This is a genomic window from Pseudomonas sp. GM78, assembly GCF_000282475.1.
Taxonomy (GTDB): Bacteria; Pseudomonadota; Gammaproteobacteria; order Pseudomonadales; family Pseudomonadaceae; genus Aquipseudomonas.
On the sequence record NZ_AKJF01000067.1, the window covers coordinates 1 to 55,560 of the forward strand.

Sequence of the window (55,560 nt, forward strand, 5' to 3'; positions counted from 1 at the left end):
AAACCATAAGTGGCCGTTACCGCAGGAATGGATATGTACTCAGAAAACAATCTCCCACAAGCTTCGACGCGGCATGGATCAACGTTGGTAGAGACGCCGATGAAGGTAGTCACAGGTTGACGGACAGGCTCAGGGCGTAAGGGGTCAATAAAATCAAAAGCCAGAGCCAAAGCGAGGCGGTCTACCGGCCGGCCTGTTTTCGGGAGGGAGGGGCAAGGGGAGGATCAGACAGGCAAATGCATGCCAAAGGTGTTCATGCCATGGTCGCTGCGCACGAACACATCCCCGCCATGCATCAGTGCAATCGCCTTGACGATGGCCAGGCCCAGCCCGTGGTTGTTGCCACTGTTGCTGCGCGAGGCGTCGACCCGGTAGAAGCGCTCGAACAGGCGCGGCAGATGCTCGCTGGAAATCGGCACACCCGGGTTGGCGACACCGATGCTGACCTGGTGCTCGCCCGCTTCGATTCGCACCTCGATGACTTGTCCGGGGCCGGTGTGCTGCACGGCGTTATTCAGCAGGTTGATCAAGGCCCGGCGCAGGTGCGCGATCTCGATTCGTACCAGGGCATCGCCACTGACCTGAACCTGTACCTGGGCATCCTCGAGAATGAAATCCAGGTAGTCCAGGGTCGTGGCCACTTCTTCCGCCAGCGAGGTGGAGGTCAGTTTGGTGGCCTTGCTGCCCTGGTCGGCGCTGGCCAGGAACAGCATATCGTTGATGATCGAGCGCAGTCGCTCAAGCTCTTCAAGGTTCGATTGCAGCACCTCGAAATAGTGCTCTGCCGAACGTCCGCGTGTGAGGGCGACCTGGGTCTGGCCGATCAGGTTGGTCAGCGGCGAGCGCAGTTCATGGGCGACATCGGCGTTGAACGATTCCAGGCGCGAGTAGGCCTGTTCGACCCGCTCCAGTGTCGAGTTGAACGAATCGACGAACTGGTTCAGCTCCGGGGGCAGCGATGACAGGCGCAAGCGGCCTGAACGCAACGGCGGGGCCAGGCGCTGGGCTTCCTGGGACAGCTTGATCAACGGTTTGAGCCCGATCCGCGCCACCCAGTAGCCCAACGCCGAGGCCATCAGCACACCGATAACCGCCAGGCTGATCAGGGCGATCAGCAACTGGTGCTGGGTATGGTAGAACGTTTCGGTATCGATACCGATCATGAAGCGCAGGGGCGGGCGCTGGTCCTTGGCCGGAAATTGGCTGACCAGCACTTTCAGCGGGTAGGGGTGATCCGCCAGTTGCATGTCGCGCGTGCCCAGCGGTCCCTCAGCGAAGGCGCGGATGGTCGGTGTCGGATTGCCATATTCGTAATGCGGGTCGCCGCTGACGATCCAGAAACTGATGCGCTTGTCTTCTTCGCCGAGCAGCTTGAGCTTGTTATTGATCTTCACCCAGTGCTCGGGCGTGCCGTAGCGGCCGACGGTGGATTCGAGCACGCTGTAGCGCGCGTCCAGTTCGGCTTCTGGCAACAATCCCAAACCTTTATCGACCTGCTGATAGAGCGCCCAACCGATCAACAAGAACACCAGGAGCGCCACCAGCGTGAACATTCCGCTCAGGCGCAGCGCAATCGAATTACTGGACACCACGGCTCTCCAGCACATAACCCATGCCACGGATGGTGTGCAGCAATTTCTCTTCGAACGGCCCGTCGAGCTTGGCCCGCAGACGTTTGATCGCGACTTCGACCACGTTGGCGTCGCTGTCGAAATTGATGTCCCAGACCATTTCGGCAATCGCTGTTTTCGACAGGATTTCGCCCTGGCGACGGGCCAGCACACTGAGCAGCGAGAACTCCTTGGCGGTCAGGTCCAGGCGCGTGCCGCCACGGGTGGCCTTGCGGCTGATCAAGTCTATCCACAGGTCGGCGATGCTCACTTGCACCGGTTCGTGGCCGCCGCTGCGCCGGGTCAGCGCCTGCAGGCGTGCCACCAGTTCGAGGAAGGAAAACGGCTTGCCCAGGTAGTCGTCGGCACCATCGCGCAGGCCCTTGATGCGGTCTTCGACCCGTTCGCGGGCGGTGAGCATGATCACCGGGGTTTGCTTGCGCGCACGCAAGGCGCGCAATACACCGAAGCCGTCCAGGCCCGGCAGCATGACGTCGAGGACGATCACCGCGTAGTCGCTTTCCAGTGCCAGGTGCAGGCCTTCCACGCCATCGCGGGCCAGGTCCACGGTGTAACCCTGTTCCGTCAGGCCGCGGTGCAGATAGTCCGCGGTTTTTTCTTCGTCTTCGATAATCAGGACGCGCATGACCCCGCCTCAGTCTGTGGTCGCCAGCGCCGGCAGCGCTGTAGGTTTAGGTCGATGAAATAGCCGCTCCAGCCACAAGTATATGACCGGCGTAGTGAACAGCGTCAGTGCCTGGCTCACCAGCAGGCCGCCGACCACGGCGATCCCCAGGGGTTGGCGCAGTTCGGCACCGGTGCCGTAGCCGAGCATCAGCGGTAGGGCACCGAGCAAAGCGGCGAGGGTGGTCATGATGATCGGCCGGAACCGCGTGAGGCACGCCTGGTAGATCGCTTCTTGCGGCGCCAGGCCACCGTTGCGCTGCGCGTCGAGGGCGAAGTCGATCATCAGGATGCCGTTTTTCTTGACGATGCCGATCAGCAGCACCAGCCCGATCAGCGCCATGATCGAAAAGTCCTGGCCGCAGATCCACAGCATGATCACCGCGCCCAGCCCGGCCGAGGGCAGTGTCGAGATGATTGTCAGCGGGTGGACGAAGCTCTCGTAGAGCACGCCGAGAATGATGTATACCGCCACCAGTGCCGCCAGGATCAACCATGGCTGGCTGGCCAGCGAACTCTGGAACGCCTGGGCCGCACCCTGGAAATTACCGCTGATGGCCGTTGGCATGCCGATGTCGACCTTGGCCTGGTTGAGCATGATCACCGCATCGCCCAGCGCCACACCGGGCGCCAGGTTGAACGACAGGTTGGCGGCCGGAAACATGCCGTCATGGGCGATGGACAGCGGCCCCACCGTTGGCGCATCGAATTTCGCCAGGGCCGACAGCGGCACCATTTCCCCGCTCAGGGGTGAACGCAGGTAGAAGTAGTTGAGGCTTTCGGCCTTGCCGCGTTGCCGGGTGTCCAGCTCCAGGATCACGTTGTATTGGTTGATCTGGGTCTGGAATTCGTTGATCTGGCGCTGGCCGAAGGCGTCGTACAGCGCTTCGTCGACATCGCTGGCGGTCAGGCCAAAACGTGCCGCGGCACTGCGGTCGATGCTGATGTGGGTGATGCTGCCGCCCAGTTGCAGGTCGTTGGAAATGTCGCGGAAGGCCGGGTTGCCGCGCAGTTTTTCCGTGAGGCGCTGGGTCCAGGTGCTCAGGACCGCACCGTCGTTGCTCTTGAGCACGTATTGGTACTGGGCCCGGCTCGGGCCGGAGCTGAGGTTGATGTCTTGCCCGGCGCGCAGATACAGGACGATGCCCGGTACTTTCATCAATTGCGGGCGAATACGGTCGATGAACTCGCTGGCTGAAACATCGCGGTCGCCGCGTTTTTTCAGGGCGATCCAGAAGCGGCCGTTGGCGATGGTCTGGTTGCTGCCCGACACCCCGACCGAGTGCGAGAAGGTCTCGACTGCGGGGTCGGCGGCGACGATTTCAGCCATTGCCAGGTGTTTTTTCACCATGTCGCCGTAGGAAATATCGGCGGCAGCTTCGGTGGTACCGAGGACGAACCCGGTGTCCTGGATCGGGAAGAAACCCTTGGGTATAAAAATGTAACCGGCAATGGCCAGGGCCAGCGACAGACCGAACACGCCGATCATCAATTTCTGGTGCGCGAGGGCGCGGCGCAGGCCTTTTTCGTACAGCGCCAGCAGGCGTTCGCCAAAGCCCGGCTTGTCGTGGGCGTGATGCACGGGCGCGCGCATGAACAGCGCTGCCAGGGTGGGCGCCAACGTCAGCGATACCACCACCGAAATCATGATGGTGGAGGTGGCGGTCAGGGCGAACTCCTTGAACAGGCGTCCGACCACACCTCCCATGAACAGCAACGGAATGAACGCCGCGACCAGTGAGAAACTGATCGAAACCACCGTGAAGCCGATTTCTCCTGCGCCCTTGATCGCGGCCTCGCGCATGCCGTCGCCAGCCTCCAGGTGGCGGTGAATGTTTTCCACCACCACGATCGCATCGTCGACCACAAACCCCACGGCCACCACGATCGCCACCAGCGTCAGGTTGTTCAGGCTGAAGCCCATCACGTACATCAACGCAAAACTGGCGATCAGTGAAACCCCAAGTACTGCCGACACGATCAGGGTTGCCGACAGCTGGCGCAGGAACAACGCCATCACCGCCACCACCAGCATGATCGCGATCAGCAAGGTGATTTCCACTTCATGCAGCGAAGCGCGGATTGTCTGCGTGCGGTCGATCAGCGTCTTGACCTGCACCGAAGCCGGCAGCATCCCTTCCAGGCCCGGAAGCGCCGCCTGAATCCGGTCCACGGTCTCGACGATATTGGCCCCCGGCTGGCGGAAGATCACCAGGTTGACGCCCGGTTGTGAGCCCGCCCACGCCTGGACGTAGGCATCTTCCGAGCCGTTGACGACTTTGGCGACATCTCTTAGATGAACCGGTGCGCCATCCTTGTAGGAAACGATCAGTTGGTTGTATTGCTCGGGATGGAACAACTGGTCGTTGGTGGACAGGGTCGAGATGCTCGATTCCCCATAGAGTGCACCTTTGGCCAGGTTGAGGCTGGTCTGCTGGATCGCCAGGCGAATATCGGCCAGGGTCAGGCCGATGGCCGCCAGTTTGTCCGCCGAGACCTGGACACGAATCGCCGGACGTTGCTGGCCGGTGATAGCGACCTGGCCTACACCGTCGATCTGACTGATCTGACGGGACAACAGGGTTTCCACCAAATCACTGAGTTCGGGGCCTGGCATCAAGGACGAGTTGACGCTGAGGATCAGCACCGGGCTGTCGGCCGGGTTGACCTTGCGCCAGGTCGGCAGGTTCGGCATGTCCTTGGGCAGTTTGCCTGCCGCGGTGTTGATGGCGGCCTGGACTTCCTGGGCGGCGGTATCGATGCTTTTGTCGAGGGTGAACTGTAGCGTCAGGATGGTAGAGCCCAGAGCGCTGCTCGAGGTCATTTGCGTTACGCCGGGAATGGCGCTGAATTGCACTTCAAGGGGCGTGGCCACCGATGACGCCATGGTTTCCGGGCTGGCGCCGGGCAGTTGGGCGGCCACCTGTATCGTCGGAAATTCAGCCTCCGGAAGCGGCGCGATGGGCAGGCGCGGGAAGGCGATGACCCCCAGCAGCACCAAGGCAAAGGTCAGCAGAATCGTTGCCACAGGGTGGTCGATGCACCAGGCGGATACCGAACCGTGGCCTTTCATGGCGCCGACTCCGATTGCACAACCTGCGCAGGCTCGGTGAGCACTTGCACTGTGGCGCCGGGCTTGAGCCGCGACTGACCGTCGCTGACCAGCACGTCACCGGGTTTCACCCCTTTGATGATGCTCTCGCCGCTGCCTTGGTGAACCATCTGCACCGTCACGGTTTCAACCTTGTTGCCGTTTACCCGATAGACGAAGTGCTGGTCGAGGCCACGCTGTACGACAGTGGGCGGTACGACCAGCGCATCTTTATCCAGCGCTGTCTGAATCTTTACCGTCACCAACAGGCCGGGCCAGAGTTTTTGCCCAGGATTGTTGAATTCGGCTTTGGCGCGGATGGTGCCGGTGTTGGCGTTGATCTGGTTGTCGATCAGGGTCAAGTGGCCTTCGCCCAGCAGGTTGCCGGTTTCGCCGTCGGTGTCGGCGCCGATGTAGGCCTTGACCTTGGCACGTTGCGGGTCGCTGATCAGGCCTTGCAGGGTCGGCAGCATCTGCTGCGGCAGGGAGAACTCCACGGCGATAGGGTCGATCTGGGTCACCGTGAACAGGCCTTGGGTGTCAGTCATGCGCAGGAAGTTACCCTCATCCACCGTACGAATGCCGACGCGGCCACTGACCGGGGAGCGAATCTGCGTGTACGACAACTGCACCTGAGCCGCGTCAATCGAAGCCTGGTTGCCTTGAGCCGTGGCCTTGAGCTGGTTGACCAATGCTTGTTGCTGGTCGTAGGTCTGTTTGGACACACCGTCATCGACGCTCAACAGTTTGTAGCGCTTGAGGTTGACCTGGGCCACTTGCAGTTGCGCCTGGCTTTCGCCCAGTTGCGCCCTGGCCTGATCCAGGCTGGCGCGGATCGATCGGTCGTCGATAGTGGCCAGCAGGTCGCCTTTGCTCACCAACTGGCCTTCCTTGACCAGGATTTTGGTGAGGATGCCGTCGATTTGCGGGCGGACCACCACGCTGTGCAGCGACAGCACTGAACCGATGCCGCTGACGTAGCGCGGCACGTCTTTTTCGACCACGTTGACCACGCGCACCGGAATGGCGGTCGGTGCTGCCACCCTGGCCGCGGAGGGTTTGGCCAGGTACCACGCACCCAGCGCTACCAGCACGATCAGAAAGGCTGCAAGAACGACGGTTTTTTTCTGGGTTCGCATGCGAGTGGGGCGCCGGGTCGGAAGATGGAAGTGTGCGCAGCTTTAACTACTACGTTATATCCCTGTGACCCGGTCAGGAAAGTGACCGCTGACTGACAGCCGTGTCAGTTTGGTCGTATGGAGTCCCACTCGGTCACGTAGGCTGTTTTGCTTTTCTTGTTGTACAGGCACAGTTCGGTACCTTGCCGGCCTTTCATGTGCTTTTGCGGGTACTGGCCTTGCAGCAGCAGGGCGGTGTAGCCGACCCGATCATCGAACTGCGCGGCGTTGCCGACGGGTTTGGCATTCGCCAGACCGCTGGCCTTGGTGCAACTGGCGAGCAGGGCTTTGTCAAAGGCGGCCCAGGCCTCGGGGCTGGAGGCATGGGCTTGGGTAGTGAGGGCTGTGAGGCAAACGAAGGTCAGGGTGACGGCTTTCATGGTTCAGGGATCCTTGGGCGGGTGTTGGCCAAGGCCTGAGTATGCCTGAAGGTTTGGGTCAGACCGGCACCGGTTCCCGGCGGACTACATACATCCCGGCGCTTTCATACAGCCGTCGTGCGCGAACGTTGTCTTCCAGCACTTTCAAATCGACATACCCTTCGCGCCGAAGTTGAAACACCTTGAAGGCATTGAGCAGCAACGCTCGCCCCAGACCGTGGCCTTGAGCCCGTGGATGCACCACCAGATTCTTGATGTAGGCACTGGTCCAGCACTGGCATACACCCGCGATACCCTGGGCATCCAGGGCGATGAAGCACAATGCCGGATCATATTCAGGATCGGTTTCAAACCGTTGTTGCCAGATGCCCAGGGCCGGGACGCGGCCACCTCCTTGGGAGTGACCCAGTTCCAGCAAGCGATGAACCTCTTCTGCCTGGCCTGGACCATACCCGGCCAGGACGATCCCCTGAGGCCAGGTGATGGCGGGCACAGCTTCAGTGAGACTGCGCCGCATGAGAAAGCAGAATGGCTCGTTCAAGACTCAATGACCTTGTTCGGCCACGGCCTTGGCCGCGTCGATCAGGCACTTGGTCAGCTCCGGCGAAGAGAACTTGGTCAGTACCGCATTCGCCCCCGCAAGCCGTGCTTTTTCGCTGTTCATCGCACTGTCCAGGGACGTATGCAACAGCACGTAGAGGTGCGCGAAGTCCGGGGTTTCACGCAGGGTACGGGTGAAGGCGTAGCCGTCCATTTCGGACATTTCGATATCGGAGACGATCAGGTTGATCTGCTGGGCGGTGCCTTGCAGGTCCAGCAGGCAGTCGATTGCTTCCTTGGCACTGCGGGCCGTGTGGCATTGCAGACCGAGGTTGCGCAAGGTGTGCACCGATTGTTGCAGCGCGACCTGACTGTCATCGACCACCAGGATACGAGCGCTGCCCAGTATTTCTGCATCTTCCATGCTGAGTTCGGTCGGCGCCATGTCGATGGGCACCGGGGCGATGCCATGGATGACCTTTTCGATGTCCAGCACCTGCACCAGGGTGCCGTCGACCGAGGTGACGCCGGTGATGTACGAGCGCGAACCGCCCGAGCCAAAGGGCGGTGGACGGATGTCGGTGGTCAGGCAGTGCACGATCTTGCTCACCGCCTGTACATGCAAGCCTTGCTTGGAGCGGCTGACGTCAGTGACGATCAGGCAGCCACCGTCAGGGTCTTCCAGCGGGCGCTCCCCGATCGCGCGGCTGAGATCAATCACCGACAAGGATGCGCCGCGCAGGGTGGCGATGCCTTTGACGTGGGGATGCGATTCGGGGAGTTTGGTCAGTGGCGGGCACGGGATGATTTCACTGACTTTGAGCAGGTTGATCGCCATCAGCTTGCCGCTGCGCAAGGTAAACAGCAGAAGCGAAAGTGAATCTGCGCGGGCTTTGGTGGAGGACATAAAAACCTTCTGTGGAAAAAGGTGGCGAGGCGATCGGTGGATCACCCACAGCTATCGATGTCAGGTTATCGACGTGTCGGGGGCAGGCTTTAGGAAAAATCCCCTGAGCCCGTCCAGAGCCTTGCAAAAATTGAAACAAAAAAGCCCCGCCTCTTCAAAAGAGAGCGGGGCTCTTGTATTGCATCGAGGCGGTTGGAGTAGAACTTACTCGTCGTCGCCCATCTGCGATTGCAGGTAGTTCTCGATTCCGATCTTGTCGATCAGGCCCAATTGGGTTTCCAGCCAGTCGATATGTTCTTCTTCGGACTCGAGGATATCTTCGAGCAGTTCACGGCTGCCGAAGTCACCCACTTTTTCGCAATGGGCGATCGCCACTTTCAGATCGGCATGGCCGGTTTTCTCGATTCGCAGGTCGCACTCGATCATTTCCTGAGTGTGCTCGCCGATCTGCAGCTTGCCCAGGTCCTGGACATTCGGCAGGCCTTCAAGGAACAGGATGCGCTTGATCAGCTTGTCCGCGTGCTTCATCTCGTCGATGGATTCGTGGTACTCGTGCTTGCCGAGCTTGTTCAGACCCCAATCTTCGTACATGCGTGCATGCAGGAAGTACTGATTGATCGCGACCAGCTCATTGGCAAGGATCTTGTTGAGATGCTGGATGACTGTAACGTCGCCTTTCATGATGGGGTCCTGCCCTGTATTAGCTGTCTATAAGGCAGAGTTTGAGCCGCACAACTAAGAGTGTCAAACCTAAGTTATTGAATAATAAATGAAAATTAATCGGAATAAGAATGTTTGTGTTCCGCGTCTAGAGCCTAAGCAATTGATTTTCAGGCATAAAAAAACCGGACTAGAGTCCGGTTCTTTGAAATACGGTATTTATGCAGCAGTAAATTCAACTGGAAAAGGAATCGCAGCCTGGGCCGTTTGCAATTTGGTCAGGGTCTCGCGGACCACTTCCTTGGCAAGGCAGGCACATTTGCCGCATTGACTGGCAACGCCGGTGGCCTGGCGCACTTCCTTGTAGCTGCAGCATCCTTCATAGATCGCATCGCGGATTTGGCCGTCGGTGACGCCAGTGCAGAGGCAAACATACATAAGTGAAAACCGTCGCTGTTTATGTCTCGAATGCGATGGATCTTAATGTTAACGAGAATGATTGTCAAAGTGCTTTGGGAGCGGTTTTTGACAGGTCTGACGAACGGTTGGCCAACCCAAGCTGTAAACCGAAAGACCCTTCGTCCTTTTTTGCGCCCAGGGGAGAAACCGTTAAGGACAGGCCAAAAACGCAGTGTATGATGGCCGGTCTTTTCGAAACGGGTTCGTGTCACAGGGCTGTCGCCTGAGGGTGGCAGGCTGACGCAAACCTTGTTCTTAACGCTTCTACACCAGGAGATATCCAATGAGCGTACTCGTAGGCAAACAAGCCCCTGACTTCACCGTACCGGCCGTACTCGGCAATGGCGAAATCGTGGACAGCTTCACCCTGTCGTCGGCCATCAAAGGCAAATACGGCCTGGTGTTCTTCTACCCACTGGACTTCACCTTCGTTTGCCCGTCGGAGCTGATCGCTCTGGACAACCGCATGTCCGAGTTCAAGGCGCGCAACGTTGAAGTGGTCGCTGTGTCGATCGACTCGCACTTCACCCACAACGCCTGGCGCAACACCCCGGTAAACGATGGCGGTATCGGCGCAGTTCGTTACACAATGGCTGCCGACATCAAGCAGGAAATCATGAAGGCCTACGACGTTCAGTCCGCTGACGGCGTGGCTTTCCGTGGCGCATTCCTGATCGACGACAAAGGCGTTGTCCGCTCGCAGATCATCAACGACCTGCCGCTGGGCCGTAACATGGAAGAGCTGCTGCGTCTGGTCGATGCTCTGCAATTCCACGAAGAGCACGGTGAAGTTTGCCCTGCCAACTGGAAAAAAGGCGACAAAGGCATGAACGCTTCGCCAGAAGGCGTTGCGGCTTACCTGACCGAGCACGCTGCTGCGCTGTAAGGCACACGCTCCGGCTATAAAAAGCAGGTACAAAAAAACCGGCCTCTGAGGCCGGTTTTTTTATGGGTGGGATTCAATCCGCGAATGTATCAATCGCCGAAATCTTCCCAACCGCCCATTTGTTTCCAGCGATTGACGATGCCGCAGAACAGCTCGGCAGTCTTCTCGGTGTCGTAGCGAGCCGAGTGCGCCTCGCGACCGTCGAAGTCGATGTCGGCGGCCTGGCAGGCCTTGGCCAGCACGGTCTGGCCATAAGCCAGGCCCGCGAGCGTCGCGGTATCGAAACTGGAGAATGGATGGAACGGGTTGCGCTTCATGTCCAGGCGCGCAACCGCGGCATTGAGGAAGCCCAGGTCGAAGCTGCTGTTGTGCCCAACCAGGATCGCCCGTTTGCAGCCGTTGGCCTTGAGCGCCTTGCGCACGCCGCGGAAGATATCGTTCAGCGCTGCTTCTTCACTCACGGCCATGCGCAGCGGGTGATCGAGCTTGATCCCGGTAAACTCCAGGGCCGCCGCTTCGATGTTCGCACCTTCAAATGGCTCGACCCGGAAGAAGTAGGTGTGATCGGGGTACACAAAACCCTTTTCATCCATGGCGATCGTCGTTGCAGCGATTTCCAGCAAGGCGTCGGTGGCCGAGTTGAAACCACCGGTTTCTACGTCGACGACAACTGGCAAGTAGCCACGAAACCTGGCGGCCATTGGATGACGGGAACCGCCGCCACCGCCTTGACCTTCCTGTTCGTCGTCGAAATGGTCTTCACTCACGCGTGTTCCTCCAGCAGGCGCCAGCGCAGTTTTTCACCGGCGCGCAGCGGGATAACGGTCAGCTCGCCAAACGGCAGGCTGGTTGGGGCGGTCCATTCTTCGCGGACCAGGGTAATGCGATCGGTGTTGGCCGGCAGGCCGTAGAAACGCGGGCCGTTGAGGCTGGCGAAAGCTTCGAGCTTGTCCAGCGCGTTGCGCTGTTCGAAGGCTTCGGCGTACATCTCGATCGCCGCATAGGCGGTGTAGCAGCCGGCGCAGCCGCAAGCGGCCTCTTTGGCGTGCTGGGCGTGGGGCGCCGAGTCGGTGCCGAGGAAGAACTTTTCGCTGCCGCTGGTGGCGGCGTCGAGCAAGGCTTCCTGGTGCGTATTGCGCTTGAGGATCGGCAAGCAGTAGAAGTGCGGCCGAATTCCGCCCACCAGCATGTGGTTGCGGTTGTACAGCAGGTGGTGCGCGGTGATGGTTGCGCCAACGTTGGCCGAAGCAGAGTTGACGAACTGCACGGCGTCGGCGGTGGTGATGTGTTCGAACACCACTTTGAGCGTCGGGAAACGCTCGACCACACGACGCATGTGCTCATCGATGAAGATTTTTTCGCGGTCGAACACGTCGACATCGCCGCGGGTGACTTCACCGTGGATCAACAAAGGCATCCCGATTTCGGCCATGGCCTCGAGTGCAGGGAAGATCTTGTCGATGCTGGTGACGCCAGAGTCCGAGTTGGTGGTCGCGCCGGCCGGGTACAGCTTGGCGGCGTGAATGAAACCGCTGGCCTTGGCCTCGCGAATTTCTTCAGGCTGGGTGCGGTCGGTGAGGTACAGCACCATCAGCGGTTCGAACTGGCTGCCGGCCGGGCGGGCAGCGAGAATCCGCTGGCGATAGCCGTCGGCTTCAGCCGCATTGCGCACCGGTGGTACCAGGTTGGGCATGATGATGGCGCGGCCAAAGGTGCGCGCGACATCCGCGACGGTATTGGTCAACACGGCACCATCGCGAAGATGAATATGCCAGTCGTCGGGACGCAGCAGGGTCAGGCGGTCGGACATGAGGGGATTCCAGGCGGGTCAAACTCAAGGGAATGCTACCGGAAAAGACTCTTGCAGGCACTCGCTATCAAGTTTTACGGGAAGCTTCCGATATCCAACAGGTATGCCGTAAACATCTGTGTGTCGGTCTTTTTGTTGTAGAAGCCAGTGGAGCCTCCCGTGCGCCAGCGTTATTTAGCCTTGCTCAGTGTGTTTGCCAGCCTTCCCGCCATGGCGCTCACTTTCCAGACTCGCCTGGAGAGCATCGAGTGGACGGTCGAAGGCGACAAATTCGAGTGCCGGCTGACTCAGCCGATCACCGATTTCGGCTCGGGTGAATTCGTGCGGCGCGCAGGCGAACAGGCGACGTTTCGTTTGAATGCCTACAACGCAATGCTGGGCGGCGGTTCTGCCACCTTGCTGGCGGCCGCCGCGCCTTGGCAGCCGGGACGCGGTGATATCAATCTGGGCACGGTGCGGATTGGCGGCGGCAATGTCCTGTTCAACAGCTCGCAGGCCCAGGCCGGACGCTTGATCAGCGGCCTGATGGATGGACGCAGTCCTGTGGTTCGGAGCTCCTCGGGTGATGGCCGGGTCTCGGAGGTGCGTTTGTTGCCGGTCAAGTTCAACAAGGCATTTGCCGACTATCAGGGTTGTGTGGCCAAGTTGCTGCCGCAGAACTTCGATCAGGTGAAGCAATCCCAGGTCGGCTTCCCCGGTGGCGGTATCGATCTGGACGGGGCCGCCAAGGACAGGCTGCAAGTGATGCTGGAATACATGAAGGCCGATCCGACGGTCAATCGCATCGAACTGGACGGCCACTCCGATAACAGCGGCAATCGCCTCACCAACCGTGACCTGTCACGGCGAAGGGCGCTGGCGGTGATGGAGTTCTTCAAGGCCAACGGCATCCAGGAATCGCAGATTACCCTGCGTTTCCATGGCGAGCGCTATCCGCTGGCACCCAATACCAGCAACGTTAACCGAGCGAAAAACCGCCGGGTAGCGATACGCCTGGAGCGCGGAGCCCCCGCAGAGCAGGTGGCCCCTCAAGCGACCAGGCCCGCCGCTTCGGCAACTTCCTGACCCCTCTGGTCATCGTCGCGCTCTCGACATAATCTGTCGCTTCGTCGTCATAAGCTGTCGCGCCACTGTAAATTATTCTGTATGGGCGGTAGACTTGACGGCTTTCCGTAGAACCCCGTGGAGTGATGGCATGGCGGACGTAAACAAGGTCGTTCTGGCGTATTCCGGCGGCCTGGACACTTCGGTGATCCTCAAGTGGCTGCAGGATACTTATAACTGTGAAGTGGTGACCTTCACCGCTGACCTGGGTCAGGGCGAAGAGGTCGAACCTGCACGTGCCAAGGCTCAAGCCATGGGCGTGAAAGAGATCTACATCGACGACTTGCGCGAAGAGTTCGTGCGCGATTTCGTTTTCCCGATGTTCCGCGCCAACACCGTTTACGAAGGCGAGTACCTGCTGGGTACTTCCATCGCTCGTCCGTTGATCGCCAAACGCCTGATCGAAATCGCCAACGAAACCGGCGCTGACGCCATATCCCACGGCGCCACCGGCAAGGGTAACGACCAGGTTCGTTTCGAACTGGGCGCCTACGCCTTGAAACCAGGTGTGAAAGTGATCGCTCCGTGGCGTGAATGGGACCTGCTGTCCCGTGAGAAGCTGATGGATTACGCTGAAAAGCACGCCATCCCGATCGAGCGTCACGGCAAGAAAAAATCCCCGTACTCGATGGATGCCAACCTGCTGCACATCTCCTATGAAGGCGGCGTGCTGGAAGACACCTGGACCGAGCACGAAGAAGACATGTGGCGCTGGACCGTCTCCCCGGAGAACGCTCCCGACAAACCGCAGTACCTGGAACTGACCTACCGTAACGGCGACATCGTGGCACTGGACGGCGTCGAAATGACCCCGGCCACCGTGCTGGCGACCCTGAACCGCATCGGTGGCGAACACGGTATCGGCCGCCTGGACATCGTCGAGAACCGTTACGTGGGCATGAAGTCCCGTGGCTGCTACGAAACCCCTGGTGGCACCATCATGCTGCGCGCCCACCGTGCGATCGAATCGATCACCCTGGACCGCGAAGTGGCTCACCTCAAAGACGAGCTGATGCCCAAGTACGCCAGCCTGATCTACACCGGTTACTGGTGGAGCCCTGAGCGTCTGATGCTGCAACAGATGATCGATGCCTCCCAGGCCCACGTGAACGGCGTGGTTCGCCTGAAGCTGTACAAAGGCAACGTGATTGTCACCGGTCGCAAGTCCGATGAGTCGTTGTTCGACGCCAACATTGCCACTTTCGAAGAAGATGGCGGCGCGTACAACCAGGCTGACGCAGCGGGCTTCATCAAGCTCAACGCCTTGCGCATGCGCATCGCGGCGAACAAAGGTCGCAAGCTGTTCTGAGACCTTTGATGTAATGGAATGTGTGGCCCGGTCATCGACGGGGCCACACATTTGAAAAGGGGGATCTTGCCTGTTTCAGCATTCTTCCTGGTTTTTACCATCACCTCTCTCATCCTTCCCTTCTGATTGATCGTCAAACGCTACGGGCTGCCGTAAGTCGATTGGCAAATGTTGATCAATGACCGTCAAACCCTGTGAACTCAAGTTGTAAGCAGCACAGAACGTTGTGCGGCAGCGTTTCCTCGCGTGTTTTGAAGGGGTGGCCGCGCTTTCCTTCAGCTTTGAATCTGACTCGGTACAGGTGAGGAAAACAACTGCACGTGCAGCTTTTCCCGGTTCGTTGTGAAGGCTTTCCATCAAGTGGCTGAACTCGACGTTTCTTGTCATCGCGCGTGCATCAACGACATACAGGTCTCTGAGCCGTTCAGGCAGGCGTATGCGGTGTAGCGCCGAAAGAGCGACGCCATGGAACGATTCTGAAGGTGGGTCTTGTGCTTTGGAGGGACGGTGAATGGATCTGCCACCACTGTCCGATGTCCTGCCGGCGGACTTTCTGCTCTTCCTGTTCTCGGGTTGCTCGACACCGTCCATGACTTTAATGAAGTGTTTCCCCTTTTCGAAGTCGGAGGGGGCGTAAAGCGATCGATAGTTGAAGTTGAGCGTGGCGAAGAACAGCAACAGCAGATAGAAGGGAAAGCTGATCAGGAACCAGATATAGACGTCTCTATCGTCGTCATCGAGGAAGGGCAGTGAAACCGCCGCTGATGTTTCAGACAGGGTTGCGAATATGGCAATCACTGTCATGGGGTTGCTTATTCTTTTTTTGAGCTTATCCATGTTCAATCCCTTCGTTGGTAGTTCCTGTTTTTTGAATTTAAAGCATCTAACGTATGTTTGGCATCCAAGGGGTTTCTATTTTTCAATTGATTTAATGTCAGGCGGGCGCCATTTCCGTTTGTGGTTTTCTTATGATTAGCGGTGTGTTGGTTTTTACTGTAAGAGTGAGTGAATAAGTTGTGTGTGATATTTCTTGGGTTAGAGGTGATGTTGGATAACCTTAGTTACTTTTTGGTTTGTGAATAGGGATGGTATATGTCGGGTCGCTGTCTAAAAATCAAATTTCCCTGATTTTTTTGTTGCAGATCGATACAAAAAAATAATCTCAATTAGAAAGTCAAGTGCTCAATAAAAGTTTTCTACCCCGCAAATTCTTGGATTTTTTGTAAGAAAAATCTCTGTTTTTTGTAGGGAATGTCTCTCGGTGCGAGTGACCGGGGGGGGCGACATGCCAGGGGGGAAACGACTAGGCTATTGTGCGGGCTCTAAAAATTCGAATAGCGAAATTGGACTTGCCCATGAATAAAGTGCTGATTGTGGATGATCACCCCGTCATTCGTCTTGCGGTACGAATGCTGATGGAGCGTCATGGCTACGAAGTCATTGCAGAAACAGATAATGGTGTGGATGCATTACAACTAGCCAGAGAATATATGCCGGACATAGTCATCCTGGATATTGGAATACCGAAGCTGGACGGCCTGGAAGTTATTGCGCGACTGACATCGGCTGCGATGCCGATGAAAGTGCTGATATTGACCTCCCAGTCCCCTGGACATTTTTCCATGCGCTGCATGCAGTCGGGAGCCGCCGGATATGTGTGCAAACAACAGGACCTTACGGAGTTACTCAGTGCAATAAAGGCTGTCTTGTCTGGCTACAGTTACTTTCCCAATCAGGCTTTGCATACCGTGCGTGCCAGTCTTGGCAACGCCAGTGAAGCCGATATGGTGGATCGTCTGTCAGGGCGGGAGATGATGGTGTTGCAACAGTTGGCCAGGGGCAAGACCAATAAAGAGATTGCCGATGGGATGTTTCTCAGCAACAAGACCGTCAGTACCTACAAGACCCGACTGCTATTGAAACTCAATGCTCGCTCCCTGGTCGATCTGATCGAGTTGGCCCAGCGTAACGGCCTGGCATGATGAGCCCTGGGTTGACGAAGTACGACAGGCGGGCATTTATCGCGACTCGACACTTGGTAAAAAGCCTCCGTTTCGGGAGGCTTTTAGGTTTTACAAGTCAAAATCGTAATCGGCCAATTGCTTTTGCAGTCGGCGCTCCTCCAGCAGGTTGTCGATGGTCCGGCGCTTGCTCAGGTTGGTTTTCGCAACTTCAGCCACCGGCTCGGCATCATCAGCCTCTACGGGGGTGAAGTCGTCATCTACGTCCAATTGCTCTTTGCCAGTGCTCATTTAGTTACTCCAGGCGAAGAAGGCCTTTGGGGCTCCTTATATCGACAATCGTGCGATGGGTAAAAAAGATTTTTTCAATCGATAAATCGAAAAGCCCAATAGCGGCTCAATCGTCCGAGGTCTTGTGCTTGTATTCGCACAAGTCTTCGATCCGGCAACTGCCGCAGCGAGGCTTGCGGGCCAGGCAAACGTAACGTCCATGAAGGATCAGCCAGTGATGGGAGTCGAGCAGGTACTCCTTGGGCACGAACTTCATCAATTTATTCTCGACCTCGACCACATTCTTGCCGGGCGCGATGCCGGTGCGGTTGCTGACCCGAAAAATGTGGGTGTCCACGGCCATCGTCAATTGGCGAAATGCAGTGTTGAGCACCACGTTGGCGGTCTTGCGGCCTACGCCGGGCAAGGCTTCCAGTTCCTCGCGGGTCTGCGGCACTTCACCGGCATGACGCTCAACCAGCAGGCGGCAGGTCTCGATCACGTTTTTGGCCTTGCTGTTGTACAGGCCGATGGTCTTGATGTATTCGGACAATCCTTCGACGCCCAAGGCATGAATCGCCGCCGGCGTGTTGGCAACCGGAAACAGTTTGGCCGTGGCCTTGTTGACGCCGACATCGGTCGATTGCGCCGAAAGAATCACTGCAATCAGCAATTCAAAGGGTGAGGAGTAGGCCAGTTCGGTCTTCGGTTCCGGATTGTCTTCATGCAGCCTGCGGAAAATTTCCAGACGTTTTGCAGCGTTCATGTGCGGTGCGTTTCCTCGTAGGCGGTCAGTGTGAGGGCGGCGGGCGGTGCCAGGCTTGCCAGGCGGCGATCAGTAATCCCAACAGTATGAAACCGCCAGGAGCCAGCGTGGCCAGGCGCAAGCCACCGTCAGCGGTCAGCACCCAGCCCTGCCAATCGGCGTGCGTCGCAGCAGCCAGCCACGGCAGATGATTGCCGAGTGTTCCGTAGCCAATGAGTTCGCGCAGAAGGCCCAGGCCCACCATCAATGCGCCGAACAGGCCACAGAGGCGCCAACGTTCGCGCCAGGGGCTCTGGAAGAAATCATTGCGCTCCAGCACGACGCATTGCAAGGCGATCAAGCCGGCATAGATCCCGGCATGCTGATGCCATTGCAGCGACCAGACCTGCGCGCCGAGTTCTGCGCAACTGGTCAGCGTTGCTGCAAGCAATACGCTGGCCGACAATTGGGTCGCCGGGAGCAGCCGCGAGCGCAAGGCGTTCATGCAGAGGCCAAAAGCACTGGTCACCACAATGAACATCACCCACAGGCCCAGGGCACTCACCAGTGAGCCGGTGGCGCCAATCAGCGGCGCGAGCATCAAGGAGTTCTGCAACCACAACGCTTTAGTCATCTGGAGGGCTCCCAATCAGTGAGCGCCGGTGCTCATCGAAATAGCGCAAGGCATCATGGGTGGCCTGGATCACCGCTCTTGAAGTGATGGTCGCTCCCGCAATCTGGTCAAACTGTCCCTGGTCCTTTTTCAAAGCCCAGGCGTTGTCACCCGGATCGGTTCGCGACCTGCCGGCAAAGGCCTCAAGCCAGGCATTGGGCCAGTCGGCGATGCGTGCGCCGAGCCCTGGGGTTTCCGTTTGCTTGAGGGTTTTGACCCCCAACACTCTGCCGTCGGTATCGATGGCGATCAGCAAGTCGATGGCGCCCTCGTAGCCCAGGGTCTGGCTGCGCAGCAGCACGGCACAGGCTCGGCCGGCCTTGGTCGCGCGGTAACCCGCCAACAGCGTGCTGTTGCCCAGCGTGGTGTTTTCGAGGCTGAGCGGTTGTTCCAGCGGTTGATTGTCATAGCTGTCGGGCGGTAGCAGGTCCAGCAGGTTGCGACTGTCGATCAGACGCTGTTCAGCCGCAATCCGTGGCGCGCTGCCCTGCTGCGCGAGATAGGTCAGGCCAGCCCCGAGGGTGGCCAGTAATGTCAGGATGACGGCGCTCGACGCTCGGCTCATGGTGCGCGCAGCTCCTGCCTGGCCGCGACAAGCCGCTCCAGCGCCGGTACACAGAGGTTCATCAACAGCACGGCAAAGGCCACGCCGTCCGGGTAGCCGCCCCAGGTGCGAATAAGGTAGGTCAGCAACCCCACGCCGGCACCAAACAGCAATCGCGCACCCGGGCTTTTTGCACCGGACACCGGTTCCGTGACGATGAAGAAAGCGCCCAGCATGCTGGCGCCGGTGAGCAGATGAAACAGCGGCGATCCGTGAGAGTCTGAGCCCGAACCGTTCCAGCACAACAGGCTGATGACGAACAGGCTGGCGAGCATGCCGACTGGCGCGTGCCAGCTGAATACGCGACGTTGCAGCAAAAACGCGCCGCCGGCGAGAAAGGCCAGGTTGACCCATTCCACGCCGCGGCCACCGAATTGACCAAAGGCCGGATTTGCCGAGAACAGCTCGTCCATGGTCAGGCTTTTGTTGATCCGCAGGCTGTCCAGTGCCGTGGCCCGCACCCAGGCGTCCGGGCCCTGGCCTGCACCGAACACCTGCTGCACCCCCCCCCACAGGTCCATGCCATGGGCGGCGGGCCAATGGGTCATCTGTTGTGGAAAGGTCACCATCACCAGGGCGAAACCGAGCATCGCCGGGTTGAACGGATTGCTGCCGACCCCGCCGTAGAGGTGCTTGCCGAACAACATCGCAAGCGCGGCAGCGCTGACCGTCATCCACCAGGGGCAATAGGGCGGCAAGGCCAGGGCCAATAGCGTGGCGCTGACCAGGGCGCTGCCGTCGCTCAAGGTCGGCTTGAGCGCGCGCTTGCGCAATCGCAACACCGCCGCTTCCGCGGCTAATGCACTGGCGCCTGCCAGAATCAGGTTGATCAACACCCCCCAGCCGTAGAACCAGAACAACGCCAACATCCCTGGCAGCGTCGCCAGTAGAACCAGTTTCATCGCCTGCTGAAGGCGTAAATCGACCGGTTCAAGGGGCGGCATGGGCATCCACCTGGCGTTCGGCTTCGCCCAGGGCGCGCTCCAGGGCTTCGATCTGCTCCGCGGGTGTGGCGCTGGCCTGGGCTTTCTTCAGTTCGGCGCGGCGCATGGCCAGCTGGATTTTCGCCCGTTTCAGTTCGGCGTCCTTCGCTGGAGCCGACACGGGGGCAGGGGCCGTCGGTGCAGCGCGTTCCAGTTGGGCCAAGGCTTGCTCGGCGGCTTCGAACTGCTGTTGCAGGACAATCAGCTGCGATTGCTGTTCGAAGGTCGGCGGATGACCAAAGGCCTTGAGCGACTTGTTCAATTGCGCCCGGCTCATCGCCAGGTCGACCTTGGCTTTTTTCAGGGCAGCATCGGCGTTCGCCGCCTTCTGCGCGCGCACGCGTTCCAGGGCTGCCTGTACCGGGTCGAGCGGAATATCTGCGTGTGCCGGGCTGGGTTGGGCGCTCCGTTTCGCACGGGCTTCCCGCTCGGCAGTTTTTTGTTGTTCTTCACGCTGCAAGCGGGCGTTGCGCTGCTCGAAACGGCGCCGAGCATGGTTGCGTTTGGCGGCACGGGCCCGTTGCTCTTCCAGGCTGAAAGCCAGGCCACCGACTATCGGTAGCACGCCGCTCAAGGGCAGTGGATGCATTTCGATGCAGTCCACCGGGCAGGGCGCCACGCAGAGATCGCAACCGGTGCATTCGTCGATGATGACCGTGTGCATCAACTTGGCCGCACCGACGATGGCATCCACCGGACAGGCCTGGATGCATTTGGTGCAACCAATGCACTCCGCTTCACGGATAAAGGCGATCTGCGCCGGGGCCGAACCGCGACTGACGTCCAGTTCCAGCACCGGCACGTTCAACAGTTCGGCCAGGGCGTTGATGGTTTCACTGCCGCCAGGCGGGCATTTGTTGATCGGCTCACCGCTGGCGATGCCTTCGGCGTACGGCTTGCATCCGGGGTGGCCACACTTGCCGCATTGGGTTTGCGGCAAGAGGGCGTCGATGCGTTGAATCAGACTCATGTTTTGATCAGCCCGCTGAATCCGAGAAAGGCCACTGCAATCAGGCCGGCACCGATCAGGTCGATCGGCAGGCCGCGAAAGGGCAGGGGCACATCGTTGTCGAGTGTGCGCTGGCGCAAGTCATGGAACAGACTCAGTACCAGCCAGAAGCCCAGCCCGGCACCGATGCTCAAGGCTGTAGCGTGAAAAAATCCTTTGTCCTCCCGAGCATTGAGCAAGGCCACGCCGAGCACCCCGGCATTGCACAGCAGCAACGGCCAGAGGCCTTCGAAAGACAATGTTGAAAATACCCGTGCCAGCAGATTCAACAACGGGCCGATCAGCAGCGCACTCAATGGCAGAAACACAAACAGGTGCAGCGCCGTCAACGCCAGCGGTACCAGCAGCCATTGATAGAACGCATAGCCGAGCACCCCGGTGATCAGCATCAGGCAGGTCGTCGCGATGCCCAGGGCGTGGACCTGGCGACGTTCGCTGCCCAAGAGCGGATCGACACCCAGCGGCCAATGCAACACGAGGTTGTTGAGCAGGGCGGTGCTGATGAGCGCAAGCAGGGTTTCGGTCATGATCGTCCGTATCCGTCGCATAACCCTGTAGGAGCTGCCGCAGGCTGCGATCTTTTGATTTTGCTCTTAAAAAAGCCAAGATCAAAAGATCGTCCGAACGCGGCCCGAGCCTGCGGCAGCTCCTACAGAGATAGTATGGGCCAGACATGAAAATCCCACAGTCGCGCCAGGCACGACTGTGGGATCGGTTTACCGCAGTGCCTTACTTGATCCGCTGACCAGGCTTGGCGCCGCTGTCAGGGCTCAGCAGGTAGATTTCTTCACCGCCAGGGCCGGCCGCCATCACCATGCCTTCGGAAATCCCGAACTTCATTTTGCGCGGCTTGAGGTTGGCGATCATCATCGTCAGGCGACCATCGAGCTTGGACGGGTCCGGATAAGCGCTCTTGATCCCGGAGAATACGTTGCGCTGCTCGTCGCCGATGTCCAGGGTCAGGCGCAACAGCTTGTCGGCGCCCTCCACGTGCTCGGCCTTGACGATCAGGGCGACGCGCAAATCGACAGCCGCGAAGGTGTCGAACTCGATCTCCGGCGACAGCGGATCCTTGGCCAGTTCGCCGTTGCCGGCAGGTGCGGCTTCGCCGGTGTCGGTCTGACTGGCGGTCAGGTCTTCTTTCGAAGCGTCGGTCATGGCTTGCACTTTTACCGGGTCGATACGGGTCATCAGCGGCTTGAACTCGTTCAACTGATGGTTGGCGAGCAAGGTCGCGTGGTCGTTCCAGGTCAGCGGCGCGACGTTAAGGAATGCCTCGGCATCGGCGGCCAGCAGCGGCAGCACTGGCTTGAGGAAGATCACCAGTTGACGGAACAGGTTGACGCCGGTGGCGCAGATGGCCTGGACTTCTTCCTGCTTGCCTTCCTGTTTGTTCAGCGACCACGGCGCCTTGTCGGCAATCCAGGCGTTGGCACGGTCGGCCAGGCCCATGATCTCGCGCATGGCGCGGGCAAAGTCGCGGGCTTCATAGGCATCGGCGATGCTTGGCGCGGCGGCCAGGAACGCTTCGGTCAGCTCCGGCGCGGCGTTGGTCTCGACCATCACCCCGGCATTGCCCTTGTTGATGAACCCGGCGCAACGGCTGGCGATGTTGACGACTTTGCCGACCAGGTCGGAGTTGACCTTCTGCACGAAGTCTTCGAGGTTCAGGTCCAGGTCGTCGACGCCACGGCTCAGCTTGGCCGCGTAGTAGTAGCGCAGGTATTCCGGCGACAGGTGATCCAGGTAGGTCCGGGCCTTGATGAAGGTGCCGCGGGACTTGGACATTTTCTGGCCGTTGACGGTCAGGTAGCCGTGTACGTTGATGCCGGATGGCTTGCGGTAGCCGGCGCCTTCGAGCATGGCTGGCCAGAACAGGGCGTGGAAGTTGACGATGTCCTTGCCGATGAAGTGGTACAGCTCGGCGGTGGAATCCTTGCCCCAGAACGCGTCGAAGTCCAGCTCCGGCGTGCGGTCGCAGAGGTTCTTGAAGCTCGCCATGTAGCCGATTGGTGCGTCCAGCCACACGTAGAAATACTTGCCCGGCTCGTCGGGGATTTCAAAACCGAAGTACGGCGCATCGCGGGAGATGTCCCACTGTTGCAGGCCGGCATCCAGCCATTCGGCGATCTTGTTGGCCACGGCGTCCTGCAGGGTGCCGCTGCGGGTCCAGGATTGCAGCATTTCCTGGAAGTCCGGCAACTTGAAGAAGAAGTGCTGGGAGTCCTTGAGCACCGGGGTGGCGCCGGAAATCGCCGACTTCGGATCCTTCAGGTCAGTCGGTGCGTAGGTCGCGCCGCATTTTTCGCAGTTGTCGCCGTACTGGTCTTCGGTGCCGCATTTCGGGCATGTGCCCTTGATGAAGCGGTCGGCCAGGAACATTTTCTTTTCCGGGTCGAAGTATTGGGTGATCGAACGCGTGGCGATGTGCCCGGCGTCGCGCAGCTTCAGGTAGATCTGGCTCGACAGTTCACGGTTTTCTTCGGCGTGAGTGGAGTGGAAATTGTCGAAATCCACCAGGAACTCGGCAAAGTCGGCGCTGTGTTCAGCCTGGACGTTGGCGATCAGTTGTTCAGGGGTGATGCCTTCCTTTTCCGCGCGCAGCATGATCGCCGAACCGTGGGCGTCGTCGGCGCAGACATAAATGCATTGGTTGCCGCGGTGCTTCTGGAAGCGCACCCACATATCGGTCTGGATGTATTCCAGCATGTGGCCAAGATGGATCGAACCATTGGCATAGGGCAGGGCGCTGGTGACGAGGATCTTGCGTGGCTCGGACATGGGGCTCGGCTACTTGATGAAACGGAGGTCGGCCACTATAAAGCGCTGGCAAAGATATTTCACCCCTGCAAATCGTTGCCGGGCATGCCGTCCGGAAGACAGAAGGGGTAGGATACCGCCAACTTTTCCCAGTCTTGTTTCGGAGTTGCCCATGAGCGCCGTCAATCGCGCAGCGGTGGAAGCCGTCCTTCGCCAATACACCGACCCCTATCTGAACCAGGATCCGGTCAGCGCCGGGTGCGTGCGCAACATCGAGATCCAGGGCGAGCGCGTCAGCGTGCAGCTGGAACTGGGTTATGCCGCCGGTCTGTTCAAGAGCGGTTGGGCGCAGATGCTGCAAATGGCCATTGAAGGCCTTGACGGTGTCAGCGCTGCCCGCGTCGACATCACCAGTGTGATCGCCGCGCACAAGGCCCAGGCACAGATCCCGGGCCTGGCCAACGTCAAGAACGTCGTGGCCGTAGCCTCCGGCAAGGGTGGCGTGGGCAAGTCCACCACTGCCGCCAACCTCGCGCTGGCCCTGGCCCGCGAAGGCGCCAAGGTGGGGATTCTCGATGCGGACATCTACGGTCCGAGCCAGGGCATCATGTTCGGCATCGCCGAAGGCACCCGGCCGCAGATCAAGGATCAGAAATGGTTCGTGCCGATCCAGTCCCATGGCGTCGAAGTGATGTCCATGGCGTTCCTCACCGATGACAACACGCCGATGGTCTGGCGCGGGCCAATGGTCTCCGGCGCATTGCTGCAATTGGTGACACAAACCGCGTGGGGCGACCTGGATTACCTGGTCATCGACATGCCGCCAGGCACCGGTGACATCCAGCTGACCCTGGCACAGAAAGTCCCGGTGGCCGGCGCGGTAATCGTGACCACGCCACAGGACCTGGCATTGCTGGACGCGCGCAAGGGCGTGGAGATGTTCCGCAAGGTCAATATCCCGGTGCTGGGCGTGGTGGAAAACATGGCCGTGCACATCTGCTCGAACTGCGGGCATGCCGAGCATCTGTTCGGTGAGGGCGGCGGTGTGAAACTGGCCAATCAGTATGGCGTCGAGCTGCTGGCGTCGTTGCCGCTGGCGATGGCAATCCGCGAACAGGCCGATGGCGGCAAGCCAACGGTGATCGCCGAGCCGGACAGCCCGATTGCCCTGGTTTACCAGGAACTGGCCCGCCACGTCGGCGCGCGGATCGTGCTGCAGGAAGCCGCAACGCCGGCGATGCCGAACATCACCATCAGCGACGATTAATAAGATACCCCCTGTAGGAGCACGGCTTGCCGGCGATGGCGAATTCACATCCGCCATCGCCGGCAAGCCGTGCTCCTACAGGGTGAAGCGTTGCCTTAGATGCGCAATCCGCCATCCAACTCCAGAATCCGACCGGTGTAATAGTCGTTTTCGAAGATGTAAGCCGCCGATTGGGCGATTTCTTCAGGTTTGCCCATGCGCTTGAGCGGAATTCCCGACGTCATCTTCTCCAGCGCTTCCGGTTTCATGCTCAGGGTCATTTCGGTTTCGATGAAGCCCGGCGCAATGCCGGCCACACGAATGCCGTAGCGCGCCAGTTCCTTGGCCCAGGTCACGGTGGCTGCAGCGACACCGGCCTTGGCGGCGGAGTAGTTGGTCTGGCCAACGTTGCCAGCGCGGGAAATCGACGAGATATTGATGATCGCGCCGCGGTTGTCGAGCTCGACCATTTTCGCCGCGACCTCTCGGGTGCACAGGAAGACGCCGGTCAGGTTGACGTCGATGACCGCTTGCCACTGGGCGAGGCTCATCTTGGTCATTTCACCATCCTTGACCTTGAGCAGCAGGCCGTCACGCAAGATCCCGGCGTTGTTGATCAGGCCATGGATCGCGCCAAAGTCGTCGGCGACCTGGGCGACCATGTGGCTCACCTGCTCTTCATTGGCCACGTTGCACAGGTAGGCGCGGGCTTCGACGCCCAAGGCCGTGCAGGCAGCGACGGTGTCGTCGAGCTTTTCCTGGTTCAAGTCCACGAGCGCCAGCTTCGCGCCCCTGGCGGCGAAATACTCGGCCATCGAGCGGCCTAAACCTTGGCAACCGCCCGTGATAATGATTACTTTGTCAGTGAGTTGCATTCGTATGCCCCCGGTAGCAGATCTGGTGGATTCCTTTTAGAGAGTCTCTCGATCTGCACCTGATATGGCCTGGCTGCAGAACTGCCCCCGATCGCGTACCGGGACTTTCCCGGGTCGCCCGTCCGTTTTTTAGACGGAATCTCTATAAGGAGTCATAAATTGAGCGTTGAAGCGGCCAAGAATGCCCGAGAATTGCTTCTCAAGGAATACCGTGGAGTGCTTTCGACGCACTCCAAGTCTATGCCAGGTTTTCCGTTTGGTTCTGTGGTGCCTTATTGCCTGGACGACGAGGGTCGACCGCTGATTTTGATCAGCCGCATCGCCCAACACACCCATAATCTGCAAAAAGACCCGAAATGCTCACTTTTTGTAGGGGAGCGTGGGGCTGAAGACGTGCAAGCCGTTGGTCGGCTGACCTACCTGGCCGAGGCAGAACAGCTTCAGGAAGCGCAGGCCATCGAAGCAGCCGCTGAGCGTTACTACCGCTACTTCCCTGATTCGCAGAACTATCACCAGGCCCACGATTTCGATTTTTGGGTGCTCAAGCCTGTACGCCATCGGTACATCGGCGGTTTTGGCGCGATTCACTGGGTCAACGACCTGATCCTGGCTAACCCCTTTGCGGGCAAGGCCGAGGTGAGCATGGTCGAACACATGAACGCCGATCACGCCAAGGCCATTGCCCATTACGTCGACCTGGCCGGTCTGCCGAAAACCTCGCCGGCGCAGATGGTCGGTATCGACAGCGAAGGTATGCACCTGCGCATCGGTCAAAGTCTCCACTGGCTGCGGTTCCAGGCGCCATGTAATACGCCGACACAAGTTCGCGAAGCCTTGGTTTTCCTGGCTCACGCCGAACATTGGCCGAAAAATGCCGTGGCCGACGCTTGAATTCACGCAATGGCGACGTCATCTAGGGAAGACTGGCAAGGCATTCTTGCGTTGAGGAACCATTTGATGCGCCCTTTTTTGTTGCTCTTTCTGCTGTTCCCGGTGTTGGAGCTGTTCGTATTCGTCAAGGTGGCAGGGGCGATCGGGTTTTTCCCGGCCCTGCTGCTGATCATTCTCGGCTCGATGTTCGGGGTGTTCGTGTTGCGCGTCGCGGGGCTGGCCACGGCGCTGCGTGCCCGTGAAAGCCTGAACCGAGGCGAACTGCCGGCCCAGACCATGCTTGAGGGCTTGATGCTGGCGTTGGCCGGCGGCCTGTTGATCCTTCCGGGTTTCATCAGCGACGTGATCGGCCTGATCATGCTGCTGCCGATCAGCCGTCGCCTGCTGGCCAATAAAATGCGCCAGCGAGCCGAGGAGCAAGCGATCCGCCAGCGTGCGTTCGCCGATGACCTCCAGCCCCGTGGCGGCCCTGTGCCACGCGAGCCACTGGGCCGCGAGCCCAATGTGATCGAGGGCGAGTTCGAACACCGCGATACCAAGTAACACCCCTATCGACACGGCACCTTCGGGTGCCGTGTTCGTTTTCGGGAGATTGCCGTAAAAATTTTTCGATCCCCGCCCTTGTAATAAGCTTATGCGCCCTTATGTATCGGTCACCGCAAGGTTTCTGGTGATCACGCCAGACAGACTTCCGCGGTTCGCTCGACGAACCGCACCCGGCTCCGCCGGACTTTGTTAAACCCGCCGGGACTACACCGGCCGATGAAAACCACAATTAGGAGAGATCGACAATGAAGCTTCGTCCTCTGCATGACCGCGTCGTCATCCGTCGCAGCGAAGAAGAAAAGAAAACCGCTGGCGGTATCGTCCTGCCAGGTTCGGCTGCTGAAAAAGCCAACAGCGGCGAAATCCTCGCTGTCGGCACCGGCCGCGTATTGGAAAACGGTGAAGTGCGTGCACTGTCCGTGAAAGTGGGCGACAAGGTTGTGTTCGGTCCTTACTCCGGCAGCAACACTGTGAAAGTCGACGGCGAAGACCTGCTGGTAATGAGCGAGAACGAAATCCTCGCTGTTATCGAAGGCTGATTACCCGCTCATTTTCCCGTTACTACAAAGTATTTAAGGAATATCGATCATGGCTGCTAAAGAAGTTCTGTTTGGCGATTCCGCCCGCAAGAAAATGCTCAAAGGCGTTAACGTCCTGGCTGACGCGGTAAAAGCGACCCTGGGCCCGAAAGGCCGTAACGTGATCATCGAGAAGAGCTTCGGCGCTCCGACCATCACCAAGGACGGCGTTTCCGTAGCCAAAGAAATCGAACTGGAAGACCGTTTCGAAAACATGGGTGCGCAGCTGGTCAAAGACGTTGCCTCCCGTGCCAACGATGACGCAGGCGACGGCACCACCACCGCTACCGTTCTGGCTCAGTCGATCGTCAACGAAGGCCTGAAAGCCGTCGCTGCCGGCATGAACCCGATGGATCTGAAGCGCGGCATCGACAAGGCGACCATCGCCATCGTCAAAGAGCTGAAAAACCTGTCCAAGCCATGCGCTGACACCAAGGCTATCGCTCAGGTAGGTACCATCTCTGCCAACTCCGACAACTCCATCGGCGACATCATTGCCGAAGCCATGGAAAAAGTCGGTAAAGAAGGCGTGATCACCGTTGAAGAAGGCACTGGCCTGGAAAACGAACTGTCGGTTGTAGAAGGCATGCAGTTCGACCGTGGCTACCTGTCCCCGTACTTCGTCAACAAGCCGGAAACCATGGTTGCCGAGCTGGACAACCCGTTGGTTCTGCTGGTCGACAAAAAGATCTCGAACATCCGCGAAATGCTGCCAGTGCTGGAAGCCGTTGCCAAAGCCGGCCGTCCACTGCTGATCGTTTCCGAAGACGTTGAAGGCGAAGCCCTGGCGACTCTGGTTGTGAACAACATGCGTGGCATCGTTAAAGTCGCAGCCGTCAAGGCGCCAGGCTTCGGCGACCGCCGCAAGGCCATGTTGCAGGACATCGCTGTTCTGACCGGCGGTACCGTTATCTCCGAAGAGATCGGCCTGAGCCTGGAAGCAGCCACCCTGGACAACCTGGGCAGCGCCAAGCGCGTGACCATCTCCAAGGAAAACACCATCATCGTTGACGGTGCTGGCGTAGCAGGCGACATCGAGTCCCGCATTGCTCAGATCCGTGCTCAGGTTGCTGAAACTTCCTCGGACTACGACCGTGAGAAACTGCAAGAGCGTCTGGCCAAGCTGTCCGGCGGCGTTGCAGTGATCAAGGTTGGCGCTGGCTCCGAAGTCGAAATGAAAGAGAAGAAAGCCCGCGTTGAAGACGCCCTGCACGCTACCCGTGCAGCCGTTGAAGAAGGCGTGGTGCCTGGCGGTGGCGTTGCGCTGATCCGCGCTCTGCAAACCCTGAACGATCTGAAAGGCGACAACGCTGATCAGGACGTAGGTATCGCTGTTCTGCGCCGTGCCGTTGAAGCACCGCTGCGTCAGATCGCTGCCAACAGCGGTGACGAGCCAAGCGTTGTGGTCAACGAAGTCAAGAACGGCAAAGGTAACTTCGGTTACAACGCTGCGACTGGCGAATACGGCGACATGATCGAAATGGGCATCCTGGACCCAACCAAGGTCACCCGTTCCGCGCTGCAAGCTGCATCGTCGATCGGCGGTCTGATCCTGACCACCGAAGCTGCTGTTGCTGAAGCGCCGAAGAAAGAAGGCGCAGCTGGCGGCGGCATGCCAGACATGGGCGGTATGGGCGGCATGGGCGGCATGATGTAAGCCAGCCTTACCCCTGTACTAAAAACCCCGTCTGCGTAAGCAGGCGGGGTTTTTTATTGCCTCCATTTTGAGAATCACACACCAATCCCTTGTAGGAGTGAGCCTGCTCGCGATGGCGTCGGATCAGGCGCTGACCGGTTCTGCATTTGCCTCAGATTCAGCCTTCACAGTCGGCAGATACAAAATCCAGTAATACGACCCCAGGCAAATCAGCCAGCAGAACACCGCCGTCCACACGTTGTGCGAGAAAAAGTGCGCCCCCTGCAGCATGCGGCCAATGGAGAACACCGAGCCCAGGGTGAAGGCGAAAACCAGCGCCGCACGCGCCATGCGTGGACGGCGATCACGCAACACGAAGAACAGCGCAAACAGGGTGAAACCGGTCGCGGCGTGACCGCCAGGCCAGCAACGACCCGGTTTTTCCGTGGCCGGGCGTGGACTCAACAATTCGCTGTAGGTCTCGTGACCGCCGAATTGCTCAAGGCTCCACGGGCATTGCACCGCCGTCACCGCCTTCATCGGCGTGACGAAGGACGTCGCCAGCCCCAGGGACAGCACCAGGCAGCCCAGTTCGCGCTTGAACGGCTTGAGCCGGGTCATGAACAACGAACCGGCAAAACCGAGGATAGCCAGCACCGAAAAGGCGATGACCACTTGCTTGGCCCGATCATGCAGGATGGTTTCCAGGAAATAGCTGTGTCGCCCGATAAAATCCCCGGCGACCGGGTCGTAGAACAGCCTGGCCAAATCCATGTCCAGGGTCGTCAGTTCGAGCAATATCAAAATGATTGCTGCAAAGGCAGGAACACCCAGGCACACCCAGAAGTTGAGCGGTCGGGAAGCGGGGCGTGCAGAGATCGAAACCATGGCGAATCCTTGGTCAGTAAAATGTTCTTGAATACGCAGCCGCGCGGAGTCTGAGCTCGATCCTGTCGTCAACCTGTGAACCGATAGTGAAAAAAACGTTGAGGCTTGAGCCGGCCATTTCGCCAGACAGGCCACTGCACACAACCCTGGCCCTGAGCCACACTTGGCCTTAAGCTGCGCGGGCCAAGACGGCCGTTACTGTGTACGGAGAAGGTGCCCATGCGAATTTTATTGGTTGAAGACAACCGCGATATCCTGGCCAATCTGGCCGATTACCTGGGACTCAAAGGCTATACCGTGGATTGCGCACAGGACGGGTTGTCGGGCCTGCATCTGGCGGCCACCGAGCATTACGACTTGATCGTGCTCGATATCATGCTGCCCGGCATCGACGGTTACACCCTGTGCAAACGCCTGCGCGAAGACGCCCGGCGCGACACGCCGGTGATCATGCTCACGGCGCGCGATCAACTGGACGACCGCCTGCAGGGCTTCAAGTCCGGTGCCGACGATTACCTGATCAAACCCTTCGCCTTGTCTGAACTGGCGGCGCGGGTCGAAGCCGTGATGCGGCGCACCCAGGGCGGCGGTCGCCGGACCTTGCAGGTCGGCGACCTGAGTTATGACCTCGACACGCTGGAAGTCACTCGCGAAGGCCGATTGCTCAAGCTCAACCCGGTAGGCCTGAAGTTGCTGGCGGTGCTGATGCAAAAAAGCCCGCATGTACTGCGCCGCGAAATTCTCGAAGAGGCCCTGTGGGGCGATGACTGCCCGGACAGCGACAGCCTGCGCAGCCACGTCCATCAATTGCGCCAGGTGATCGACAAGCCGTTCGCAAAACCGCTGCTGCACACCGTTCACGGTGTGGGTTACCGCCTGGCCGAGGGGCGTGATGGAGTTTAGACAGAGCCTTGCTCAACGGATCATCATTGCCTTTGCGCTGATGAGCGCACTGGTGGCGGGTGCCTTTGCCATGGGCATCGTCGCCACTGTGCACCTGGTGGAAGAAAAACTGATCTCGGCGGGCCTGGGCGGCGATTTGCAGCGCCTGTTGCTGATGGACAACGTCTCGGACTGGAGCCATCGCCCGGAACCGGACCAGTTGTTCTATTTCAGCGGCGGGCCGGGCGATTTCGAGTTGCCCAAGGATTTGCGGCACCTGGACTCGGGGTTTCACGAAGTCTTTCGCGAGCAGCTGTCGTACCACGCGATGGTCGAGATCGTCGATGGCCGGCGGTATGTGTTGTTGCAGGACCAGAGTGACTTCGAAGAACGCGAGCGGGTGCTGTTTGCCGTAGTGCTGGTGGGCTTCGTGCTGAGTCTGGCGCTGGCGGTGTTCCTCGGCTGGGTGCTGGCCCGCAAGGTAATGGCGCCGGTGGTAAGGCTGGCGCGCCAGGTACGTCATCGCGATCAGTTGCTGGGGCTGGCACCGCCACTGGCGCCGGATTATGCGGCCGATGAAGTGGGCGAGCTGGCCGTGGCCTTCGACGCTACCCTTGGCCGTTTGCGCCAGGCGCTGACCCGCGAACGCATGTTCACCAGTGACGTCAGCCATGAACTGCGTACGCCCTTGATGGTGCTAGCCAGTTCCTGCGAGTTGTTGTTGGAAAACCCCGGTATCGATCAGCGCGGCCGTGCCCAGGTAGAGCGAATTGCCCGCGCCAGTGAGGAAATGCGCGAGTTGGTACAAACCTTCCTGATGCTCGCCCGCACCCAGCGCGAAGACGCCGGCATGTCTGCGCAGCAGACGCTGGGCGAAGTGGCCGATGGCTTGATCAACCTGTGGCGCGAACCGATCGAGGCCAAAGGTCTCAAGTTGATCGTTGACCAGGGAACCCCAAACAAAACTCGTTACAACGCAACGCTCCTGCATGCGGTCATGGGCAACCTGCTTCGTAACGCCCTGCATTACACCGACCGGGGGTTTATCCGCTTGAGCCTGATGCCCATGGGGTTCATGGTCGAGGACAGTGGCGTAGGCATTCCCGAGGAAAAACGCGAAGCGATGTTCGAGCCTTTCGTGCGAGGCAGCGAGAAACGCGGAGAGGGTCTGGGGCTTGGGCTATCGTTAGTACAACGGATTTGTGAAAACCAGGGGTGGAGTGTCAGCCTGACGACCATGGAACCCAATGGCTGTCGTTTTCAGGTTCAGTTCAATGCATCGACCGTGAGTTGATGGCCGCTGAAAGATTGATTGAGATCGCTGCCTTGTAATACCTCGAAATGATTCGAGGTACTCATGACAAATTTTTCACAATCGCATGACCTGACCCTCACACATCGCTACCTAAGGTGGTAGGTATCAGAGCTCAGGAGATTGATGATGGTGGATGGCCCGATCAAACTGGATTTTTCCAACAAATACGACGATCAACACGCCCAACGTTACTTGCGCAAGCACAAGGATGGCGTGGGTCGCCGCTTGTCTCACTGGCGTGATGAGCAGATGGCGCGCAAGGCGTTGACGTTGGTCGGCGAACCGGGCTTGGTCCTGGATCTGCCCTGTGGCGCGGGGCGCTTCTGGCCGTTGCTGGCGGAAAAACCCAACCGCGTGATCATCGGTGCCGACAATTCCGAGTCCATGATCAAGATCGCTACACAGTCGCAACCAGCTGATGTCGTGAAAAGGGTACAACCCTTGCGGACGTCTGCGTTCGACATCGCTTTGCCGGATAACGCCGTCGACAGTATTTTCTGCATGCGTTTGCTCCACCACATCGGTGAAGCCGAGCATCGACTGGCGATTTTGCGCGAGTTCGAGCGCGTCAGCCGTGACAGTGTCATCCTCTCGCTGTGGGTCGACGGCAACTTCAAAGCCTGGAAACGCAAGCGCGCGGAGAGAACCCGTGGGCAGGAAGGTTACCAAAATCGATTTGTGTTACCGGTGGCTACCGTAGAAAAAGAGTTTGAGCAGGCAGGTTTCCGTATTCAGGAACGTATCGACTTTTTGCCGCTCTATGCCATGTGGCGAGTTTATGTATTGCGCAAGAGGTAACAGATGGCAGAGCAGTGTGCAGCAGGATCGGAAGTCGCTTCCCAGGACCCATTCGATTACTACTGGAATCAGCGCGGTGAATGGGTGGAAGAACCCAATGTCCGGCGCGGTGGTGAGAGTGGCGTGCAGCGCCTCATGGGCAGTGACGGACAACTGCTGTACGTAAAGCGCCAGACTGGCCATATCCATCGTGGTCTTTTGCACCCTTTCGGCCGGCCGACGGTGTTGCGCGAGCGTGATGCACTCACCGGCCTGCGCCTGCTCGATGTGCGGGTTCCGGAAATCGTTTTCTGTGGTGCGCAACGCGATCCCGTGCACAAATGGCGCGCATTGCTGGTGACCAAGTCCCTGGACGGCTTCCAGGAAATCGAGCATTGGTACGCAAGTGGTGGACGCGAGCGCCATGGCGAGGCTGTGCACGATCGCGTGCTCAAGGACCTGGCCGAGAACCTGGCGCGGATGCACAAGGGGCGTTGGCAGCACAGCTGCATCTATATCAAGCACGTATTCGTTCGCGTCACCGGTGAGGGCGAGGCTGCCAAAGTCGAGGTTGCCTTGATCGATCTGGAGAAATGCCGGCAGCGTTTGAGTGCTCGGCAAGCAGCTGCCCATGACATGAAACAGCTGCGCCGCCACTCGTCATTCAGCGCGACGGACTGGAAGAAACTCGTCTATTTTTATGAGACGGCGTTTGGCAGCGCTATCAAAGGTTTATAGCAATGAAACTTGAAGTCGCGCGAGGTTTGTTTCTGGTAGGAGCCTTGGCAGTTGCTTCACTCGCGGTGGCCGCATGGGAGCAGCCTCGCACGCAAGTCCTCAGTTCAGTACACAGTGACGCGCACTGTCCGTTGCCACGGGTTGCCAAGGCATCCGTCGCGACTCAACCCGATCATGATTTGTTGCTGTTCATGTTCGGGCTTTCTCAAGGACTGAGGCCGCAAAGTTGAACAGATTGAAGCCCAAGTAAAAGGCCTCGCTGATGCGAGGCCTTTTTTGTTGAATGATCGTTCCCACGTTCTGCGTGGGAATGCAGCCCGGGACGCTCCGCGTCCCATCCGAAGCCGAACGCAGAGCGTCCGTTGAGGCATTCCCACGCAGAGCGTGGGAACGATCTTAGCGAGAGGGTTTTGCCAGCAGGGTATACACACACGGCAGTACAAACAGGGTAAACAACGTACCAATCGACATCCCGGTGGCAATGACTGTACCGATATCGAACCGGCTTACCGCACCCGCCCCCGTAGCGATGATCAATGGCACCATGCCGAACACCATTGCCGCCGTTGTCATCAACACCGGACGCAGACGAATGGCCGCGGCTTCCTCCACCGCCTCGCGGGGCGTCAGGCCCTTGTCCTTGCGCAGCTGGTTGGCGAATTCGACGATCAGGATCCCGTGCTTGCTGATCAGGCCGATCAACGTCACCAACCCGACCTGGGTATAGATGTTCATGCTCGACCAGCCGAGGAACAGCGGCAGCAAGGCGCCGCAGATCGACAGCGGTACGGTCACCAGGATCACCAGCGGGTCGCGGAAGCTTTCGAACTGGGCAGCCAGTACCAGGAAAATGATCGCCAGTGCCAGGCCGAAGGTCACCCATAGCGCACTGCCTTCCTGAACGTACTGCCGCGATGCACCTGCATAGTCGAAGGCAAAGCCCGCCGGCGCTTCTTCCCGGGCGATCTGCCGCACGGCGTCGATGGCTTCACCCATGCTGACCAGCGGCACCCCGGAAAGAATCGCCGAGTTGAGTTGCTGGAACTGGTTCAGTTGCCGAGGGCGCGCCCGGTCGGTCACGGTGATCAGGGTCGAGAGGGCGAGCAGTTCGCCCTGGGTGTTCTTGACGTAGTAGTTGTTCAGCCAGTCTGGGTTGTCCCGGAAGGGTCGCTCGACCTGGGCAATGACTTTGTAACTGCGGCCATCAACGGTGAAACGGTTGATTTCCGCCTCCCCCAGCAAGGTCGCGAGTGTCCCGCCCAGATCCTGCATCGACACGCCCATCTGGGCAGCCTTGGCGCGGTCGATATCCACCACCACTTCCGGTTTGTCGAAGGCCAGGTCGACGTCGACGAAGGCGAATTTGCCCGACTCCATCGCGCGCTTTTTCACCCGATCAACCACTTGCAGCAGCAACTCGTAGTCGTTTGCGGTGTTGATGACGAACTGGAATGGCAGACCCTCGCCCGTGCCCGGCAGGGAAGGCAGGTTGAAGCCGAAAACCTGCAACCCTGAAATGCTCTCCAGCTTGGCCTGAACCTCGGGCAGGATCTCCATTTGAGTTCGGCTGCGCTCGTTCCAGGGCTTGAGCAGGAAACCGCCGATCCCCGATTGCACGCCGTTGAAGCCGTTGATCTGGAACGACGAGTAGTACTCGGGAAACGCCTTGAAGATCGTGATGAACTCGTCGGTGTAGGTGTTCAAGTAGTCGAGGTTGGTCGGTTGCGGGGCGTTGGCCAGCATGAAAATGATGCCCTGGTCCTCCTCCGGCGCCAGTTCCGACTTGGTGAACTTGAGCAGCACGGGGATCAGGCACAGCACGATCACCGCAAACACCAGCACCACCGGCCGGGTGTTCAGGGTGCCGTGCAGCATTGTCTGGTAACGGCGCTTCAGGCCTTCGAAAATCAGGTCCAGGCGATGGGCCAGGCCCGTGGGGTTTTCATCGTGACGCAACAGCAGGGCGCACATCATCGGCGACAGGGTCAGGGCGACGATGCCGGAGATCACCACCGCACCGGCCAGGGTCAGGGCGAACTCCTTGAACAACGCTCCGGTAAGGCCCGTCAGGAAGCCGATGGGCGCATACACCGCCGCCAGGGTGATGGTCATCGAGACCACCGGCATGGCGATTTCCCGGGCGCCCTCGATGGCGGCGTCCAGCGGTGTCTTGCCTTCCTCGATGTGGCGGTGGATGTTTTCCACCACCACGATGGCGTCGTCCACCACCAGGCCGATGGCCAGCACCATCGCCAGCAGGGTCAGCAGGTTAAGGGAGTAACCCATCATCTGCATGAAGAACATCACGCCGATCATGGACAGCGGAATGGTGACTACCGGGATCACCACCGAGCGCAACGCACCGAGGAACAGGAACACCACCACTATTACGATCAGCACCGCTTCGAACAGGGTCTTGACCACCTCATCGATCGATGCCTGGATGAACAGCGTCGCGTCGTAGGCGATTTCCCCCTTGAGGTTGGGCGGCAACTGGGCCTCCAGCTCCGGCATGATCTTGCGCACTTCCTTGATCACGTCCAGCGGGTTGGCTGCGGGCGTGGCCTTGATGCCGATGTACACCGAGGGCGTACCGCCGAACGAGCTGATGGAGTCGTAGTTTTCCGCCCCCATCTCGACCCGCGCGACGTCGCGCAGCAGCACGCGACTGTCACCATCGACCTTGAGCGGGATCGCGGCAAAGGCTTCGGCTGATTTGAGTTCGGTGTTGGCGTTGATGCTGGTGACCACATACTCGCCTTTCAATTCACCAGCGGCGGAAAGGAAGTTGTACTGGCGCACCGCGTTGGTCACATCGCTGGCGCTCAGGCCGAAACCGGCCAGCTTCGCCGGGTCCAGCCACAGGCGCATGGCGAATACCTGGTTGCCGAGAATCTCGGCTTCGGCCATGCCCGGCAGGGTCGCCAGTTTCGGCTGGATGACCCGCGACAGATAGTCGGTAATCTGCGGGTTGCCCAGTTCCTTGCTGAAGAAACTGATGTACATCAGCGCCGAGGCATCGGCGGCTTCCTTGCTCAGCACCGGGTCTTCGGCATCCTGGGGCAGCTGGTTCTTGACCTCGTTGGCCTTGGACAGCAGCTCGGTGAACAAGCGGTCGGTGTTGGAGCCGATCCGCGCGTAAATCGATATCACCGAGAAATTCTGGCGACTGACCGAGGTCATGTAGTCGATACCCTCGGCGCTGGCCAGGCTCTGTTGCAACGGTTGGGTGATGTAGCCCTGGATGGTTTCGGCGTTGGCCCCGGGGTACGCGGTGGTGACCGTGATCAGGGCATTTTCCATTTGCGGGTATTGGCGCAGCGGCAACTTGCTCCAGGCCTGGAAGCCCAGCAGCACAATCAACAGGCTGACGACGGTGGCGAGCACCGGGCGACGGATGAACGGGTCGGTAAAAGCCATTGGGGGTTCCTTGATCAGTCCGCGCGTGGCTGACTGTTCTTCTCGGCCAGGGTCTTGTCGTCGCTGATGGCGATGTGCGCACCGTTATCCAGTTTGATCTGGCCGGCCGTGACCACTTTTTCGCCGTTCTGCACGCCTTTGCTGATCACCACCTGCCCGTCGCGGCGTTCGCCGGTTTCAATGAACCGCCGTTCGGCGATCAGGATCGGTTGGCCCTTGTCGTCTTTTTCCAGGCTGCCGTCTTCGGCCTTTTTCTCTGCAACGATATATAGGGAGTTGCCATAGAGCGTGTAGGTGATCGCGCTTTCCGGCACGACGATGCTCGGCCGTGGGTTGGGCAACATCACCTGCAGGCTGGCGAACATGCCGGGCAGCAGCTTGCCATCGGGGTTGGCCAGGGTCGCGCGGACCTGCATGTTGCGAGTGCTGTTCTCCAGTTTCGGATTGATCGCACTGATGGTGCCCGGGAAGGTCTGGGACGGGTAGGCCGCGACGATGATTTCAACCGGCTGGCCGAGGGCGATCTTCGGCACCGATTGCTCGGGCACGAAAAAGTCGACGTAGAGGCTGCTGAGGTCTTGCAGGGTGGCGATCATGGTGCCACTGGCCAGGTAGTCGCCAACGTCCACCTGACGAATGCCGATGGTCCCGCTGAAGGGGGCGACGATGCTTTTTTTGCCCAGCGCAGCCTTGAGTTGATTGACCGTGGCCTTGCTCTTTTTCAGTACTGCCGACAGTCGGTCGAACTCGCCTTTGGAAATGGCCTGGCTGCCCACCAGCTGGCTACCGCGACCGTAATCGAGCTGGGCCAGCCCGAGGTCGGCCTGGGCGGTTTCGAGCAAGGCGCTTTCCACGGCGCTGTCCAGGCGCAGCAGTGGTTGCCCGGCCTTGACCTTCTGCCCGGACTCGAACTGCAAATCGACGACCGTGCCGTCGGTCTCCAGGCTCAGGTCGACGCCTTGCAGCGCCTTGAGGGTGCCCACGGTAGGCAGGCGCGCTTGCCAGGGCCGTTCGGTGGCGGTGGCCACGGCGACGCTGATCGGCGGTTTGGGCGCAGAGAAGCCTTGGATCATCGTGTAGATGGAGAAGGCTTTGTAACCGGCCAGGATCAGCACGATCAGCAGAACAACACCCAACATGATCAGCATGCGGCGACGCAGCATATTTCCAGTTCCTTGGAGAAAATCAGGTGAGACAGTAGGGCACATTACCGCGAGTGGAAGCGTGAATCCAACTGGCACTTGTTACAGGCAGGCGCCAACCCCTGTAGGAGCGAGCCTGCTCGCGATGGACTCAAGAGCGCCGCGTTTAATCAGTAAACACGCGTAATCGTTAACGTCCATTGCGAGCATTCGAACGTCGACCGGCTGCTCCTACAAAGAGCAGCGGGCTCAGATGAGGTGCAGATGGTTGTCCCAGAGCCCCGCCGGAAGTTCCAACGGTTTTGCAACCAGGTTTGTCTGACGGCAATCGTAGTACCGGCAGCGCCCCTGGCCCGAGGTCACGACGAAACCGTCGGCTACCGCGCCCACCCCGGCGCAATCGGGCAGTGGCGCGTCCAGGCGCACTTCGCCGCTGTCCAGGTCCCAGATGAAAAAGCGGTTGCCCCGAGGTGCGGTCAGCGCGACCAGGCGCAAATCGCTATGCACCGCAACGCTGGCAGTGTAGTGCCCCATGGCCTGCAATTGATGCTCAGGCACCGGGAACGCCACGAATGGCTGGCCAGGGCGCTTGATCGCCAGCAGCTCCGAGTGTTCGTGGGCCGCCCCCATGAATTGCTGGCCGGCGACGATGGTGCCATCGCTGGCGATGCCCAGGTGACGCACGCTGTTCATCTGCTGGCCGAGGGTTTCCTTGCTCAGCAGGGTGCCGTCGCGTTGCATCAGGACCAGGCTCGGCTCCATGGCGTTGAGGTTCATCTCGACCCGGCTTTCGGCCTCAGTGCGGATGCCGCCGTTGGCCACCACCAGGGTTTCGCCGTCGGGCATCCACGACACTTGATGCGGGCCGATGCCGTGGGTGGAAATCTCGCCGCTGTGGACCAGGCGTTCACCTTCGAACCTGTACACACCGAGTAGGCCGCGACCCGGATCGGTGGTGTCGTTTTCGGTGGCGTACAGCCAGTCACCGCTGTGGTGGATCACCGCGTGACCGTAGAAGTGCCGGTTCGCCCGCGACGTCACGGTTTGCAGCAGCGTGCCGTCACGCAGGTCGATCAGGTAGCTCTCGGTGCCCGGACGCCGGGCAACGAACAGCGCGATCGGCAATGCCGGGTGGTTGATGATGTCATGGCAGCGCTGGCCGACCTGGGTGGCAAACACGCGGGTGCCGTCCAGCCGGTAACCGACGGCGTAGTGCTTGCCGTCGGTATCGTCCCGCGCCGAGAGCAGCAGCGGGCTTTGATCCTTGCGCTTGAACAGCGTCCAGCCGCCCAGTGTCACTGCTCCTAGCAGCAAACTCCCTAATGTCAGAGCCTGGCGTCGCAGCATGTCACTTGCCCTCATCAGTCACCGTCGTTGGCGTTGAAGCCCAGTTGGATGCCCAGCGCCTTGGCCAGCTCGCCTTCGTGCAGGCGGTGGACGACGTTGAGGCTGTCGTAGAGATCGTTGAGTTGCTGGCGACCGGCGTCGTCATTGAGCATTTCGGTCAACGAGCGCTGGTTGCTGGCGAACAGTTTCAACGAGGCGGCATAGGCGGCGTCGATCTTGTCGGCCAATGGCTTCTGCTCGCTCGGCAACAGGCCGCGCAGGCCTTTGTTGTCGACACCTTCCCACACGGTTTTGGCGGCGGCCAGGCTGGCCTCCAGGGCGGTCAGGGACGACTGGCTACGCCAGGCATCGGCCTGGAACGGCTGCGGCACGCCTTTGCTCTGGCGGCCCATCGGCGTACCGAGCTTCTTCTTCAAGGTATCGAGGGCGGTGACCTGCACACGCAACAGGTCGGCGATCGCTTCGTGGGAATCGGCGTAACGCTGGTTCGGGAACTTGCTCATCTGCGCGAGCATGCCGTCGGTGTTGTTCCAGCTTTTGAGGATTTCTTCAGCCAGTTCTTTCTGGCGCTCGCCAATGGCGATCAGCAGTGGGCAGTACTTGGCCTTTTGCTCGGCATTGGCCACATCAGGCTTGCTGTCGAACAGGATGTATTCGTAGGCCGACAGGCCTTGAACCACCACGCTGGACTTGGCCAGGGCGGCGGCATCGATCTGCGGTTGTGCAGTGACCAGTTGCTCGACCTGGCGGCCGACCAGGTTCTTCTTGTCCGGCCAGAATTGCACCTGCCAGGCACGGTTGCCCTCGGCCAGTGGACCAATCAGCAGCGGCTGCAGCTCGGCCCAGGCTTTTTGCGCGTGCAGGAAGTCGGCGCGGGCGGTTTCGAGGTTCGCCTTGCCTTCGCAGTAGGCGAGGGCGCTGACGGCCAACTGGCGGTCTGCTTCAACCCAGCGGGTGTAGGTCGGCAGAATCACTGACTTGGCGATCGCGGCCGAGGTGACGGCTTGTGGGTCCTGCGGCGAGCAGGCGCCCAAGGCTAGCGCGGCAAGGCTGGTGAACAACAATTTGGGACGGAACATGTCGGGCTCCCGCGGGAAGATGCGTATTAAAGGGAATTCAAGAAGGCCAGCAACGCAGCGCGCTGCTCGGCATTGAAAGACAAAACCTGTTGCTGCGCCGCTGTTGCCTCGCCGCCATGCCAGAGCACGGCTTCGAGCAGATTGCGGGCGCGGCCGTCATGCAGGAACTGGGTGTGGCCACTGACGGCTTCAGTCAAACCGATGCCCCACAACGGCGGGGTGCGCCAGTCGCGGCCTCCGGCCTGGAATTCAGTGCGGTTGTCGGCCAGGCCGTCGCCCATGTCATGCAGCAGCAGATCGCTGTACGGGCGAATCACTTGATTGGCCAGTTCAGGTTCGGCGGCGTTGGCGGCGGTGGTGTACTTGGGGGTGTGACAGGATTGGCAGCCGGCCTGGTAGAACAGGTTCTTGCCGGCCAGAACCTCAGGTGTGCCGACATCGCGGCGTGCCGGTACGGCGAGGTTGCGGGTGTAGAACAGCACCAGGCGCAGGATATTGTCGCTGACTTCCGGCTCGCCATCGGGGCCATTGCCACTTGTGGCCTGCTTGCAGGCCGTTTGCGTCTCGGTGCAGTCGTCAAAGGGTCTCAGGCGGGTGGTGAGGCCCATATCGCCGGAAAACGCGTGAACATTTTGTTGATTGAGGTTCGGCTGCCCGGCTTTCCAGCCAAATCGCCCGAGCACGGTTTTCTGCTGCACGTCATCCCAGACCTGGTTCGGGCGTCCGGCAATGCCGTTTTTCGCTTTAGCCTGCGCGTGCGCATTTGCCAGGATGGCCTCTTCGGGAATGGCCTCCAGCAAGCCCAGGCCAATCATCGGCGGCGCCACACGTGCCGAGAATCGCGTGTCGGGGTGCATCGGGCCGTAGTTCAGTTGAGTGATGTTCAGGCTCGGTTTGCGCAGCTCGATTTCGGTACCGTCCTTGAAACGAACCATCACCGGCGTGTAATCGACCCGCACCTTGCCTTCCGGCATGACGCCAGGCACGGCCATGTCCTGGAACTGCCCGCCATACACCGGCTCAGGTACGACACCCTGTTGCTCGATGACCTTGGCGTAGGCCGGGGTGTCGGGAATCGACAGGCGTACCAGCATCGACACCGCATTGCGCGCATCGGGCGCCGGCGGGTGACCGCGGCCATCCTTGATATGGCAGCCCTGGCAGGCGTTGGTATTGAACAGCGGGCCGAGGCCGTCGCGGGCGGTGGTGGTCGACGGAGCGATCACCCAGGGGTTGCGAAAGAAACTGTTGCCGACGCTGAAGTCCACGCGCCGCGACGGAGGCAGGTTGGCGGAGGGCAGCGAAAAGGCGTTCTGGTCGGTCTTGCGCACGGTCGTGCCACCGCCGGAGCGGGCTTCACCGGGTTCGGCCTGGGTGAACTTCGGGGCGTCATCGCAAGCACTCAGGCCAAGGGCCAGCAACAGTGCGGACAAGCGAAGAGGCAGCGAGGGCATCAGACATCCTGCAAGACGAGCAAAACAAGGGCGCAAAGTCTAACAGGGGATGGGAATTTGAATAAGAGGAATTATCGTTTGCTTGATGTGGTTGTCCGGCAAACCGCGATCCCCTGTGGGAGCGGGCTTGCTCGCGAAAGCGGTGGGTCAGCAAACATCATCGTTGAATGTGAAACCGTATTCGCGAGCAAGCCCGCTCCCACATTGGTCAGTGTTCAGGCAGGCATGAAAAAGGCGACCCGAAGGTCGCCTTTTTATTCAGCCAGCGTTGATCAGAACTCGTGATCAGCGTTGTCCGGGTTCAGGTCGCTGATGCCCAGTTTGCCAGCGGCGGCTTCGATCGAACCGGTCTGCTTGACCAGGGATGCGATGGCGTCACGGACGATCTGGTTACCGGCGGTGTTGCCGGCAGCGATCAGCTGGTCGTAGTGCTCACCCTTGTTGGCGTGGTCGACGATGACCTGCATTTTGGCTTCGGTCGCAGCCAGGTCGGCTTTCAGGGCGGTGTCTGCCGCCGGATCGACCTTGGCCACCAGGGACGACAGGCTGGCGCCGGTCATTTTGGTGCCGTCGACACGGGTGTATTCGCCCAGGTACACGTTACGCACGCCTTTGGCATCGTAGAACTGCGAGTTGTGGGTGTTGTCGCTGAAGCAGTCGTGTTCGTCTTCCGGCGAGTTGGCTTCCAGGGAAACCTTCATGCGCTCGCCCGCCAGTTCGCCCAGGGACAGGCTACCCATGCCGAACAGCATTTTACGCAGGCCGCTTTCAGCCGGTTCCGCTTCCAGGGTGGCGCGGTAGTTGTCGGCCACGTTCGGCTTCCAGTTACCGACCATTTCTTCCAGGTCGCTGACCAGCAATTGAGTCACGGATTTGAGGTAAGCGCGGCGACGATCGTTGTGACCGCCGGTGGCGCCTTTGCCTTCCAGGTAGTCGGACGCTGGACGGTTGCCGGCGCCAGGGCCGGTGCCGTTCAGGTCCTGGCCCCAGAGCAGGAATTCGATGGCGTGGTAGCCGGTGGCGACGTTGGCCTCGGAACCGCCCAGCTCGTTCAGGCTGGCGAGTTTTTCCGGGGTGATGTCCTTCACGTCGACCTTGTCTTCTCCAACCTGGATTTGCGTATTGGCGATGATGTTGGCCGTGGCGCCAGGGTTACCCAGTGCGTGCTCGTAGGATTTGTCGACGTAGTCGATCAAGCCTTCGTCCAGTGGCCAGGCGTTCACCTGACCTTCCCAGTCGTCGATGATGGTGTTGCCAAAGCGGAACACTTCGCTCTGCAGGTAAGGAACGCGAGCAGCGATCCAGGCAGCCTTGGCGGCTTTCAAGGTATCGGCGTTCGGCTTGGCGAGGAACGCGTCGACGGCTGTTTGCAGGGTTTTCGCGGTAGATTCGGCATCGCTGTAAACGGCGAAAACCATGTCGGCGTAATGCGCGACAACGGCTTTGGCAGCTGCTTCGTCGACCTTGCTGGCAGCGGCAGGGGCTGCGGCGGGTGCTACCGGGGCTGCGGCAGTGCTGGCCGCTGGCGCAGGAGCGGCCGCTTTTTCTTTGTCTTTGCCTTCACCGCAACCGGCGAGGGAAATTGCGATGGCCAACAGACTGGCGGTAGCCAGAGGCATACGAATCATGGCGAACATCCTGCTTCGAGAGGGGGTGGTATAACGCGTCCGGCGCGCAAAACTGCCACATAATGCAAATCTTTCGCATTATGTGTAAAGGGTTGTGGTTGGAAATATTTCTTATTCACCTTGTAGGAGCGAGGCTTGCCCGCGAAGGCGGCTTTACTGACACACCGCATCGCCTGGTTCGCCTGCAAGCCGGGCTCCTACACGGGGGTTACAAGATTGCGGCATTACTGCGCTGGGCCTGTTTGAGGTAAGCCACCAGCTCTCGGGCCGGCAGGGGTTTGCTGTAGAAGTAGCCCTGACCCTCGTGGCAGCCTTCGGAGATGATGTAGGCCTCCTGCTCCAGGGTTTCCACGCCTTCGGCGATCACCTGCATACCCAGGCTCTTGCCCAATTGGATGATGGCGCGAACGATGGTTGCGTCGTCATCGTCATCGAGCAGGTCCTGGACGAAACTCTTGTCGATCTTGATCTTGTCCAGCGGCAGGCTTTTCAGATAACTCAGTGACGAATAACCCGTACCGAAGTCGTCGATCGCGATCAGCGCACCGGAGCGACGCAGGCTGAGCAAGTGCTGGGCGGCGGTGCTGATGTCTTCCATCAGGCCGGTTTCGGTGACTTCCAGCTCCAGGCTGCGCGGCGGCAGGCGATACATCTGCATCAGGTTGTTGATCACCCGCGGCAACTCGGCGTGGTGCAGCTGCACGGTGGAAAGATTTACCGCCATGCGCATGTCGCTGAAGCCCTGGTCGTGCCAGTCGCGCAACTGCTTGCAGGCCTGGTCCAGCACCCATTCACCGATGGCGATGATGGTGCCGTTCTGCTCGGCCAGGGGGATGAACAGGTCTGGTGGTACCAGCCCGTGGTCGGGATGCTGCCAGCGGATCAACGCTTCGACGCCGACCACCCGGTGATCGCGATAGCTGATCTGCGGTTGGTAGACCAGGTAGAACTGGTCGCGGGCCAGCGCATCGCGCAGGTCCTTTTCCAGCTCGCGGCGGCGGCGCATTTCGGTGTCGACGCTGGCGATATAGAACTGATAGCGGTTGCGCGAGCGCGTCTTGGCCAGGGTCATGGTCTGCTCGGCTTTTTGCAGCAACTTCTCGGTACTGTCGCCATCCTCGGGGAACAGGGTAATGCCGATGGTGGCGCGCAGGCGGATCTGTTGATGATCGAGGGCAAATGCCGCTTCCAGGTCATCGAGAATGCTTTGGGCCAGTTCGGCGGCTTCGTAGGGTTGCTCGATATCGGCCTGCACCAGGGCGAACTGGTCGCCACCCAGGCGGGCGAGGGCGCCCAGGCGTCCGCTGTGCGCGCGCAGGCGATCGGCCAGGGCCAGCAGCAACTGGTCGCCGGTCTGGTAGCTGAACTGTTCGTTGATGCCCTTGAAGTCATCGAGCCCGACACACAACACCGCGACCCGGCGTTGCAGCTTGCCGGCATCGACGAGGATCCTGTCCAGCTGTGTTTGCAATTGCTGGCGGTTCGGCAGGCCGGTAAGGAAATCGTACTGGGCCATGCGCAACAGGCTGTTTTCCGCTTCGTGGCGCAGGTGGGTGTTGCGCTCGATGGATTCGAGCAACTGGTTGGCGGTGTTGATCCACAGCCCCAGTTCGTTCTTCTCGTGGCCCTTGAGCAATGGAATCTTGTGCTCGCTGGGGCGGTCGGGGTTGATTTCGGTCAGGTGCTCGATGATTCGCGACAGGGGTTTGGTCAACAGCCAGTGATAGACCAGGTACAGCACCAGTCCCATGGCCATGGCACGCAGTACCCCGGAAATGAAGATGATCACCGAACTGACGATAAAGCCCTTGCCGTAGGTGGCGGTGTCGAGGGTGATGCTCAGGTCGCCGTAATACTCGCTGTAAGGGCCGCGCCCCACCAACTGGGTGGTGAAGGTGCGTTCCTTGCCGAGAATCAGGTCGGTCAGCCAGCGACTGCTGGAGTGCTGCAGCTCACGGGATTTTTGCGCCAGCATGGCTTCGTTGGGATGGCCAATGGAAGCCTGACGCACCGCATCATCCTGAAACAGGCCTTCGATCACCTGCATGCCCATTTCCCGGTCCAGGCTGTAGACGGCCTGGGTGGAGGGGTCGCGGAACATGTCGAGGATGCGTTCGGCATCGCCGGCGACGGCCTGGCGTGTTTTATAGGCATCGAACACGATCTGCGCGCAGCTCAAGACCACGCCGACGATCAATGCCGACAGGAGCACGACCCGGAGCAACTTCACCGACAAGCTGTTCTTGAGTTCCAGCTTCAAAGGGTAATTCCTTGTTCCGTGCGGGTAGCATCAAGTTGCCATGAGTATTGGCAATCCCGTGATGGCAGTCAAAGGGACAATCCATCCTGCGGAATTTTGCCTGCAGCTTGGCCGATTTGCTGTGTCTGGGGCAATTGCCCGATCAGTACTGTGTCGGTAGTCGAGTCCTTCAACTTGAGGGGAATTGGGACAAAATTTCCTTTCGTTAGATGTTAGACGGCTGTGGCGTTGAGGCAAGGTGCCGGGCGCTGCTTTTGGACTGGTCGCTCGCCCACAAAAAAGGCGACCCCCTGCGGGAGTCGCCTTGGCGTTAACTACGGTTGTCGCTTATTCCGACAGTTTGTAGGCAATCACGTAGTCACCCTGTTTGGTGCCCAGCGAGCCGTGACCGCCAGCCACGACCAGCACGTATTGCTTGCCGTCCTTGCCGGTGTAGGTCATCGGCGTGGTTTGCGCGCCTGCTGGCAGGCGGCCTTCCCACAGTTGCTTGCCGTTTTTCACGTCGTAGGCACGCAGGTACTGGTCGAGGGTGCCGCTGAGGAAACCGACGCCGCCAGCGGTGGTGAAGGTGCCGCCCAGGCTCGGGACGCCCATGCTCAGGGGGATCGGAACCGGCGAGCTGTCACGCACGGTACCGTTCTTGTGCATCCAGATTTTTTCATGGGTGGTCAGGTCGATCGCGGCCACGTAGCCCCACGCTGGCGCCTGGCACGGCAGGCCCATTGGCGACAGCAAGGCTTCGAGCACCACGCCGTACGGCGCGCCCTTGTTTGGCTGCACGCCTTCGGTTTCGCTTTTACGCGGGCCTTGGGCGGCGATTTCGGCGGCCGGGATCATTTTCGATTTGAACGCCATGTAGCTCGGGTTCACGAAGGCGATCTGACGCACCGGGTCAACCGAGATACCGCCCCAATCGAACACACCGAAATTGCCCGGGTACACGATCGAACCCTGCAGCGACGGCGGGGTGAACGGGCCGTCGTAGCGCATGGATTTGAAGTCGATCCGGCAGATCAGTTGGTCGAACGGCGTGACGCCCCACATGTCGCGCTCTTGCAGCGGCGGCGGCATCAGGTTCAGGTCGGATTTGGGTTGCGTCGGCGAGGTGTGGTCGCCTTCCACCGCGCCTTGCGGCACTGGCACTTCGTTGATCGGCACGATGGCCTGGCCGGTGCTGCGGTCCAGCACGTAGATGCTGCCTTGCTTGGTCGACGCCAGGACGGCCTGTTTCACGCCATCGGCGGTTTTCAGGTCCATCAGGGTCGGCTGGCCGCCGACGTCCATGTCCCACAGGTCATGGTGAGTGAACTGGAAGTGCCAGCGCACTTTACCGGTGGCGATGTCCAGGGCGGTCAGGCCGGCCGCGTGCAGTTCCGACTCGGGGGTACGCGCGCCGCCGAACTGGTCCGGGGTCTGGTTGCCCATCGGCAGGTACAGCATGCCGAGTTTTTCATCGACCGCGAACATGGACCACATGTTCGGCGAGTTGCGGGTGTAGGTCTTGCCCTCGGCAATCGGCGTCGTATCGTCCGGGTTGCCGCTGTCCCAGTTCCACACCAGCTTGCCGGTGTGCACGTCGAACGCGCGGATCACGCCGCTTGGCTCGTCAGTGGAGACGTTATCGGTGACATGGCCGCCAATCACCACCAGATCCTTGGTGACCGCAGGTGGCGAGGTGGAGTAGTAACCGCCGGCCGTGAAGCCGCCGATGTTGGCGCGCAGGTCGACCTGGCCCTTGTCGCCGAAGTCTTCGCACATCTTGCCGGTGTCGGCGTTCAGCGCGATCAGGCGGGTGTCGGCGGTCGGCAGGAAGATCTTGCGTGGGCAAGCGCTGGCCGGGGCCGGGCTGGCCGAACCGGTCGGGCTCTGTTCGGAGGCATACACGGCGTCATCGTGATAGGTCACGCCACGGCAGGTCATGTGTGCCCAACCCTTGAAGTTCGCCGCATTCTGCGTCGAGAGCTTCGGATCGAAACGCCAGATTTCCTTGCCGGTGTCCGGGTCCAGCGCGATCACCTGGCTGTGCGGCGTGCACACGTAGAGCATGCCGTTGACTTTCAGCGGGGTGTTTTCAGCGGTGGTTTCGCCCGGGTCGTTCGGCCCAGGCAGGTCACCGGTGCGGTAGGTCCAGGCCGGTACCAGCTTGTTGACGTTTTGCGGGGTGATCTGCGCCAGCGGCGAGTAACGGTCACCGTGGGCGCTGCGGCCGTAGGAGTTCCAGTCACCGTCGGGCATGGCCGGGGCGGTGTTGGTCATGCCCGGCACGCTGTCGCGGTCCAGTTGACCCTTGATTTCACCCGGGTTGGTGAACTGGCTGGCCAGGGCCGTTGCGCCCGCGATCACCACGGCCACGCTCAGGGCGCCGGTGCCCAGGGGGGCGGCGCCATCACGCAGCAGCGGTCGGCGGAACCACGGCAGCAACATGACCAGGCCCAGCGCGAACAGCATCGCCAGGCGCGGCACCAGCTGCCACCAGTCCAGGCCGACTTCCCACAGCGCCCAGACGGTGCTGGCGAACAGCACCAGTGCGTACAGGCCCAGCGCGGCACGGCGCGCGGCGATTAACAGGAGGCCGGTCAGCGCCAGGCCGATACCGGCCAGCAGGTAGTACAGCGAGCCGCCGAGCATGCTCAGCTTGATCCCGCCGGCCAGCATGGCCAGGCCCATTAGCAGAAGCAGAATGCCGAGCAGGGTCGGCAATAGACGGCTTCGACTCAAAGCACCGTCAGTGCTCATAGTGTGGTTCTCCGTGACGTTTCAAGTGGTCCCGCGCAGGTTCACTGTAGATGAGGATCCCGCGGGGGCGTGGTTCATACAAAAACCGGTTGGGGCGTCGCATTCCCCCTGTAGGAGCAAAGCTTGCTCGCGATTGCGGACTGTCGGCCGCATCTGCGGTGACTGACACTCCGTCATCGCGAGCAAGCTTTGCTCCTACAGGGTTTTGTGGTGTTGGTTAGAACGACGACTGGATCTTGATCCCGCCAATCAGCGCGTCATCGACCTCGTTCACGCCACCGGGGTGGCGGATGTATTGCAGGTTCGGGCGCACCGTCAGCCAGTTCGTGACGTGCACGCCGTAATAGAGTTCGGCGCTGTATTCGGTGTCCTGGGGCGGCAGGAAGGCCGGGTTGTCGTAGTCAAAGACTGCCTTGGCCTGATTGCTCGCCTGGGCATTCTTGCGATACGCCGGGTTGACGTGCACGCGGGCCATGGCAAAGCCGATGTCATCCCGGGCGCGTGCGTCGAACAGGCCTTTGTAGACGAGGCCGGCCTGGACATAGTTGTCGATGGCGTTGGTCTTCTTGTCGTGCATCGTGCCGTTGGCAAACACACTCAAGCCCCGACTGTGATCGCTGGCGACGCTGGTGATTTGTTGCTGGATACCGAGCCACACACCGTGCTTGCTCGATGCGCTGCGGTAAGCCTCGCCACTCAGGGCGGCGGGCTGACCGTTGCTGTCCTTGTAGACATCCTTGGCGTCGGCGTTGCTGTAGTAGTAGCCAGCCCGGTATTCACCCGGCAGACCGTTGAGCTTTGGCGTCCACACCAGCTCCACCGGCAGGATTGCCCCTTGGGTGCCGCTGCCGCTGAGCTTGAAGCCGTTGTCGCGATCGAGGTTCGATGGATTTTGCTCGTAAGCGCCGACCTGCGCGTACAGCTCCGGAGTCAGGTGATACTTGACCCGCAGCGCCCACTGGCTGACGGGCCAGTTGTACCAGATGTCGCCCACCCAGTTGCCGACCTGGGAGCCGCAGAACGCCAGGTTCTGGAAGTCGCAGGGGAAGCTGTTGAAGTCTTCGCCTTCACCGAAACGGCCGACCTTGATGTCGAGTGTCTGGTCGAAGAATTTCTGCTGGTACCACATCTGCGTCAGGCGCGTGGTCTGGCCACGGCCCCAGACTTCCTGCGCCGAAGTGAATCCGCCGACCCGCGGGTCGTTGATCCGGTCGTTGCTGATGTTGTTGCCGCTGCGTTTGGTGAGGGTCAGCTGGAACTCGGCGTCGTCCCAGCCGAGGATTTTCTGCAGGTCCAGGTGAGTGCCAAGCGCGAACTGATCGCTGTAGCGAGCGGTGCGATCGTGGTCGTAGCCGCCGTGCAAGTTGCTGCCCATTTCACCGGTGTAGTCGATCTTGAAGTCGTAGCCCTTTGCCGCCAGCTCGCTGCGGGTGCCGTTCCAGTCACCGAGCATCCACGGTGAGTCGCTGTCGAAGGCGGGCGCCGCCTGGCTAGCAGTGGCGAGGCTCAAAACGCTAAGCCCGGCGAACAGGCTCAAGGCTTTTTGGCGAGTGAAAGACGTAAAGACAGCGCTGTCTTTCGAGCGTTGTAAATCTGGCATAGGGAAGAAATTCTTGATCTTTTTCGGGGAAATGAACTGAAAGCAGCAAGGTGGGACGGGCAGCGGAAGCGTTTCAGCTGGGACGGGCGTAAGGATAATGTTCTGTTACAAATAGAGAAAGGGCTTTTACTGACAAGCTGCCTTTCAAAATCGGTAACAGTAGGCGCAGATCACCTACATTAAACACACAGGACACAGAGCGCTTCCCCCGAGCGAAGCCCTCGGCTAAGGTGCGCGCCTTCTGCATTTTCACTTCGCCCAAAGGCCTGGCATGAACGAAAACAACCCCGATCCGCTGCACGGCGTGACCCTGGAACAGATCCTCAATGCGCTGGTGACCCATTACGAATGGTCGGGGCTGGCCGAGCGCATCGATATCCGTTGCTTCAAGAGCGATCCGAGCATCAAGTCGAGCCTGGCATTCCTGCGCAAGACGCCGTGGGCGCGGGAGAAAGTCGAGCGCCTGTACGTGAAACTGATGCGCACCAAGCGCCCGGTCTGAGCATGGGGCAGCCGACTGCCGCGCGGCGGCGTTTTGTGGCGGTTGCCGCCATCCTCGGCTGGGCGGGATTGAGTATTCAGCTGTATCTGATCCTCTATTCACGCTGGAGCATCGACGCCAGCCTCATGGGCGGGTTGCTGAGTTTTTTCAGCTTTTTCACGGTGCTGAGCAACACTCTGGTGGCGACTGTCCTGACCTGCGAATGGACGTCCCGGGAATCGTCGTTGCGGCGCTGGTTTCTACAGCCGTGGGTGAGCAGCGCGGTGGCGGTGAGCATCGCCGTGGTCGGCCTGGGCTACAACGTCTTGCTGCGCCATTTGTGGCACCCCGAAGGCTGGCAGTGGCTGGCCGACGAGCTATTGCATGACGTCATGCCACTGCTGTTCCTGGGCTATTGGTGGTGGTGCGTCCCCAAAGGCACGTTGCGCCTGTGGCACATCGGCCTATGGGTGATCTACCCGCTAGTGTACTTCGCCTACTCGTTGCTGCGCGGGCATGTGCTGGCGGTCTATCCGTATCCGTTCATCGATGTGGACAAACTGGGTTATCCACAGGTGTTCGCCAACGCCGGCGGGCTGCTGGCGGGTTTTGTCCTGATTGCGCTGATAGTGATCGGATTGGACCGGCGGGCTCACTCTTCCTCGCTGTCATCCAGGCGCCAGTAGCCGACCGCCTTGACGAACTGCTCATCCAGCCCATGCTGGTCCAGCAGCACCCGGCGAATCTGCCGTGACACTTTGGTCTCGGTCGCCACCCACGCATACAGGCTGCCACCGGGCACCGTCAGTTGTTTCACGGTGCTCAACAAATGGTCCTTGCCACCCTCGCGCAACACCCAGATCACATCGACCTGCGCCGCACTTTCCAGCTTTTGCTGCTCGGCGCCGTTTTCCACTTCAATGACCACCAGCGCCCGCCGATTGGCCGCCAGGCTTTCCAGGCGTCGGGCGATGGCGGGCAGGGCGGTTTCGTCGCCGATCAGCAGGTAGCTGTCGAAGATATCCGGCACGATCATCGAGCCCCGAGGCCCGCCAATGTGCAGGAACTGCCCGGGTTCGGCCTGTTCGGCCCAGGTCGAGGCAGGGCCGTCGCCGTGCAGCACGAAATCGATATCCAGCTCCAGGGATTGCAGGTCGTAGCGGCGCGGGGTGTAGTCGCGCATGGCCGGCATCGGGCCGTTGTCTTTGCCGGCGCCGAGCACCAGGGTCTGCAGCGCCGCCTGTTGCTCCGCGTTTTGCGGGAACAGCAGTTTGACGTGGTCGTCGGTGCCGAGGCTGACGAAGCCGGCCAACTCAGGGCCGCCCAGGGTAATGCGGCGCATGCGCGGGGTCAGGTCGACGACGCGAAGCACCTCCAGGCGACGGCGTTTTATTTCATGCATGACGCGGTGAATGGTTTGGGACGGCACGATTACTTCAGTCATACGGCGGGCTCCTGGGCAGATTGAACGGCGGGGCCGTCGACAATGGCTTTGGCGGTGTTATTGAGCAGGGTGGCGACGCGCTGGATTTCTTCGGCGCTCCAGCGGCCGTGGTGCAGTTGCAAGGCATGGCGCAGGTTATGCACAGCCTCGTGAATTTGCGGCGGGCGATCATGACCGCGCAGCGAGCGCTTGCTGACATCGATGCGTGTGCGCACACCTTCCAGGGCAATCGCTTGCTCGCTTAAAGACAGACGTCCGGCGTCGGTCACGCTGTAGCGTTTTTTCCCGCCCTCGGCATCGCCCTGGATCATTTCGCTCTCTTCCAGAAAGGTCAGGGTCGGGTAGATCACCCCGGGACTGGGGCTGTAGGCGCCGTCGAACATGCCTTCGATCTGGCGGATCAGGTCGTAGCCGTGGCAAGGCTGCTCGGCAATCAACGCCAGCAGCAGCAATTTCAGGTCACCGGGGGCGAACACCCGTGGACCGCGGCCGCCGCGTTCGCGGCCGGGACGTTTTTCGAAGCCGTCACGGCCGTCGCCGTGCTCGCGGTGGGGGGAATGATGGTCTCTCATTTGCGTCTTCTCTCGTCGTGTTTAGATACAACGTAAGATATATCTTATGAAAAGGCAAACGCGATGGATCGGCGGTCAAGGGAGTGATTTGTAGGAAAGCCTGGGCGCGGTTCGGAAATTTGCTCAAGGTAATTTAGAGCTATTAATCTAATTGGGCATTTGGTATTTATATATAAGTGCCGACATGCCCGGAAATAAAGGGCTTTATTCCTGTATGTTTTTTTAGTTAAAACTGTATGTAGTATGGTTCTGACGGTCAAACAGTTTAAATCTAATATTTTGAGGTTTTTTCTTTCTGGTTGTAGTTCGCTTTTACTACATGTTGTGTGGAATTTACGTACTTACTTTCTTAGGAAATTGGTTGATTATTCCCTCCGTCGAAAGTTGAGCCAGATCGCCACTATTTGAGGCGATAAAAATAAAATGCCGACTTTCACATACCAATTACTCGAAAAAACAGGTACTCCACAATGTTCAAGAAGTTCGCAATCGCCGTCCCGATGACCCTCCTGGCCCTGAGCGCTTCAATGGCCTTCGCTGCGGAAGAATCGCGCACCTCCATCAACATCAGCGCCACCATTCCTACCCAGGTCTTCCATGCTCAACCGGTCAACCCTGACTTCGGTAAAGATGAAACAATGGCCTACCGCCTGGCCGATGGCACCTTGGAGCCGCTGCGTGCGACTTACGATGTTCGACACACCAACGGTTCGGTCGGTGCTTATGTGGAAGGCGGCCCGCAACCGCTGTTCAACGGTAGCAGCAACATCGCGCTGACCTATAGCTTCAACGGCGTCACCTTGACCGGCGCTTCTCAGGAAGTGGTTGGCGATACCGAGTCCAACGGCGGCATGCGGGCGGATCTGGTGATCGCCGCAGCCAAACCCACTGCCGCACAAACGGGCCTGTTCACGGCCACTCCAGTCGTGATCTTCGATGCTATTCCGCGCATCAACTAAGACAGCATGACTTAAGGCTCGGCCTTATTCGTTAACACTTGCCGGTCGATGGGCAGTTACTGCCTGTCGATCGGGTTTTAACGCACTTATCCTCAGAGTATTTCGTTCATGTTCCCGATGACTTCCATCGCGACGGCGCTTGCCCTTTTTTTCTGTGCAACGGCCTTGGCCGAACCAGCGGATAACGCTAATACGCCTCGAAGTTTGCTGGCGCAGGCCAAGGGTCTGCCCAGTGAGTTCGAAGAGCATTTTTTTGATGTGCCCCTGGCTGTGCGCGTGGAGCTCGACCAACAATTTCTCGGCGAGGCGATGGTGGTGTTAACACGCGACGATCGCATCACCCTCGTTGACTTCGCGGATGTCAGCGACAGCAGGCTCAAATCCAGTGAGCGCGACACCTGGTCAAATTATTTGAAGCAAGGTGTGGCGCTGGGTGGCTGCCAGGCCAACTGCCCGGAGCAACTGATGGCGGTGCACTACAGCCTGGAAAATTCACTGGTCTCGATCCTCACGGAAAACGCCGAGCGCGATGACCAGGCGCCGCTTTATTACAGTCAACCTGAAGGCGGCAGCACCGGACTGATCGTGCGCAACCAGCTCAACCTCAACGGTGGCCAGAATCAGGACCTGGGTGGGCGTTATGGCCTTGAGGCCAGCAGCAGCCTGGGCAACTGGACCCAAGCGGTCAACATCCAACTGTCGCGACTGGGTGGCCTGGATGATCAGACGTATCACTCGGTGAACGAGCTCTACACCCAGCGCGAACTGGAGGGCAGTTTTCTCCGTTTGGGTTTGTTCACGCCTTCGTCCGAAGGTCTGACCCGACAACCGCGCACGTTCGGCACCAGCCCCGACACGGCGCTGGGCGTGATGTATGGCAGTTCCGACAGCCTGGCGATCAATAACCCGAAGCCGGCGGTCTATCCGATTTATGTCACCGCCAACCGCCAGGGTTCGGTGGAAATCTACCGCGACGGTTTGCTGATCAATACCCAGGCGATGCCCGCGGGGCTGCAGACCCTCGATACCCGCCCGCTACCGGGTGGCATCTATGAAGTGGAAGTACGCCTGATCGAAGACGGTCAGATCACTTCCAGCACCCAGGAGCTGGTCTACAAACCGAGCAACTGGCGCAATCACGAAGAACGCTGGCGCTACAACCTGTTTGCCGGTCGTGAGTCCAAAGTGCTCAGCAACTGGGACGAGCAGGACGATGGCGACATGACCGCGGGCGCGGCGTTCAACTTCCTGCTGCACCCACGCGTGATCCTGGGCTTGAGTGGACGACAGGTGCGCGACGCGTTGCAGTACGGCACGTCGGTGGATTGGGCGATCGTCAACAATGCGAGTCTCTTTGCCAACATCTACCAGACCGAAGACTATGGCACCGGCCTGGATGTACAGGGGCTGTATTCCTACGGCAGCGGCAGCATCGTCGCCAGC

At 59.8% G+C, this 55,560-nt stretch carries 51 protein-coding genes; 18 read left to right on the plus strand and 33 right to left on the minus strand.

Annotated features, from left to right (window positions below; translation table 11 throughout):
* Positions 1-224 precede the first annotated feature (224 nt).
* The 9 genes from PMI35_RS21780 to PMI35_RS21740 all read right to left on the minus strand — a co-directional run bounded on the left by PMI35_RS21780 (position 225) and on the right by PMI35_RS21740 (position 9,488).
* Positions 225-1,589, minus strand: coding sequence for a heavy metal sensor histidine kinase (locus PMI35_RS21780; protein WP_008057522.1), 1,365 nt, complete (start codon positions 1,587-1,589; stop codon positions 225-227).
* Positions 1,579-2,256 (minus strand): heavy metal response regulator transcription factor, encoded by a 678-nt coding sequence (locus PMI35_RS21775; protein ID WP_007998286.1) that lies wholly within the window; start codon positions 2,254-2,256, stop codon positions 1,579-1,581. The genes PMI35_RS21780 and PMI35_RS21775 overlap by 11 nt, the downstream gene beginning before the upstream one ends.
* Positions 2,257-2,265: 9 nt before the next feature.
* Positions 2,266-5,367 carry a multidrug efflux RND transporter permease subunit gene (locus PMI35_RS21770; RefSeq protein WP_008057523.1) on the minus strand — a complete coding sequence of 1,034 codons (3,102 nt, stop codon included), beginning with the start codon at positions 5,365-5,367 and terminating at the stop codon, positions 2,266-2,268.
* Complete coding sequence (locus tag PMI35_RS21765) at positions 5,364-6,524, minus strand: efflux RND transporter periplasmic adaptor subunit (protein ID WP_008057524.1); 1,161 nt, start codon at positions 6,522-6,524, stop codon at positions 5,364-5,366. The genes PMI35_RS21770 and PMI35_RS21765 overlap by 4 nt, the downstream gene beginning before the upstream one ends.
* A gap of 104 nt (positions 6,525-6,628) precedes the next feature.
* Positions 6,629-6,943, minus strand: coding sequence for a hypothetical protein (locus PMI35_RS21760; protein ID WP_008057525.1), 315 nt, complete (start codon positions 6,941-6,943; stop codon positions 6,629-6,631).
* A gap of 58 nt (positions 6,944-7,001) precedes the next feature.
* Positions 7,002-7,460: a GNAT family N-acetyltransferase gene (locus PMI35_RS21755; protein WP_008057526.1), complete on the minus strand. Its 459-nt coding sequence runs from the start codon at positions 7,458-7,460 to the stop codon at positions 7,002-7,004.
* A gap of 27 nt (positions 7,461-7,487) precedes the next feature.
* A complete protein-coding gene (locus tag PMI35_RS21750; protein ID WP_008057527.1) occupies positions 7,488-8,390 on the minus strand; it encodes a chemotaxis protein CheV in 903 nt (300 codons plus the stop codon).
* A 204-nt stretch (positions 8,391-8,594) separates the two neighbouring features.
* Complete coding sequence (gene bfr / locus PMI35_RS21745) at positions 8,595-9,071, minus strand: bacterioferritin (RefSeq protein ID WP_008057528.1); 477 nt, start codon at positions 9,069-9,071, stop codon at positions 8,595-8,597.
* 198 nt (positions 9,072-9,269) lie between these two features.
* A complete protein-coding gene (locus PMI35_RS21740) occupies positions 9,270-9,488 on the minus strand; it encodes a bacterioferritin-associated ferredoxin (protein ID WP_008057530.1) in 219 nt (72 codons plus the stop codon).
* Between the two features lie 304 nt (positions 9,489-9,792).
* Between PMI35_RS21740 and PMI35_RS21735 the strand changes: the two genes are divergently transcribed.
* Positions 9,793-10,395, plus strand: coding sequence for a peroxiredoxin (locus PMI35_RS21735; RefSeq protein WP_008057532.1), 603 nt, complete (start codon positions 9,793-9,795; stop codon positions 10,393-10,395).
* An 89-nt stretch (positions 10,396-10,484) separates the two neighbouring features.
* Here PMI35_RS21735 and rnt read toward each other — a convergent pair whose 3' ends face one another.
* Complete coding sequence (gene rnt, locus PMI35_RS21730) at positions 10,485-11,162, minus strand: ribonuclease T (RefSeq protein WP_008057533.1); 678 nt, start codon at positions 11,160-11,162, stop codon at positions 10,485-10,487.
* Positions 11,159-12,205 carry a dihydroorotase gene (gene pyrC / locus PMI35_RS21725; protein ID WP_008057535.1) on the minus strand — a complete coding sequence of 349 codons (1,047 nt, stop codon included), beginning with the start codon at positions 12,203-12,205 and terminating at the stop codon, positions 11,159-11,161. The genes rnt and pyrC overlap by 4 nt, the downstream gene beginning before the upstream one ends.
* Positions 12,206-12,364: 159 nt before the next feature.
* Here pyrC and PMI35_RS21720 point away from each other — a divergent pair, with 159 nt between their 5' ends.
* Together PMI35_RS21720 and PMI35_RS21715 are read left to right on the plus strand one after the other, a co-directional pair.
* The gene (locus PMI35_RS21720; protein WP_008057536.1) at positions 12,365-13,270 is read left to right on the plus strand and encodes a flagellar protein MotY; all 906 of its coding nucleotides are present in this window, start codon (positions 12,365-12,367) and stop codon (positions 13,268-13,270) included.
* Between the two features lie 130 nt (positions 13,271-13,400).
* Positions 13,401-14,618, plus strand: a complete 1,218-nt coding sequence (locus PMI35_RS21715) for an argininosuccinate synthase (protein ID WP_007938916.1) — start codon at positions 13,401-13,403, stop codon at positions 14,616-14,618.
* Positions 14,619-14,693: 75 nt separating this feature from the next.
* Here PMI35_RS21715 and PMI35_RS21710 read toward each other — a convergent pair whose 3' ends face one another.
* Entirely contained in the window at positions 14,694-15,455 is a 762-nt protein-coding gene (locus tag PMI35_RS21710; RefSeq protein WP_008057538.1) for a hypothetical protein, read from the minus strand.
* 518 nt (positions 15,456-15,973) lie between these two features.
* Between PMI35_RS21710 and PMI35_RS21705 the strand changes: the two genes are divergently transcribed.
* Positions 15,974-16,600: a response regulator transcription factor gene (locus PMI35_RS21705; protein WP_008057539.1), complete on the plus strand. Its 627-nt coding sequence runs from the start codon at positions 15,974-15,976 to the stop codon at positions 16,598-16,600.
* A gap of 90 nt (positions 16,601-16,690) precedes the next feature.
* Here the strand turns inward: PMI35_RS21705 and PMI35_RS21700 are convergent, their stop codons facing one another.
* From PMI35_RS21700 to metG, 8 genes are all read right to left on the minus strand, one after another.
* Positions 16,691-16,870, minus strand: a complete 180-nt coding sequence (locus PMI35_RS21700) for a PA3496 family putative envelope integrity protein (RefSeq protein ID WP_008057542.1) — start codon at positions 16,868-16,870, stop codon at positions 16,691-16,693.
* Positions 16,871-16,976: 106 nt separating this feature from the next.
* Positions 16,977-17,615, minus strand: coding sequence for an endonuclease III (nth, locus tag PMI35_RS21695; RefSeq protein WP_008057543.1), 639 nt, complete (start codon positions 17,613-17,615; stop codon positions 16,977-16,979).
* A 25-nt stretch (positions 17,616-17,640) separates the two neighbouring features.
* Positions 17,641-18,228: an Rnf-Nqr domain containing protein gene (locus PMI35_RS21690; protein ID WP_008057544.1), complete on the minus strand. Its 588-nt coding sequence runs from the start codon at positions 18,226-18,228 to the stop codon at positions 17,641-17,643.
* Positions 18,221-18,832, minus strand: a complete 612-nt coding sequence (locus PMI35_RS21685) for an RnfABCDGE type electron transport complex subunit G (RefSeq protein WP_008057545.1) — start codon at positions 18,830-18,832, stop codon at positions 18,221-18,223. The genes PMI35_RS21690 and PMI35_RS21685 overlap by 8 nt, the downstream gene beginning before the upstream one ends.
* Positions 18,829-19,815: an RnfABCDGE type electron transport complex subunit D gene (locus PMI35_RS21680; RefSeq protein ID WP_008057546.1), complete on the minus strand. Its 987-nt coding sequence runs from the start codon at positions 19,813-19,815 to the stop codon at positions 18,829-18,831. The genes PMI35_RS21685 and PMI35_RS21680 overlap by 4 nt, the downstream gene beginning before the upstream one ends.
* Positions 19,802-20,824 (minus strand): electron transport complex subunit RsxB, encoded by a 1,023-nt coding sequence (rsxB, locus tag PMI35_RS21675; RefSeq protein WP_008057547.1) that lies wholly within the window; start codon positions 20,822-20,824, stop codon positions 19,802-19,804. The genes PMI35_RS21680 and rsxB overlap by 14 nt, the downstream gene beginning before the upstream one ends.
* Positions 20,821-21,390: an Rnf-Nqr domain containing protein gene (locus PMI35_RS21670; protein ID WP_008057548.1), complete on the minus strand. Its 570-nt coding sequence runs from the start codon at positions 21,388-21,390 to the stop codon at positions 20,821-20,823. The genes rsxB and PMI35_RS21670 overlap by 4 nt, the downstream gene beginning before the upstream one ends.
* Before the next feature lie 202 nt (positions 21,391-21,592).
* Positions 21,593-23,644 carry a methionine--tRNA ligase gene (gene metG, locus PMI35_RS21665; protein ID WP_008057549.1) on the minus strand — a complete coding sequence of 684 codons (2,052 nt, stop codon included), beginning with the start codon at positions 23,642-23,644 and terminating at the stop codon, positions 21,593-21,595.
* A 151-nt stretch (positions 23,645-23,795) separates the two neighbouring features.
* Here metG and apbC point away from each other — a divergent pair, with 151 nt between their 5' ends.
* On the plus strand, positions 23,796-24,890 hold the full coding sequence (gene apbC, locus PMI35_RS21660; RefSeq protein ID WP_008057550.1) for an iron-sulfur cluster carrier protein ApbC: 1,095 nt from the start codon (positions 23,796-23,798) through the stop codon (positions 24,888-24,890).
* A gap of 95 nt (positions 24,891-24,985) precedes the next feature.
* Here apbC and PMI35_RS21655 read toward each other — a convergent pair whose 3' ends face one another.
* Entirely contained in the window at positions 24,986-25,744 is a 759-nt protein-coding gene (locus PMI35_RS21655; protein WP_032831482.1) for an SDR family oxidoreductase, read from the minus strand.
* Between the two features lie 159 nt (positions 25,745-25,903).
* Between PMI35_RS21655 and PMI35_RS21650 the strand changes: the two genes are divergently transcribed.
* The 4 genes from PMI35_RS21650 to groL all read left to right on the plus strand — a co-directional run bounded on the left by PMI35_RS21650 (position 25,904) and on the right by groL (position 29,416).
* The gene (locus PMI35_RS21650; protein WP_008057552.1) at positions 25,904-26,635 is read left to right on the plus strand and encodes a HugZ family pyridoxamine 5'-phosphate oxidase; all 732 of its coding nucleotides are present in this window, start codon (positions 25,904-25,906) and stop codon (positions 26,633-26,635) included.
* Between the two features lie 66 nt (positions 26,636-26,701).
* Complete coding sequence (locus tag PMI35_RS21645) at positions 26,702-27,178, plus strand: FxsA family protein (protein WP_008057553.1); 477 nt, start codon at positions 26,702-26,704, stop codon at positions 27,176-27,178.
* Between the two features lie 248 nt (positions 27,179-27,426).
* Complete coding sequence (locus tag PMI35_RS21640; RefSeq protein WP_007985847.1) at positions 27,427-27,720, plus strand: co-chaperone GroES; 294 nt, start codon at positions 27,427-27,429, stop codon at positions 27,718-27,720.
* A gap of 49 nt (positions 27,721-27,769) precedes the next feature.
* Positions 27,770-29,416: a chaperonin GroEL gene (gene groL, locus PMI35_RS21635; protein ID WP_008057554.1), complete on the plus strand. Its 1,647-nt coding sequence runs from the start codon at positions 27,770-27,772 to the stop codon at positions 29,414-29,416.
* A 123-nt stretch (positions 29,417-29,539) separates the two neighbouring features.
* On the opposite strand, the gene PMI35_RS21630 is transcribed toward groL, so the two are convergent.
* Entirely contained in the window at positions 29,540-30,283 is a 744-nt protein-coding gene (locus PMI35_RS21630; RefSeq protein WP_008057555.1) for a phosphatase PAP2 family protein, read from the minus strand.
* A 219-nt stretch (positions 30,284-30,502) separates the two neighbouring features.
* Here PMI35_RS21630 and colR point away from each other — a divergent pair, with 219 nt between their 5' ends.
* The 5 genes from colR (at position 30,503) to PMI35_RS33775 (ending at position 34,225) form a co-directional block, all read left to right on the plus strand.
* Positions 30,503-31,186, plus strand: coding sequence for a two-component system response regulator ColR (colR, locus tag PMI35_RS21625; RefSeq protein WP_008057556.1), 684 nt, complete (start codon positions 30,503-30,505; stop codon positions 31,184-31,186).
* Complete coding sequence (locus PMI35_RS21620) at positions 31,176-32,459, plus strand: sensor histidine kinase (protein ID WP_008057557.1); 1,284 nt, start codon at positions 31,176-31,178, stop codon at positions 32,457-32,459. Before colR ends, PMI35_RS21620 begins: the two co-directional genes overlap by 11 nt.
* Positions 32,460-32,609: 150 nt before the next feature.
* Positions 32,610-33,278, plus strand: coding sequence for a class I SAM-dependent methyltransferase (locus PMI35_RS21615; RefSeq protein WP_032831483.1), 669 nt, complete (start codon positions 32,610-32,612; stop codon positions 33,276-33,278).
* A gap of 3 nt (positions 33,279-33,281) precedes the next feature.
* The gene (locus tag PMI35_RS21610) at positions 33,282-33,995 is read left to right on the plus strand and encodes a lipopolysaccharide kinase InaA family protein (protein ID WP_008057559.1); all 714 of its coding nucleotides are present in this window, start codon (positions 33,282-33,284) and stop codon (positions 33,993-33,995) included.
* 2 nt (positions 33,996-33,997) lie between these two features.
* A complete protein-coding gene (locus PMI35_RS33775; protein WP_081504798.1) occupies positions 33,998-34,225 on the plus strand; it encodes a hypothetical protein in 228 nt (75 codons plus the stop codon).
* 166 nt (positions 34,226-34,391) lie between these two features.
* On the opposite strand, the gene PMI35_RS21605 is transcribed toward PMI35_RS33775, so the two are convergent.
* The 9 genes from PMI35_RS21605 to PMI35_RS21565 form a co-directional block, all read right to left on the minus strand.
* Positions 34,392-37,415 carry a multidrug efflux RND transporter permease subunit gene (locus tag PMI35_RS21605; RefSeq protein ID WP_008057560.1) on the minus strand — a complete coding sequence of 1,008 codons (3,024 nt, stop codon included), beginning with the start codon at positions 37,413-37,415 and terminating at the stop codon, positions 34,392-34,394.
* Positions 37,416-37,429: 14 nt separating this feature from the next.
* Entirely contained in the window at positions 37,430-38,578 is a 1,149-nt protein-coding gene (locus PMI35_RS21600) for an efflux RND transporter periplasmic adaptor subunit (RefSeq protein WP_008057561.1), read from the minus strand.
* 228 nt (positions 38,579-38,806) lie between these two features.
* Positions 38,807-39,904 carry a DUF1513 domain-containing protein gene (locus PMI35_RS21595; protein ID WP_008057562.1) on the minus strand — a complete coding sequence of 366 codons (1,098 nt, stop codon included), beginning with the start codon at positions 39,902-39,904 and terminating at the stop codon, positions 38,807-38,809.
* Positions 39,905-39,918: 14 nt separating this feature from the next.
* The gene (locus PMI35_RS21590; protein ID WP_008057563.1) at positions 39,919-40,983 is read right to left on the minus strand and encodes an imelysin family protein; all 1,065 of its coding nucleotides are present in this window, start codon (positions 40,981-40,983) and stop codon (positions 39,919-39,921) included.
* A gap of 26 nt (positions 40,984-41,009) precedes the next feature.
* Complete coding sequence (locus PMI35_RS21585) at positions 41,010-42,437, minus strand: di-heme oxidoreductase family protein (RefSeq protein WP_008057564.1); 1,428 nt, start codon at positions 42,435-42,437, stop codon at positions 41,010-41,012.
* A gap of 272 nt (positions 42,438-42,709) precedes the next feature.
* Positions 42,710-44,065, minus strand: coding sequence for an imelysin family protein (locus tag PMI35_RS21580; RefSeq protein ID WP_008057565.1), 1,356 nt, complete (start codon positions 44,063-44,065; stop codon positions 42,710-42,712).
* A 208-nt stretch (positions 44,066-44,273) separates the two neighbouring features.
* Positions 44,274-46,325, minus strand: a complete 2,052-nt coding sequence (locus tag PMI35_RS21575) for a putative bifunctional diguanylate cyclase/phosphodiesterase (RefSeq protein ID WP_008057566.1) — start codon at positions 46,323-46,325, stop codon at positions 44,274-44,276.
* Between the two features lie 327 nt (positions 46,326-46,652).
* Positions 46,653-49,061 carry a glucose/quinate/shikimate family membrane-bound PQQ-dependent dehydrogenase gene (locus PMI35_RS21570; protein WP_008057567.1) on the minus strand — a complete coding sequence of 803 codons (2,409 nt, stop codon included), beginning with the start codon at positions 49,059-49,061 and terminating at the stop codon, positions 46,653-46,655.
* 217 nt (positions 49,062-49,278) lie between these two features.
* Complete coding sequence (locus PMI35_RS21565) at positions 49,279-50,661, minus strand: carbohydrate porin (protein WP_008057568.1); 1,383 nt, start codon at positions 50,659-50,661, stop codon at positions 49,279-49,281.
* A 271-nt stretch (positions 50,662-50,932) separates the two neighbouring features.
* Between PMI35_RS21565 and PMI35_RS21560 the strand changes: the two genes are divergently transcribed.
* On the plus strand, positions 50,933-51,163 hold the full coding sequence (locus tag PMI35_RS21560; RefSeq protein WP_008057569.1) for a VF530 family DNA-binding protein: 231 nt from the start codon (positions 50,933-50,935) through the stop codon (positions 51,161-51,163).
* A 2-nt stretch (positions 51,164-51,165) separates the two neighbouring features.
* Positions 51,166-51,828, plus strand: coding sequence for a Pr6Pr family membrane protein (locus PMI35_RS21555; protein ID WP_008057570.1), 663 nt, complete (start codon positions 51,166-51,168; stop codon positions 51,826-51,828).
* On the opposite strand, the gene PMI35_RS21550 is transcribed toward PMI35_RS21555, so the two are convergent.
* Positions 51,795-52,586 carry a siderophore-interacting protein gene (locus PMI35_RS21550; RefSeq protein WP_008057571.1) on the minus strand — a complete coding sequence of 264 codons (792 nt, stop codon included), beginning with the start codon at positions 52,584-52,586 and terminating at the stop codon, positions 51,795-51,797. The genes PMI35_RS21555 and PMI35_RS21550 overlap by 34 nt on opposite strands.
* Positions 52,583-53,158, minus strand: a complete 576-nt coding sequence (locus PMI35_RS21545) for a PadR family transcriptional regulator (RefSeq protein WP_008057572.1) — start codon at positions 53,156-53,158, stop codon at positions 52,583-52,585. Before PMI35_RS21545 ends, PMI35_RS21550 begins: the two co-directional genes overlap by 4 nt.
* A gap of 470 nt (positions 53,159-53,628) precedes the next feature.
* Between PMI35_RS21545 and PMI35_RS21540 the strand changes: the two genes are divergently transcribed.
* A complete protein-coding gene (locus tag PMI35_RS21540; protein WP_008057573.1) occupies positions 53,629-54,117 on the plus strand; it encodes a CS1 type fimbrial major subunit in 489 nt (162 codons plus the stop codon).
* A 108-nt stretch (positions 54,118-54,225) separates the two neighbouring features.
* Positions 54,226-55,560, plus strand: a 1,335-nt coding sequence (locus tag PMI35_RS21535; RefSeq protein WP_008057574.1) for a TcfC E-set like domain-containing protein, incomplete at its 3' end; no start/stop codon positions are given.

What these genes read in the sequence shown, in the direction of transcription:
- nth (WP_008057543.1), bottom strand. Translation starts at nt 17,615, where the DNA reads ATGAACGCTGCAAAACGTCTGGAAATTTTCCGCAGGCTGCATGAAGAC.
- PMI35_RS21640 (WP_007985847.1), top strand. Translation starts at nt 27,427, where the DNA reads ATGAAGCTTCGTCCTCTGCATGACCGCGTCGTCATCCGTCGCAGCGAA.
- pyrC (WP_008057535.1), bottom strand. Translation starts at nt 12,205, where the DNA reads ATGTCCGACCGCCTGACCCTGCTGCGTCCCGACGACTGGCATATTCAT.
- PMI35_RS21680 (WP_008057546.1), bottom strand. Translation starts at nt 19,815, where the DNA reads ATGCCGCCCCTTGAACCGGTCGATTTACGCCTTCAGCAGGCGATGAAA.
- PMI35_RS21770 (WP_008057523.1), bottom strand. Translation starts at nt 5,367, where the DNA reads ATGAAAGGCCACGGTTCGGTATCCGCCTGGTGCATCGACCACCCTGTG.
- PMI35_RS21705 (WP_008057539.1), top strand. Translation starts at nt 15,974, where the DNA reads ATGAATAAAGTGCTGATTGTGGATGATCACCCCGTCATTCGTCTTGCG.
- groL (WP_008057554.1), top strand. Translation starts at nt 27,770, where the DNA reads ATGGCTGCTAAAGAAGTTCTGTTTGGCGATTCCGCCCGCAAGAAAATG.
- PMI35_RS21765 (WP_008057524.1), bottom strand. Translation starts at nt 6,524, where the DNA reads ATGCGAACCCAGAAAAAAACCGTCGTTCTTGCAGCCTTTCTGATCGTG.
- PMI35_RS21735 (WP_008057532.1), top strand. Translation starts at nt 9,793, where the DNA reads ATGAGCGTACTCGTAGGCAAACAAGCCCCTGACTTCACCGTACCGGCC.
- rsxB (WP_008057547.1), bottom strand. Translation starts at nt 20,824, where the DNA reads ATGAGTCTGATTCAACGCATCGACGCCCTCTTGCCGCAAACCCAATGC.
- PMI35_RS21755 (WP_008057526.1), bottom strand. Translation starts at nt 7,460, where the DNA reads ATGCGGCGCAGTCTCACTGAAGCTGTGCCCGCCATCACCTGGCCTCAG.
- PMI35_RS21610 (WP_008057559.1), top strand. Translation starts at nt 33,282, where the DNA reads ATGGCAGAGCAGTGTGCAGCAGGATCGGAAGTCGCTTCCCAGGACCCA.
- PMI35_RS21740 (WP_008057530.1), bottom strand. Translation starts at nt 9,488, where the DNA reads ATGTATGTTTGCCTCTGCACTGGCGTCACCGACGGCCAAATCCGCGAT.
- apbC (WP_008057550.1), top strand. Translation starts at nt 23,796, where the DNA reads ATGAGCGCCGTCAATCGCGCAGCGGTGGAAGCCGTCCTTCGCCAATAC.
- PMI35_RS21555 (WP_008057570.1), top strand. Translation starts at nt 51,166, where the DNA reads ATGGGGCAGCCGACTGCCGCGCGGCGGCGTTTTGTGGCGGTTGCCGCC.
- PMI35_RS21560 (WP_008057569.1), top strand. Translation starts at nt 50,933, where the DNA reads ATGAACGAAAACAACCCCGATCCGCTGCACGGCGTGACCCTGGAACAG.
- PMI35_RS21550 (WP_008057571.1), bottom strand. Translation starts at nt 52,586, where the DNA reads ATGACTGAAGTAATCGTGCCGTCCCAAACCATTCACCGCGTCATGCAT.
- PMI35_RS21620 (WP_008057557.1), top strand. Translation starts at nt 31,176, where the DNA reads ATGGAGTTTAGACAGAGCCTTGCTCAACGGATCATCATTGCCTTTGCG.
- PMI35_RS21540 (WP_008057573.1), top strand. Translation starts at nt 53,629, where the DNA reads ATGTTCAAGAAGTTCGCAATCGCCGTCCCGATGACCCTCCTGGCCCTG.
- PMI35_RS21690 (WP_008057544.1), bottom strand. Translation starts at nt 18,228, where the DNA reads ATGACTAAAGCGTTGTGGTTGCAGAACTCCTTGATGCTCGCGCCGCTG.
- bfr (WP_008057528.1), bottom strand. Translation starts at nt 9,071, where the DNA reads ATGAAAGGCGACGTTACAGTCATCCAGCATCTCAACAAGATCCTTGCC.
- PMI35_RS21595 (WP_008057562.1), bottom strand. Translation starts at nt 39,904, where the DNA reads ATGCTGCGACGCCAGGCTCTGACATTAGGGAGTTTGCTGCTAGGAGCA.
- PMI35_RS21545 (WP_008057572.1), bottom strand. Translation starts at nt 53,158, where the DNA reads ATGAGAGACCATCATTCCCCCCACCGCGAGCACGGCGACGGCCGTGAC.
- PMI35_RS21570 (WP_008057567.1), bottom strand. Translation starts at nt 49,061, where the DNA reads ATGAGCACTGACGGTGCTTTGAGTCGAAGCCGTCTATTGCCGACCCTG.
- PMI35_RS21685 (WP_008057545.1), bottom strand. Translation starts at nt 18,832, where the DNA reads ATGAGCCGAGCGTCGAGCGCCGTCATCCTGACATTACTGGCCACCCTC.
- PMI35_RS21630 (WP_008057555.1), bottom strand. Translation starts at nt 30,283, where the DNA reads ATGGTTTCGATCTCTGCACGCCCCGCTTCCCGACCGCTCAACTTCTGG.
- PMI35_RS21775 (WP_007998286.1), bottom strand. Translation starts at nt 2,256, where the DNA reads ATGCGCGTCCTGATTATCGAAGACGAAGAAAAAACCGCGGACTATCTG.
- PMI35_RS21580 (WP_008057565.1), bottom strand. Translation starts at nt 44,065, where the DNA reads ATGATTCGTATGCCTCTGGCTACCGCCAGTCTGTTGGCCATCGCAATT.
- PMI35_RS21670 (WP_008057548.1), bottom strand. Translation starts at nt 21,390, where the DNA reads ATGACCGAAACCCTGCTTGCGCTCATCAGCACCGCCCTGCTCAACAAC.
- PMI35_RS21585 (WP_008057564.1), bottom strand. Translation starts at nt 42,437, where the DNA reads ATGCCCTCGCTGCCTCTTCGCTTGTCCGCACTGTTGCTGGCCCTTGGC.
- PMI35_RS21645 (WP_008057553.1), top strand. Translation starts at nt 26,702, where the DNA reads ATGCGCCCTTTTTTGTTGCTCTTTCTGCTGTTCCCGGTGTTGGAGCTG.
- PMI35_RS21565 (WP_008057568.1), bottom strand. Translation starts at nt 50,661, where the DNA reads ATGCCAGATTTACAACGCTCGAAAGACAGCGCTGTCTTTACGTCTTTC.
- colR (WP_008057556.1), top strand. Translation starts at nt 30,503, where the DNA reads ATGCGAATTTTATTGGTTGAAGACAACCGCGATATCCTGGCCAATCTG.
- PMI35_RS21590 (WP_008057563.1), bottom strand. Translation starts at nt 40,983, where the DNA reads ATGTTCCGTCCCAAATTGTTGTTCACCAGCCTTGCCGCGCTAGCCTTG.
- PMI35_RS21710 (WP_008057538.1), bottom strand. Translation starts at nt 15,455, where the DNA reads ATGGATAAGCTCAAAAAAAGAATAAGCAACCCCATGACAGTGATTGCC.
- PMI35_RS21760 (WP_008057525.1), bottom strand. Translation starts at nt 6,943, where the DNA reads ATGAAAGCCGTCACCCTGACCTTCGTTTGCCTCACAGCCCTCACTACC.
- PMI35_RS33775 (WP_081504798.1), top strand. Translation starts at nt 33,998, where the DNA reads ATGAAACTTGAAGTCGCGCGAGGTTTGTTTCTGGTAGGAGCCTTGGCA.
- PMI35_RS21605 (WP_008057560.1), bottom strand. Translation starts at nt 37,415, where the DNA reads ATGGCTTTTACCGACCCGTTCATCCGTCGCCCGGTGCTCGCCACCGTC.
- PMI35_RS21700 (WP_008057542.1), bottom strand. Translation starts at nt 16,870, where the DNA reads ATGAGCACTGGCAAAGAGCAATTGGACGTAGATGACGACTTCACCCCC.
- metG (WP_008057549.1), bottom strand. Translation starts at nt 23,644, where the DNA reads ATGTCCGAGCCACGCAAGATCCTCGTCACCAGCGCCCTGCCCTATGCC.
- PMI35_RS21600 (WP_008057561.1), bottom strand. Translation starts at nt 38,578, where the DNA reads ATGCTGCGTCGCCGCATGCTGATCATGTTGGGTGTTGTTCTGCTGATC.
- PMI35_RS21750 (WP_008057527.1), bottom strand. Translation starts at nt 8,390, where the DNA reads ATGTCCTCCACCAAAGCCCGCGCAGATTCACTTTCGCTTCTGCTGTTT.
- PMI35_RS21715 (WP_007938916.1), top strand. Translation starts at nt 13,401, where the DNA reads ATGGCGGACGTAAACAAGGTCGTTCTGGCGTATTCCGGCGGCCTGGAC.
- PMI35_RS21655 (WP_032831482.1), bottom strand. Translation starts at nt 25,744, where the DNA reads ATGCAACTCACTGACAAAGTAATCATTATCACGGGCGGTTGCCAAGGT.